Origin of the sequence: Rhizobium sp. HT1-10 (genome assembly GCF_049472505.1) — a bacterium.
In the GTDB taxonomy this organism is placed as follows: domain Bacteria; phylum Pseudomonadota; class Alphaproteobacteria; order Rhizobiales; family Rhizobiaceae; genus Rhizobium.
Map to the genome: position 1 here is coordinate 621,251 of NZ_JBCEBQ010000001.1, position 55,311 is coordinate 676,561.

A 55,311-nucleotide genomic window follows, 5' to 3' on the forward strand; every position below is an offset into this window, starting at 1 on the left:
AACAGGAGCAGCGTCCGCCGCGCGAGCTTGGCCGACAACACCGCGATGACAGGCGCGCCGATAACGACGCCCAGCGCATAGGCGCTGATGACATATCCAGCTTCGGGCGTGGTGACGCGAAAGGTGTCGGCAACGTTCGGCAAAAGCCCCATGATGACGAATTCACCGGTGCCGATGCCGAAGCCGCCCATTGCGAGCGCCAGCATCACCAGGCCAACTGCGGTGCTCGAGGGCGTATCTGCTACGGACTGCGGCTCATGGGAATCGATGACGAGGTCGGTCAAGGCAGCTCCGGACGTTGAGACTGGTGGAAGGGAGCCCGGGGCACATGCCTGGCTTCCTCTGGCTGAGGCCGAATCGGGGAGATAATTGAGGGGCGCGGCAAGCGCACTTTCGACTATGTAAGATAGCTCAGATGCCGTCTCGTGCATTTTCCGCACTGCAGCAAGGCACGTCGCGCATACGTTGACGCGCCGGCAATGCGCGTCGGTTAAGACTATCTCGCGTATCGCTTGATTTTGTTCGCATACGGTCCATCTAAAGAGCACATTTGCTAGGGTTGCCGCTGTTAGCCGGCAGTAGCAATGGGGAAACCGGGGTCCTCCATGAAGCTTATCGGCCTTTTCAACCAAGACGGCGGCACGTTCCGGACGACAGACATGGATGCTTACAAAGCCCATGCCGAGCAGGTTTTTCGCGATGCGGGCCATGACATAGAGTGTAGGGTGGTGTCAGGCAGCGAAATCGTGCCATCGATGGAACAGGCGGCGCAGCGCAGTGACATCGAAGGCATCATCGCCGGTGGTGGTGACGGTACGATTTCAGCGGCGGCTGCGGTCGCCTGGAAGAACAAGATCGCACTCGGTGTCGTTCCCGCCGGCACGATGAACCTGTTTGCCCGCTCCTTGCGCCTCCCGCTCGACATCTGGCAGGTGCTCGATGTCCTTGCCGTCGGCGAGGTAGACGCGGTGGATATCGGAAGCGCCAACGGCCGGCCTTTCATCCATCAGTATTCAGCGGGCATGCATGCGCGGATGGTGCGCTATCGCAACTCCTTCACCTTTCGCTCGCGGATAGGCAAGATGTCCGCAAGCACCCGCGCCGCCCTCGGCGTTGTCTTCAATCCGCCCGAGTTCGACCTCGAGTTCGAGCTCGATGGCAAGAAGGAGCGCCGGCGCATTTCGGCTGTCTCTGTCTCCAACAATCCGTTCGGTGAAAACGCTCTCCTCTATGCCGACGACCTGACCACCGGCAACCTCGGCTTCTACCTGGCAAAGCCTATGAAGCCGCTGGGGGTTGCCCGCTTGGCCTTCGACATGTTGCGGGGCAAGTTCCGCGACAATGTGGATGTCATGGTGATGAATGCCGAGTTACTACATCTGCATTATCCAAGGATGCACCCCAAGGCGAATTGCGTCATCGACGGCGAGCTGTTGCCGCTTGAGCGCGATGTCGTGCTGAGGCTGCATCCCAAGGAGTTGAAGGTGATGGTCGAAAAGGGCACGGCAAAACGTGTCGCGGTCGAGCAGAGCCCGGAACCCTCCCTGGCCTAGCGCCGTCGATCAGATGCGCGGCAGATAGGTTTTGTAGTCGAAATCCGACACCGTACGCAGGAAGTGGATGGCTTCCTTTTCCTTGGTGTCGGCAAACAGAGCCTGATAATCTTCGCCGAAGATGTCCTTGATGAAGGGCGAGACGCGGAAGCGCTCGACGGCCGTCAGGAAATCATGGGTCAGACGCGGGGCCTGCGTTGTGGTATCGCCGGGCGTGACTGCGCGTCCCGGATCCAGCTGTTCTCCAAGCCCCGAAAGCATGCCCCCGAGAATAGCGGCTATCGCCAGATAGGGATTGGCATCGGCGCCGGGGACGCGGTGTTCGATACGGGCGCCGGGCCCACGCGTCTCGGGAATGCGCAGCGCCGTGCCGCGGTGGTCGAAACCCCAATTTATCTCAACGGGTGCGAATGAGTCGGGCTGGAAGCGGCGATAGGAGTTGGCGAAGGGCGCGAATACCAGCTGCGCTTCCTGCATCGTCCGCAGCAATCCAGCGCAGACCGATTTCAGCTTGAGCGGCTCGCCACTCTCGGCATCGAAAATATTGTGACCTTGGCTGTCGAGGACGCTGACATGGACATGCAGCCCGGAACCGGCATGCTCTGTGTAGGGCTTGGCCATACAGGTCGACTTCAAGCCATGCTGGCGGGCCGCTTGGGCCGCTATCCGCTTCAGTCCGATGCAGTCGTCGGCGGCGGCCAGTGCATCCGCGCGGTGCAAAAGGTTAACTTCGAACTGCCCTGGCCCGAACTCTGCAGTCGTCGCATCGGCCGGCAGCCCCTGCGCCCGCGCATAGGCGCGCAAGGTCTCGAGATAATCTCCAAGAAGATCGACGGCATCCATGTCGTAGAGTTGAAAGCCGTTCGGCTCGCCGTGATAGGTGAGCGCTGGCGGTGGCGATGGCACCCGTGCCGCCTGCCAGTCGGCGGCCATCAGGTAGAATTCCAGCTCTGTCGCGACCACGGGGGTCAGCCCTAGTCTCCGATAGCGCTCGACGACGGCGGCAAGGATCGCGCGCGGATCCATGAAGCTCGGGCGACCGTCGAGCCGGTGCATTGTGGCCAGCACCTGGCGCGATCCTTGGGGCGCCCATGGCATCGGCGCTAAGGTACGCGGATCGGCGACGCACTTGCCGTCGGGATCGCCTATCGTCATCGACAGGCCGTTCAGTTCGTCATTGTCGTAACCCCAGATGTCGAGCGTCTGTGTCGACTGCGGCAAGCGCACGTCGCCGGCCCAGACCTTCTTTTCAGCCGAAAGCGGAATTTGCTTGCCGCGCAGCCGACCGTTCATGTCGACGATCAGCACCTCGATGCGAGCGGCTGGGTCCGGCGTGTCGTCTTTTGCTGTCTCGGCGGTCATGCTCTTGAAAATCCTCGAATGCCCGGCCATGGTCGTAGCTGATCAAGCCCGGCCTTTCAATTCCGAAGGATTTGCAGACGATGTCCGAGACGAAACCGCTCTCCAATCTCGCCGCCATCGATGCCGCCCATCACCTGCATCCCTTCGCCGACACCGCCAAGCTGAACGCCGAAGGCGTTCGCATCATCCAGCGCGGCGAGGGTGTCCACATCTTCGACAGCCAGGGTCGGAAATATCTCGACGGCTTTGCCGGGCTATGGTGCGTCAACATCGGTTACGGCCGTCCGGAGATTGCCGAGGCGGTGTCACGGCAGATGAACGAGCTGCCCTTTTATAACACCTTCTTCGGCACGACGACGACGCCAGCGACGCTGCTCGCCGAAAAGGTCTGTGCCCATGCCGGGCCGAGCTTCAACCATATCTTCTTCACCAACTCCGGCTCCGAGGCGAACGACACCTGGTTCCGCATGGCCAGGGTCTACTGGAGCGCCGTCGGCAAGCCCTCGAAGAAGATCGTCATCGCCCGGCTGAACGGCTACCACGGCTCGACGGTGGCGGGCGCCAGCCTCGGCGGTATGAAGTACATGCACGAGCAGGGCGATCTGCCGATTCCAGGAATCGTCCATATCGGCCAGCCCTATTGGTATGCGGACGGTGGCGACCTCTCGCCCGAGGACTTCGGCCTGAAGTTGGCGCGCGAACTCGAGGCAAAGATCGACGAACTCGGCGAGGACAATGTCGCGGCCTTCGTGGCGGAGCCGATCCAGGGTGCGGGCGGCGTCATCATTCCACCGTCGACCTACTGGCCGGAGATTGATCGGATCTGCAAAGCCCGCAACATCCTTTTGGTATCCGACGAGGTCATCTGCGGCTTCGGACGTCTGGGCTCCTGGTTCGGGTTCCAGCACTACGGTTTCCAGCCCGACCTGGCGCCGATCGCCAAGGGCCTGTCGTCGGGCTATCTGCCGATCGGCGGCGTGCTGGTCGGCGACCGCGTTGCCGAGATCCTGATAAACAACGTCGGCGAATTCAACCACGGCTTCACCTATTCCGGCCACCCCGTCTGCGCCGCCGCGGCACTTGAAAACCTGAGAATCATCGAGGACGAACATCTGGTCGAGCGGGTGCGCGAAGACATCGGCCCCTATTTCGCTGAGGCCTGGGGCAGCCTTGCCGACCACCCGATGGTGGGCGAGGCAGTCAGTGTCGGGCTGATGGGCGCCCTGCAGCTTGCCGCCGACAAGACGACGCGCCGCCGCTTCGAAAAGCTGGATGCCGTGGGAGCGGCCGTCCGAAACCACGCCCTGGCCAACGGCCTGGTCCTGCGCGCCACCGCCGACAGGATGCTGGCGTCGCCGGCCCTGATCATCAGACGCGAAGAGGTCGACGCAATGGTGCGGATCGCGCGTCTGGCGCTGGATGCTGTTTGGAAAGCCTGACTCTCAGCCAGCGATCTAACGTGGATAGATCCAGGCATAGGCGAAGCGGGCCGTGTCACCGCTTTTGCCGTGGATGTAGCCGACATCGGCCTGGCGCGCGACGGCATTGGCATAGTCGGGCCCGAGCGACGTGGTGACCCAGTTGACCAGGGTCAGGGGCATGGCGTCGCGACCCTTCTTCGGCAGCCAAACCAGCAGCACCGGCCGATCGGCTGTCCACTGGTAGGGCAGGGTAAGGTTTGCGAAGAACATCGACATGACAGGGACGTCGGGCAGTTGCAGGCGCAGGTTGCCCGCCGGCAGCCAATCGTCGGTCATCACGAGGCCCGGCTGCTTGCCTTCGCTGCTGACGACCTGGCTGACGAACGCGGCGTAGGGCATGTTGTAGGCTTCATAGGAGCCGAACAGGCTGGGGAAGGTGACGCGGGTCAGGAGCGCCGTCGGGATCAGCAGCATCATGGCGAGCGGAATATAGATGAAGCGCTTGGCGAAATCCTCTGACCGCAGGCCGGCGATTTCCATCTTCAAGCAAAGATAGATCGGCAGCAGGAACAGGAACGGCAAAAGCCACCGGTCACGCATCGCCGTCATGCCGATGCCGAGAACCAGCACCAGCACGAGCACTGCCACGGCAAGGAAGATGGCAGCAAAGAACCGCGTCCATTCGTTGGAGCGTCGAAGGTTGCCGAACAGGCTTTTGCCGAACACCAGCCCATAGACGACCAGGGTCGGCAGGCAGATGACAACCGTGAGCTTGATGAACTCCAGCGGCCCTCGGATCCGCTTGGCCCATTCGCTTTGTGGCGCATCCTGCTCCATGATGCCGAGGGTGCGGCCGGAGGCGAGATCGAAGTTGTGCAGCAGCCAGAGGCCATGCGGCAGGAAGATGATCAGTGCGATGAGCACGGTGACCAGAAAACGCTTGTCGAAAAGCCGGGCGCGACCCTGCGGGTGCAGCAAGACCGCGACGATAGTGGCGGCAGCCAGCAAAGCGAAATTGTATTTCGACAGCATGCCGAGCCCGAGCGCCAGGCCAGTGATCAAGTAGCCTGACCATGAAGGCGTCTTGATCGTCCTGATGACACCGTAGAGGAACAGGTTGATCGTCACCATCTGGGCAACGGTATGGGTGAGGTCGCGCTGCGCCTCCCAGAAAAGCTGCGGTATCGTCAGCAGAGACAGCGTCGCGATGACCGCAAACAGCTTGTCGGCCAGCACCAGGCGCGCGAGCCTGTAGTAGCTGACATAGAGCACGAACAGCACGAGGTTCTTGACGATCGAGATGATCGCCAAGGAAAGTCCGAAGACCGAGACGAACGCGGTCTGAAGCCAGTTGTACAGCGGCGGCTGCGAATCGTAGCCAGATGTCAGCCATTGCGAAAAGAACGCCTGCTGCGACTCGTCGTAGCGCATGGCGTGCGGCATCAGCATGCGGACGATGAACTCAAGGCAAAAATATCCGGCAAGCAGCAGGATGACCGCATCGGGCTTGCGGATCAGCAGCCTATGCATCCGGCAAATCCCGATCGAAGATCTTGCGAACGATGTAGTTCGGCGAATCGTCGTCGCGATAGTAATTACGAGCGATCATTTCGGCGAGGATGCCCGTGGTTACCATCTGCACGGAGGCAAGCAGCAGCACCACGCCGACCATCAGCATCGGTCGCGTGCCGATATCGTTGCCCATGATGAATTTGTCGACGAAGAGGTAGGCCATGATGAGCATTGCCAGGGCGCCGAAGCCGAGGCCGAGCGATCCGAAGAAGTGTCCCGGCCGCGCCTTGTAGCGCATGAAGAACATCACCGACAGCAGGTCGAGAATCACTCGGAAGGTGCGGGAGATGCCGTATTTCGATTTGCCATGGGCGCGGGCGTGGTGGGTGACGGCCATCTCGCCGATCCGCGAGCTCGGTACGACGCTTGCAACCCAGGCAGGGATGAAGCGATGCATCTCGCCCATCAGCTTGACCTGTTTGATGATCGCGGTGCGGTAGATCTTCAGGCTGCAGCCGTAATCATGCAATTTGACGCCAGTCGTCCGGCCGATCAGGTAATTGGCACACCAGGATGGGATCTTGCGCAGGAGCAGTCCGTCCTGTCGGTCTTTGCGCCAGCCGACGAGAAGGTCGAGGTCACGGCGTTCCAGTTCGGCGACCATCGCCGGGATATCCTTGGGATCGTTCTGCAGGTCGCCGTCCATGGTGGCGATCAGCCGGCCGGTGGCGGCGTCAATGCCGGCCTGCATGGCGGCGGTCTGGCCGAAATTTCGCTGAAGTTCGACGATCCGCAAGATCAGTCCGTCCTGCTGCAGATAGGTTCGGGCATTGACCAGCGTCGCGTCCGTACTGCCGTCGTCAATCAGGATCAATTCCCACGATCCAGCGAATTCCGCCATGGACTGGGTGATGCGCTCGATCAGAGGGCCGACACTGTCTTCCTCGTTGAAGACCGGCACGACCAGCGAGAGTTCGACTGGATGAGCTGCATTCGCGTGAAGCCGATTTGACTCTGCCGTTGTCTGCAACGCTTCTTTCTCCTAAAAGCCGTCATGGTCGCTGGCCGCGCGAGCCATGCTCGTACCGCCAGCAACATCCCAAGTCGGTGCCTAACTACATGAAGTGTCCAATGGTTGTCACCCGACTATCCTGGTTTATTCGCAATCGCATGACACTGCTGACCTTGGCGGTTGTCTTGGCCTATGCCGCCTTCATTGAGTGGTTCTGGGGCTGGAGCGTCATCCTCGGGCAATGGGGCAAGGTCGGTCCGCTGCCGATTCTCATTGCGTTGGCCTTGCTGACCAGCACCTACTTCCTGCGCACATGGCGCATCCATGACTACTTCCCGGGTGAGACAAAGGGCAGGTACGCCCCCTTATTTCGCGTAACGCAGGTCCACAATCTGCTGAACGTCATGATGCCCTTCCGCACCGGCGAGACCAGCTTTCCGCTGCTGATGCGCGCGGAATTCGGCATTCCCCTGGCTCGCAGCACAGCGGCACTGCTCGTCATGCGCCTGCTTGATCTGCATGCCCTGCTCGCCGCAGCCGGTGTCGGACTGGCAATGGGCTCGCGCCACGGGCTATTCGCCTGGCTGCTATGGCTCTGCTTCCTGCTGCTGCCGGTTGCCGCCTTCGCTGTCCGCGTGCCTCTCGTTAGGCTCACGGGGAAGGCATTGCCGGCAAGGGCGCAATCGATCGTGCGGGAGCTCGAGCGCGGTTTGCCAGAGGATGCATCAGCCTTTGCCCGCGCCTGGCTGATGACCGTCGTCAACTGGCTTGTGAAGGTGGCGGTTCTCGCCTGGGCGCTTGGCCTGATGCAGGTCGCGCCGCTTTCGGCGAGCTTCGGGGGAGCGTTGGGCGGTGAACTGTCCTCGGTATTGCCGGTGCATGCGCCGGGCGGGATCGGGACCTATCCGGCTGGTATCACTGCCGGAGCGCTCGCCTTCGGCGCTCCGACCGACAAGGCCGCCTTGACGATCCTCGCACAGGCAAGCATCAACGGTCACCTGCTCGTCATCGTCTCCGCCTTGATCGGCACGGCAATTGGGCTTCTGGTGCCCAAGGGGCGGGCCCGAAAGGCCGCTTAGTAGTCCAAACGGCTCAAACGCATTCGCAAGCCTCTCAGCCCCTCACTGGAAAGCGGTCTCGAAGAAGCTGCGTAGCTTGCGCGAATGCAGCGCTTCCGGCGGCATCGCCGCCAACTTCTGGATGGCGCGGATGCCGATCTGCAGATGCTGGTTGACCTGCGTCCGATAGAAGGCGGTCGCCATGCCGGGCAGCTTCAACTCGCCGTGCAGCGGCTTGTCCGAAACGCAGAGCAGGGTGCCGTAGGGAACGCGGAAGCGAAAGCCATTGGCGGCGATGGTTGCCGATTCCATGTCGAGCGCGATCGCCCGGGCTTGCGAGAGCCGCTTGACCGGCCCCGCCTGGTCGCGCAGTTCCCAGTTGCGGTTGTCGATGGTACCGACGGTACCGGTGCGCATAATGCGCTTAAGCTCGAAGCCCTCGTAGCCGGTGATTTCAGCCACCGCCGCCTCGAGCGCCACCTGCACTTCCGCCAGCGCCGGGATCGGCACCCAGACAGGCAGGTCATCGTCAAGCACGTGGTCCTCACGCATGTAGGCATGGGCCAGCACATAGTCGCCGAGCTGCTGGCTGTTGCGCAGGCCGGCGCAATGTCCAAGCATCAGCCAGGCATGCGGCCTGAGGACGGCGACATGGTCGGTGATCGTCTTGGCGTTGGAGGGCCCGACGCCGATGTTGATCATGGTGATCCCGGCATGGCCCTTTTTCTTCAGATGATAGGCTGGCATCTGCGGCAGCCGCGGCGATGCGATATCGGTGTCCGGCGAACTCGATCCGGCATGGGTGATGATATTGCCCGGCTCTACAAAGGCCGTGTAGCCTTCGCCGCCCTTGGCCATCAGGTCGCGCGCCCAGGTGCAGAATTCGTCGATGTAGAACTGATAGTTGGTGAACAGAACGAAGTTCTGGAAATGGGCTGCCCCCGTCGCGGTGTAATGCGCGAGGCGGGCCAGCGAATAATCGATGCGCTGCGCCGTGAAGGGCGCCAGCGGCGAGGGCTGCCCGGGCGGCGGGATATACTCGCCATTGGCGATCTCGTCGTCAGTGGTGTTGAGATCCGGCGTGTCGAACAGGTCGCGCATCGGGATGTCGGCAAACCTCGCCGCAGAAGCCTCGACGTGGGCGCCTTCTCCGAAGGCGAAATGCAACGGGATCGGTGTAGTCGATTCCGACACGACGACCGGCACATTGTGGCTGCGCATCAAGAGCGCCAACTGCTGGGTCAGATAGTGGCGGAAAAGGACGGGCCGCGTGATCGTCGTGGTATAGACGCCGGGCGCCGTTACGTGACCGTAGGACAACCGCGAATCGACATGGCCGAAGCTCGTCGTTTCGATGCTGACCTGCGGATAAAAGGCGCGAAAGCGCGCGTTGATTGGCGCGCCTTCGGCGAGCTCCGCGAATTTGTCGATCAGAAACGACGTGTTTCGCTCGTAGAGCGCAGTCAGCGCGTCGACGGCCTTGACCGGATCATCGAAGGTCAGCGGCGCGAAAGGTTCTGGCGAGGAAATATCGAGGGGAGAGAATTTGTTGCTCATGAGCCATTATAGGATGATGTCCTCAACAAGCAAATGACGACATGAAGCTCTGTCTGGATTTCCGCAGGATTTTGTTTGCTGCGGAATGTACCTCGTTCCTATTGGACCGTCGCGCAATAGGGGCTGGTCGACTGCAGGCAGGTAAAGCTGGCGCCGAAATGCGATTGCGCGCCGCTCGAGTTGCTGTGCTGGACGGCGGCCGAGAAGCTGATCGCAAAGACCGCAGAGATCAGCGTGATGATGGTGAAGCGCCGCGCCATGATGAACATGCCAATTTACCCCTTTACCCGATGGATCGCCCTTGATCCTGACGCCTTTCTGCCATGGTTCAGCTGAATGGCTGCTGATGCGTCGGTTCATCGGGCGTTCAGCTTGCCGATACGCGCGCCGGATCGAGGACACCAAACGCTTGGGAAGGGCACAACGGCGCGAAACCGCCCTTTAAGCGACCATTCTAAACAAGGTGAAAGTCGCAGGCACCGTTTTGCAGCTCGATTCAGAGTCAACAAAGGGTTGATTTCGAGATCCTAATTTTTCGTAAAATGCGTGCCAAAGTCCTTAATTTGCAAGGCCCCTGATGTTTAACGAAATCCCAAGTTTACCAAGCATTTGCACTTTGTTTGCATCAAATTAAGCAAGCATTTTAAGCGCTTTTTGAAGCCCGTCTGCGATACTCAAATCATCAAACGAGCGGGGAAAACCCGCCGCCCGGAAGACCACCAAGCCGCACAAGACGGCAAGGTCTGAAGGAAAACAGGGATTGCACTGAACAGGCTGAAACAGGAGTTGAACCGATGGCACGCTTTGAAATGACGACGTCTGAAATGGCCACCATGGGTGGAGACAAGAACGCCGATATCTTCTGCGAAATGGGTCTGATGTACGCGACCGGTCGTGGTTGCGACATCGACCTGATCGCCGCGCACAAGTGGCTAAACATTGCGGCCATCAAGGGCTGCGACCGGGCCGCAGAACTGCGCGCCGATGTCGCCGCCACCCTCACCAAGATGCAGCTGGCGGCAGCCCTTCGCTCCGCCCGCGAATGGATGACTGTTCACTGAGCGGTAGTTTCTCTCAGCGCCTGCAATAAAGACAACCTCGCAAAGAGGGGGAGCGGCGACGCCGGAAGGCCGACGCCGAATGCGAAACCGCGACCGACCGGGACAAGGGCGGCGCGGCTTCTCGCGTGAGTTCAGTCGAGCCTCTTCAGAACCTGCGGCAAGGCTTGCTCGAACAGATCGAGATCGGCATCCGGACCGACGCTGACGCGGATGCAGCGGTTCAGGGGGGCAACGCCCGGCATGCGGATGAAAACGCCATGGTCGAGCAGTCCGTCGACAATCGCACGGGCATAGAGGCCATCTCTGCCGCAGTCGATGGCGACAAAATTTGTCGCTGAAGTCAGCGCGACGAGACCGTTGTCGCGGGCGATCATGCCGATCCGCTCGCGCGCAGCCTCGATCCTTGCAACCACGCGCTGGAGATAATCCTGATCCTTGAGGGCAGCCAGAGCGGCAACGGTCGCCAGCCGGTTCATGCCGAAATGATTGCGCAGCTTGTCGAAGGCCGTGATCGTCTCGGGCGTGCCGATGGCGTAGCCGACGCGGGCGCCGGCAAGCCCGTAGGCCTTTGAGAAGGTTCGCGTTCGCAGCACGTTCGGCATGTCGATCAGGCTTTCGACGGATGGCAAGCAGGAATCGGGGCCGGTTTCGCAATAAGCTTCGTCGAGCACCAGCATGCAGTCTTCAGGCAGGGCTCGGGCGAAGGCAGTGACCTTGTCCCGGTCCCACCAACTTCCCATAGGATTGTCCGGATTGGCAAAATAGACCAGCGGAGCCTTCTCCCGCTGCACGGCCTCGAGGAGACCGTCGAGGTCTTCGCGATCGCCGACATAGGGAACCGTGACGAGTCGTCCGCCAAAACCGGCAACGTGAAAGTTGAAGGTCGGGTAGCCGCCGTGCGAAGTGACGACCGGCGTGCCTGTCGTGACGATCATCCGGACGATCAGCCCGAGCAGCGAATCGACACCCTCGCCAATGGCGATATTGGCGATTCCTATGCCGAGATGCGCTGCGAGCGCCGATTTAAGGTCGAAGTTTTCGGGGTCGTTGTATTTCCAGATGTCGTGCGCCTGGCTTTGCATTGCCTCGATCACCAAGGGAGACGGCCCGAAACCGTTTTCATTCGCACCGATCCGGGCTTTGACAAGGGCGTTCCGTTGCCGTTCCAGGGCTTCCGGTCCGACAAAGGGCACAGTCGAGGGAAGGGCGCTGGTCAGCGGCGTGAAGCGCGAAAAGGCAGGCATGCGTTTGATTTCCCAAGCGATGATTGGATGCGTCAGAACAATAGCCGCTTGGTGCAGGGATTCAAGGGAGGAGAACGGTTGCCTTAGCGACGCATCGAGCGGGCCGCCATTGCTTCCCGGTTGCCGATGAGGAAGTCGGCGCGGACGACCAGGCGTAGGGTTTCCGGCGTCAGGAAGTTTATGAAGCGCACCGCGATACGATCGCCATGGCGGTGCGTCTCGGCGCAACCGATACGATAGGCGAGGCCAAGGATGTTGAGATAATAGTGCTGCGGCAGCCCGGCGGTGCTGCCGACCAGGAAGCTGGCGCCGCCCTGTGAGATATCGATGATCTCGGCGCTGCGCATCGAAACGCCGGTGAGGCAAGGCTTGACGGCGATGAGGCGCGCCGGTCGTTGAACGAAGAAGCGCTCGAACCTGCGCTCATAGACTTCAGATTTTACACCTGCCAGATGCGTCGAACGAAGCATGGCCATCCCTCAGATCATAGAGTCCCGAAATCATCTCGGTTTGAGACACCACCGTGGCAGGCAGAAATTGCACTTCCGTCAAGTTAAAGGTTCGTATTTTAGCGATTTCGGCATCGTCGCGGTTATAGGTGCCGCTCAGGAGAAATATCGGGCAGCAGCGTAACCGCCGCCGGCCGTTGCAGCGGTCACCAGCGTGCCCCACGCCATGTCGACGACACTGACCATGATGGGCCAGTTTTTGAGCGTGGAAAGGTTGGTAATGTCATACGTCCCGTAGGCTGCCAGCCCGAGAACCGCGCCATAGACCAGTGCCCGGCCCAGCGTGCCGCCACCCACGGCCGGCATGACCGCCAGCATGACGACGGCGACGGTGAAAAAAAGATAGAAGATGGCCGCAATACCGAGGTTTGGCTGCGGCAGCATGAGGTCGCCGAGCTGATCGCGGTAAAAGGTCCGGGCAACGAGGCCGAGCCAGATGCCGTCCAGCACCAGCAGGGTTACGAGAGAACCCGCATAGGCGGTGAGGGCGGTCTTGATCATGGCTTGGCTCCTTTTGTTCAATCCTACGCGGAGCAACGTCGTTCGGATTATCTGGTTCGAAGTATATTCGAACTCTTTGTCGGGCCCGGCGTTTCTATGATGTCGATGGCGCCTGGATCTCGCCCATGCGCCGAACCAATGTAAGGATGAGCAATGACCGATATCAAGATTCCCTGGGAATCCTGGGTCGTCGTATGTGACGGGGCCAAGGCGCTGATCATGCAAAATGCTGGCGACAATCAGGACTTGAACCTCAAGGTGCAGGAGACGCTGACACAGCCGAACATTGCCGATCGTGACCTTGGCTCGGATAAGCCGGGGCGCGGGCATCAGGCCAATGGCACAAGTGGATCGGCTGTCGAGGAAACCAGCTGGCATGACCAGGCCGAGGCAGAATTCCTGAAGCGCGTTGCGCTGAAGCTGGATGAGCTGGTCCGCGACAAGGATGCGCGACGCATAGTGCTCGTTGCGCCGCCCAAGGCCTTGGGCCAGATTCGCCCAAATCTCAGTGCGGACACCCAGGCTGCAATAACCGCAGAGGTTACGAAGGACTTGACGAATTTCCCGGTCGATCAAATCGAGCGCCATCTGGCAGCCTGATCGTCTTACGGGAGAGAGGAGGCGCGGGGCGGCGGCCCCGCGCTTCTTTCGTTCTATTGGCGGCAATCTCTGGCTTTAGTGGCTTGCCTCGAAATTCAATCGAAGCACGTGGTGCAGAAATTCGGCATTGATCAGCATATTGAATCCGACCGTCACCTCTGCTCCCTCGCGCTTGATCAGCGTGCAGCCGATTTCGTCATGGATGCCGATGATTTCAAGGAAGAAATGCGTCGGAATATCGTAGCCCGTTCCGACATCCAGCGTCGCGCCCGATTGCGACATTGTGCGGATGATGCAGCGTGTCTGCGCGCTGGTGCTGAGATGATGGCCGACGAAGATGATCTTCCCCGGTCTATCGACGACATATTCCGGAAGTACAGGCTCTTGGTCCGAATTCGTCATGAGGTGCGTCTGAAGGTGCATTTTGACCTCCGCTGGTTGAACAATCTCAGAATAGGACGAACTGCTTGATGAAGCCTGAAGGTAATTCTTAAAAAGCCGGGCATCACCTGCCAAAGCGACATTTCTTCAGTGACATAGCGAAGAAACGGGGCACGTCGTCTCCGTGACGGAGCCATCTGCTAAAGTTTCGTCAGCCACTCGTGTTCCGGAGCGTTGTAAAACTTCCACACCCGCTTCGGCCCAGCCATCACATTGAGGTAATAGAGATCGTAGCCGTGGCAAGCGGCGCAGGGATGGTAGCCCTTCGGCACCAGCGTCACGTCACCGTCCTCGACAGCCATCACTTCGTCCAGTGAACGGTCATCGGTATATACCCGCTGGAAGGCAAAGCCCTGCGGCGGGTTGAGGCGGTGATAATAGGTCTCCTCGAGAAAGCTCTCGTTCGGCAGATCGTCCTGGTCATGCTTGTGCGGCGGATAGGAAGAGGTATGGCCGCCGGGCGTGATCACCTCCACCACCAGCAGCGAATGGGCGGCGCCGTCGTCTTCCGGCATGATGTTGTTGACGTAGCGCACGTTGGTGCCCTTGCCGCGCGTTAGCGCTGGATGGGTCCCGGGCGGAATGGCGCGAGCCTCGTGGCTGCCGCCACCGGGCGCCGAGCAGACGGCGAGTTCCAGATCGGTCTCCGCCGTCACGGACCAGCTTGAGCCGGCCGGAACGTAGAGCGCGTGCGGCGCGCCGTCGAAGGGGCTCATCCGATCGCCAAGCAGGCCGAAGTCTTTGTCGCCGGCCTTGGCCCGGCCTTTGCCGCTGACCCAGACGAGGCAGACCTCGCGGTCTTCTGTTTCGCCCATGGCCGTTTCGCCGGTCTTCAGGCGGTGCATGTCGAAGCCGACATAGGTCCAGCCGGCGCTTTCAGGCGTGACGTGGTGGACCTTGCCTGTGTCGCCGCTCGGGCTGACATGCAGGGGGGACTTGGTCATAGTGCGGTCTCCTTAAAATGGCGAACGGCGGTCGGGCGTTTCAGCCCTTCGGAAAGCCCTGCGTCTCGACCGTATAGCCCGATGCGGTCATCACCCGCATCAGTTCGGCATGGCCGATCTCGGCCATCCGCTGCGGCGGTGCCTTGCGCGGATCCTGTTCCGCCTCGACGACGAACCAGCCTTCATAGCCATGGTCCGCCAGTCGCTGGACGATGGCGCCGAAATCGAGTGAGCCGTCGCCCGGCACGGTGAAGGCCCCGAGCGCCACCGCGTCGAGAAAGGACTGCCGGCTGCGGTCGAGCCCGTCCACGACCGCCTTGCGGATATCCTTGACGTGGACATGGTTGATGCGACCATGGTGATTGTCGATGGCGCGCAGCACGTCGCCGCCGGCAAAGGCAAGATGGCCGGCGTCGAGCAGAAGCGGGATGCCTTCGCCGGAATGGCGCATGAAGGCGTCGAGCTCGGCCTCGGTCTCGACCACGGCCGCCATGTGGTGGTGGTAGGAGAGCGGCATGCCCTGCTCGGCGCACCATTCCCCGAACTCCGTGACGCGGCCGGCATAGGCCTTCATCTCGTCGTCGGACAGGCGTGGCTTGGTAGCCAGCGGCTTCGACCGGTCGCCCTGGATGGAGCGGCCGACTTCGCCGTAGACGATGCAGGGCGCATCGACGGCCTTGAACAGCTCGATCATCGGCGCAATCCGGTCCTTGTTGGCCGAAAGCTCCTCATCGACGAGGGTGCCCGAGAACCAGCCGCCGCACAGGGTCACATCGGCGGCCTTGAGGATGGGCAGCATCACGGCAGGGTCGTCCGGGAAGCGGCGCCCTTTTTCCATGCCGGTAAAGCCAGCGCTGCCCGACTGCCTCAGGCACTCCTCCAGCGAAACGTCGTCGCTGAGGTCAGGGAGGTCGTCGTTCCACCAGGCGATGGGGGACATGCCGAGTTTGGCCTTCATCATACTCTCCTCAATGTTTTTGGCCCGCAGCGCGCCGGCCCTCCTGCAAGGACCGGTGGCACACCGTCAGGCGATGCGCTGATCCGCGCGCTTGGCGATATAGTTGCTGTGTGCCTCGTTGACCTGCCGGCGCGGGCTTACTTCGGGAACAGCCACCTCCCACCAGTGACCGCCTTCCTGCGTGGTGATCAGCGGGTCGGTGTCGATGACGATGACGGAGGTCCTGTCGTTCGTACGAGACGCTTCGATTGCCTGTTCGAGTTCGGCGATGGAGCCGACCTTGACGGCAACGGCGCCCATGCTCTCCGCATGCGCGCGGAAATCGATCTCCGGCATCACCTCGTGATAGGAGTCCTTCAAGAGGTTGTTGAAGTTGGCGCCACCGGTGGCCATCTGCAGGCGGTTGATGCAGCCGTAGCCGCGGTTGTCGAGCAGGATGACGGTCAGCTTCATGCCGAGCATGACTGAGGTCGCGATCTCCGAGTTCAGCATCATGTAGGACCCGTCGCCGACCATGACGACGACGTTCTTGTCCGGGCGCGCAAGCTTGGCGCCGAGGCCGCCGGCAAGCTCGTAGCCCATGCAGGAGAAGCCGTATTCCATATGGTAGCTGCCGGGCACCGTCGCCGGCCAGAGCTTGTGCAACTCGCCGGGCAGACCGCCGGCGGCGCAGACGACGATGCTGTTCTCTCCGCCAAGCGTCCGGCTGACCGCGCCGATGACCTGCGCGTCGGAGGGCAGGACCGCATTGGTGGTCGCCATCGCCCTTTCGGCACCCTCCATCCAGGTCTTCTTTTCGTGCGCGGCTCTCTCGGCAAGTGCAGCCGGCGCCTTCCAGCCCGACAACCCCGACGAAAGTGCCTTCAGCCCTTCGCGTGCGTCGGCGACCAGCGTATGGGCTTCATGCTTGGCAGCGTCGTAGGCGGCGATGTTCAGGCCGACGATGGAAAGCCTGTCGTTCTTAAATAGCGCCCAGGAGCCGGTGGTGAAATCCTGGCAGCGGGTGCCGACGGCAAGGATCAGGTCCGCATCCTCGGCAAGCGCATTAGCGGCGGAGGTGCCGGTCACGCCGACTGAGCCGAGCGAGAGCGGATGGGTCTCGTCGATGGCCGACTTGCCGGCCTGGGTGACAACGACGGGAATCCCGTGCGTTTCGGCGAAAGCCTCCAGCTCCGCCGTTGCCCGGGAATAAAGCACGCCGCCACCGGCGATGATAATGGGTCGTTCCGCCTTGCGGATCAGCGCAATGGCATCGGCCAGTTCATCGGCATCCGGCTGCGGGCGACGCTGCGTCCAGACGTGTTCCTGGAAAAAGCTCTCCGGATAGTCGAAAGCCTCCGCCTGGACATCCTGGCAGAGCGACAGCGTCACCGGTCCGCAATCGAGCGGGTCGGTCAGCACCTGCATGGCGCGCTTCAACGCCGAAATGATCTGCTCCGGCCGGGTGATTCGGTCGAAATAGCGCGATACCGGGCGGAAGGCGTCGTTGGCCGACACCGTGCCGTCGCCGAAATCCTCGATCTGCTGCAGCACCGGGTCCGGGGCGCGGTTGGCGAAGACGTCGCCCGGCAGGAACAGCACCGGGATGCGGTTGACATGCGCGACGCCAGCCGCCGTCACCATGTTGAGCGCGCCGGGGCCGATCGACGTCGTGCAGGCCATGAAGCGCTGGCGGACGCTGGTCTTGGCATAGGCGATGGCGGCATGCGCCATGCCCTGCTCGTTGTGGGCGCGGTAGACGGGTAGTTGTTCGCGGATCTGGTAGAGCGCTTCTCCCATGCCGGCCACGTTGCCATGGCCGAAGATCGCCCAGACACCGCCGAAGATGGGGACCTTCTTGCCGTCGATCACCGTCATTTGCTTGGTGAGAAACTGTGCGACGGCCTGCGCCATCGTCAATCGGATCGTCTTGCCCATCGGGCGCCTCCCAGTTTTCTTTTTTCTTACAGGCCGCGTGTCTTCAGCCAGGCCTCGGTCAGATGCCGGAAACGGCCGGCCATGTCGGCAATCGCCGCCTCGTCGTCGATATCTCCGGCAAGCCAGCTGCGCGCGGCGTCCGCAAAGATCGTCCTTCCCACAGCAAAGCCCTTCACCGATGGCGCTGCCAGCGTCGCCTCGAAGCCTTTCAGCAGCTCCTCGGCCGGCGCCTCCAGTCCCAGAAGCACGATACCACGGCAAAGCGGATCGTTGTCGGTCACCACAGCCTCGATATTGCGCCAGGCGGCGGTCGAAGCCTGCGGCTCCAGCTTCCACCAGTCCGGCTTGATGCCGAGATCGTAGAGTTCCTGCATTGCCGTCGAGATCGTCGTGTCGTCGAGCGGTCCGTTCTTGCCGGCGATGATCTCCACCAGCAATTCGCGGCCGATCTTGCGCGCCGCCTCGAATAGCGTGCGAAGTTTCTCCTGCTGCTCCGTCTTCAGGTCAGCCGGATCGTCCGGATGATAGAAGCAAAGGCATTTGATGCAATGGTCGATCGGCCACTCGACGAGCTGCGAGCCGATATCCTGGCTGAACTCGAAGCGCAGCGGCTTCGAGCCCGGCAATTCCACCGGCCGGCCGATCCACGAAAAATTCTTGGTGGCGGCATCGAAGAAAGCATCGCGGCCGAAGCGCTCGTCGATCAGCATGCCGTAGCCGCGGCGTCCATCGGCCACCCTTGCTGCCGCCGAGACGGCCAGGCGCTTGAAGGCGTTGATCCGCTCATAGGGGACACCGAGTTCATCGGCGACGCTGACCAGCTGCGAACGGTGGTCGATGGCGAGCGCCATCAGCAGCGGGATCTCGCCGCGCCGCGTCGTCGCCCAATGGATATGATTGAGAGCCTCGTCCTTGCGCAGGGCGCGCTGCTCGCTACCCTGGGTCAGGAAGCTATCGAGTTCCGCCCAGGTCGGATATTCCGGCGAGCAGAGCAGACGCGAGACCGCGAAGGCGCCGCAGGCATTGGCCCAGGTGGCGCAGGTCTTCAGGCTCTCGTCCTTCAACCAGCCGCGCAGGAAACCGGACATGAAGGCATCGCCGGCACCGAGAACGTTGAAGACCTCGATCGGAAATCCGTCGCCGACGACACCGGCCTCCAGGTCGTCCCAAATTGCGCCGTCATAGACGATGCACCCCATCGCACCGCGTTTGAGCACGATCGTGGCAGCCGTCAGCTGCCGGATGCTCTTCAACGCGCCGAGCACGTCGTCGGCGCCGGAGGCAATGAGGATCTCTTCCTCGGTGCCAACGATCAGGTCGCAGTCTGGCAGGGTCTGCTGCATCTTGGCAGTCACCCGGTCGGACTTGACATAACGCTCGAAACCCTCGGCGTGACCGGCAAGGCCCCAGAGGTTCGGACGGTAATCGATATCGAAGATGACCTTGCGGCCGTTGGCCTTGGCAATGCGGATCGCCTTGCGCTGGGCGGCTTCGGTGTTCGGCTGTGAAAAATGCGTGCCCGACACCAGCACCGCGCGCGAGGAGAGAATGAAGGACTCATCGACATCCTCCTCCGTCAGCGCCATGTCGGCGCAGTCAGAGCGGTAGAAGATCATCGGCGACACGCCTTCGGCCTCGACTGCCAGCAGCACCAGGGCCGTCAGCCTCTGCTTGTCGGTGACGATACCATCCGTGGCCACGCCTTCGCGCCCCGATTGCTCGCGGATGAAGCGGCCCATCTGCTCGTCGCCGACGCGGGTGATGAGGCCCGATTTCAGCCCGAGCCTGGCCGTGCCGATGGCGATGTTGGCCGGGCAGCCGCCCACCGATTTCGCAAAGGAGGTAATGTCTTCCAGCCGAGAGCCGATCTGCTGGCCATAGAGGTCGACAGAGGAACGGCCGATGGTAATGACGTCAAGCGTCGGCTCCGGCTGGGCGCCGTTGTTCAAGTTGACCATGAAGTCCTCCGTCAAGATTTACGCCGGCATCTCCCGTTGCCGAGGCGTTGCGCCGATAATGAAACATCGGTTCCGCAATTTTGTCAATTCGGAATATTTATTCCATTTTCTGTTTTGCCGACCGAACCATCGCCCATTTCCGGCGCTGCTCGGCGATGGCAACCGGAAAGGCCATGATCAGCGCCATCGAGGCGGATAGAGATCGAAACCCGGCAAAATCCGCTTCCGCCACCTCGAACCAGTGGGTGGCGCCGGCGGCAAGCGGCGAAAAGGCCGAATCGGTGATGGCGATCAGCGGCACGCCCCGATCGACCAGCAACTGGCTCTGCGCCAGGCTCTCGGCAGCATAGGGCGAAAAGCTGGCAGCAATGGCCGCATCGCGCGGCGTGGCGAACTGCACGAGTTCCGAATCGACGCCGTTGGGCGACGCGACGATCTGGTGGCGGATGTTCAGCTTCGAGAACGCATAGGTCATGTGCGCCGTCAACGGATAGGAACGACGCTTGGCGATCAGATAAATGGTCTCGGCTTTCGCCAGGATTTCGACGGATCTGGCGAAGGCATCGGTCTGGATGGTCGCTGCCAGCCGGTTGATCGACTGGTTGGCGGCCGAGATGAAGCCGGAGAGGATCGCGGCATTCTCGTCCTCGACGCGCGTCTCCTCCAGCGAGATCAGCCGTTCTTCGTAGGTCAGCGTGCGGTCGCGCAGCCGTTCCCGGAAAATGCTCTGCAGGTCGGAAAAGCCCTCATAGCCGAGATGGCGCGCGAGGCGGACCAGCGTCGAGGGCTGCACATCCGAGGCCGTGGCGATGCTGGCGGTCGTGCCGAAGGCGATCTCGTCGGGATTGTTGAGGGCAAAGACGGCCACTTGGGCCAGCCGCTTCGGCATGGTTGCCTTGCGCTCGATGATCGTGCTGCGCAGGCTCTCGAAGTCGCGTGGCACGCGGGCGGTTATTGTGGCGTCCTCACTCATGCAGCATGCCCCAGCGTCAGCTCATTTTGAAACAGATATTCCATTTGTCACCATAAACCCGCAGTGCGTCTTTCGCTACCGGCTTTTTAAGCGTCTGAATTCCTTGCCCAATGTCGGGAGGTTTGAATACTTGCCATATAGCCGGCAGTCTGGTGACCTTGAAACGCGGTCCAGATATTCCAAATTTATCCCTGTAGCGAAATGCGCCGCGCGCCGCTGGCTGCCCGTTGCGGCCATTCGGTTTGGTCGAATGGCGGGAGCGGCTATGGCCGGCGGAGGCAAGCGCGGTTGACGCTTTCCGGGCAAGGCGGTACGCCTTCGCCTGAAGATGCGGTGTCGCGGAAGCTGCACGCTTTGAAAAGATCCGGAGAGATTGTGTGACGGGAAGATTGGTGATCGTCGGGGCAGGGCAAGCCGGTTTTGCGGTTGCCGCCAAGCTGAGGGCGCTCAAGGATACGCGGCCGATCACTTTGGTCGGCGCGGAGGAATCGCTGCCTTACCAGCGCCCGCCGCTGACGAAGAAGTACCTGCTGGGCGAGATGAGCTTCGATCGGCTGATGTTCCGCCACGAGGGCTGGTACGCGGAGAACGATATCGACGTCCGCCTCTCGACCTGGGCCGAACAGATCCACCGCGACAAAAAACAAGTCGTCATGCAGGACGGCACGGCGCTGGACTACGAAACGCTGGTGCTGGCCACCGGCGCCATGCCGCGTCGGCTGCCGCCCGCCATCGGTGGTGATCTCGAAGGCGTCTACGTTGCCCGCGACAAGCGTGACGCCGACCTGTTGTCCGCCGAGATGCGGGCCGGCCGCCGTGTCCTTATAATAGGCGGCGGTTACATCGGCCTCGAAGCGGCTGCCGTTGCCCGCCATCGTGGCCTGGAAGTCTCGCTGATCGAGATGGCCGATCGCATTCTCCAGCGGGTCGCCGCCAAGGAAACGGCTGACATCATGCGCGTGATCCATCAGGACCACGACGTGGTGATCCGCGAGAAGACCGGCCTGAAGCGCCTGGTCGGCAAGGATGGCCGCGTGGTCGCAGCCGAGCTTTCGGATGGCTCCACGGTCGAAGTTGATTTTGTCGTGGTCGGGATCGGTGTCGCTCCGGTCGACCGTCTCGCCAAAGAAGCGGGTCTTGCGGTCGCTAACGGCATTGTCGTCGACGATTACGTTCGCACCTCTGATCCGAACATCTATGCTGTCGGCGACTGTGCCGCACTGCCTTTGGAAGGTGAGCTTGTGCGCCTCGAATCGGTACAGAATGCCGTCGACCAGGCGGAGGCTGCCGCAGCCATCATCGCCGGCGGCAGCGAGCCCTACGTGCCGAAGCCCTGGTTCTGGTCCGACCAATACGACGTCAAGCTGCAGATCGCCGGCTTCAACAGAGGCTATGACGAGACGGTGTTGCGCCACGGTACCCGTGAGGGTTCAGCGTCGGTCTGGTATTTCAAGGCTGGCAGGCTGATCGCCGTCGATGCCATCAACGATGCCCGTGCCTATGTCACCGCTAAGAAGCTGATCGACGCCGGCATCACCCCGGACCGCGAACGGCTGGCCGACGCCGGCGCCGATCTCAAGACCTTGCTGGTGTAAATGATGAGCCTGCCGCCGAACGGATTCAAGATTGCGCTCCGCGAAGGTCGCCCGCAGATCGGCCTCTGGCTGGCGATGGCCGATGCCTATGCCGCGGAAGTCGCCGGGCATGCCGGCTTCGACTGGCTGGTAATTGACGGTGAGCATGGACCGAACGACCTGCGCAGTATCCTCGCGCAACTGCAGGCCCTGCAAGGCTCGCTTTCGGAGCCTGTCGTGCGCTTGCCGGTCGGCGAAAGCTGGATGATCAAGCAGTTCCTGGATATCGGCGCCCGCACGCTGCTCGTGCCGATGGTCGACTCGGCCGAACAGGCCGAGGCACTGGTGCGTGCGGTGCGCTATCCGCCAGGAGGTATCCGCGGCATGGGCGCCGGCATTGCCCGCGCGTCTCGCTTCAATACCATTCCCGGCTATGTCGCCGACGCCGGTGAGGATATCTGCCTGCTGGTCCAGGCCGAAACCCGTGCGGCTCTTGCCGATCTCGAGAGAATCGCCTCGGTTGAAGGCGTTGACGGCATTTTCATCGGCCCGGCCGATCTTGCCGCCGACATGGGATTCGCCGGAAACCTCGAGGCGGACGAAGTCCAGGCTGCTATAGAGACGGCAATTGCGACCATCGTAAAGGCGGGAAAACCGGCCGGCATCCTGACGTTCAACGAAATATTGAACCGCCGCTACCTGGACCTCGGTGCCAGCTTCGTGGCGGTCGGCGCCGACGTGACCGAGTTTTCCTCCGCGCTCCAGCGCCTGCGCCGCCGCTATGATTCACAGCCCGACCTGGCGCAGGATTCCCCGAGAGGCTACTGACCTGGCATCCGCACCAGCGAGCGCAAACGACGCGGGGCGAGGACAGGGAGTAGGACAAACCCCGTACTGATCCGCTACGCGACACTTTTCTGACGGCATTGGAAAAAAAACCTTGCCTTTAGGCCCCATGCCAAATAGTCACGGCCTCGGAGAGGTGGCCGAGTGGCCGAAGGCGCTCCCCTGCTAAGGGAGTATACGTCAAAAGCGTATCGAGGGTTCGAATCCCTTCCTCTCCGCCATCAATTTCAAAGTCATCAATCTTCTGACCAACTCACGCACTAGAGTGCGCTTCCTTCGCATAAGGCAGGACGCATCCTTGCCCTATCTTACGATCTCCTGAGTTTCTCCAGTCACCCAACATGCGCTTTGCCTAGAGCGTATGAAACCAGCAGATAGACAAATGGTCCCTCGGGCGCACGCGGCGACAGGCCAGCAGCCATTACTTTCCAAGAGCCCGCCAAAGGCTGGTCTCAAACAGACAACCTCGCTGATCGCGGCGCAGCAAACATTTTGTGAATTGATAATTAATTAGCCTGTGCAACAATAAGCATGCTGGCCTTGGAGTTGTCGTTTCGCTCCAAGCGTGACCCCCCTAACAATCCTTGGCCGGCACCTCCCTTTCTTGAAGGCCGCACGATATCGGCGGCTGCGCATCTTAGCAGCGACCTTCGCGACCATAGGGTTCGTGACTAGCGTCTTGGCGGTTGACCGCAACGGCCGTCCATTGAAGGATTACGGTCAATGAGCGTCTCTTAGAAACATGACGGGCCTCGCGATAGCGCCACATGGGCTCAAGTGGCTGCGCAATTCATACGTGCTTACCCGGCATGTCTCTCCGACCTGTCCCGAAATGCCACAGGTGGCCGGCCTGCACTCGTGAGCATTCGGTCCACCCCACCATATTGCAACAGCAACACCTGCTCGCTGTGCAGCCGCCGGCGATTCCTTGTCATCGATTTCGCTCCGGTGACGACTCAACATCCGATGGCGAACGCAGAATCAGCCACAAGAAAGCGTCGTCATGCCGATTCGACGGCCGGATAAGCGAAAGCAAGCCTCCCGAATCCTTTGAAGCCACATCTGCGAATGGTGCAGTCAGCCCCGTTTTTGCCGCACATGCGGCGAAGTTTTCCCTGTATTCGGGGCTAAACGCGGCACTTGCATGGGTGGGTGAGGGCATGCTGCACCACCTAAGTCCCGGCAAGATATGGCTTTTTCTTAATAAACCCTAAAGAAAGTGCCGGTCGGGTGGCGGGTTTGTGTCCTTTCGGCAACATGAATTGGGGAAGGGTCGCCCCAATACCCCCTTCCGGCAAGATGTCGATTGCGTGACGGCGCCCGTCGAGTATTTTCAACAACGGAAGCGAGGGCGTGATCGTCCACTTCTCGAAACATGGGGATGGGGCAGGGAATGCCTACGGGTTAAAAATCCCAGACCCAATTGAAACTTTGAACTGGAGGTCAACTATGAACATCAAGAGCCTACTTCTCGGCTCCGCTGCTGCCCTCGCAGCAGTATCCGGTGCTCACGCTGCAGACGCTATCGTAGCTGCTGAGCCTGAGCCGCTTGAATACGTCCGCATCTGCGATGCATACGGCGCTGGCTACTTCTACATCCCAGGCACGGAAACTTGCCTGAAGATCGGCGGCATGGTTCGTACCGAAGCTCAGTGGCACAACCCCTACGCTGTTGCCGACCGCTTCAAGCGCGGCACCGAGTGGCACACCCGTGCAGAACTCAACGTCGACACTGCAACGGACACCGAATACGGTCCGCTGAAGACCAACATGGTTTACCGTTTCGACTCGACTGAAGGTGTCAACGACTCCAAGGTTCTGTTCGCTACGATCAGCCTCGGTGGCTTCATCATCGGTAAGACCGACTCGCAGTACAATCAGTGGATCGGCTACGCTGGTAACGTCATCAACGACGATATCATCGGCGACGGACCTTACGAACTGAACCAGCTGTCCTACGTTTACGACGGCGGCAATGGCTTCACTGGCGTTCTGTCGGTTGAAGACAGCCAGTCTGGCGCAGGCGCAATCGATCCGAACACGGGTCGTGATGAGTCCGACCACTACACGCCTGACTTCGTAGCCGGCCTCGGCTACAAGACCGGCGCATTCGGCCTGAAGGTCGTCGGCGGTTACGACTCGGTTGTCGAAGAAGGTGCTGTCAAGGCTCGCCTCGACATGGACTTCGGCACGTTCTCGGCCTTCTTGCTCGGCCAGTGGAACACCGATGGCGACAAGATCAACCGTTACGCCAACGGCGATGCTAGCGGTCAGTCGACCGGCGACTGGCAGGTCTGGGGTGGCACGACCGTTAAGTTCAACGACAAGCTCGAGTGGAACACTCAGGTTTCGTACGCTGACAGCAAGACGTTCGAAGCTACGACGAACCTCAACGTCTTCGTTGCCAAGGGCTTCAAGATCCAGCCAGAAATCACCTACGTCAAGTACGACAACGCTGCTGTCGACGACGATACCTTCTCTGGTATCCTTCGCTTCCAGCGCACGTTCTAATCCATTCCGACTTCGGTCGGTTGGTAGAAGCCCGGCTTTCGAGCCGGGCTTTTTTTGCATTTGGACGCCATGCGCCGGGCAAGAAGTCGATGGCATGCGGCGCAGCTATGGCGTGTGGGAATATGACAGCGAGATCACGGTTTTGTGACGTGATCTTTGTGCAACGCAATAATCCAATCCGATGTCACAAAGGGCATCCGTTACACATTGATATTTCATTGTTATATTCAATCGGTATGTTCCGCTCAGAGCCGGAGCTGAAGCGCTTCGGTTCTCCCCAAGGGGGGGTCACATTACAGGGGATGGGGTAGGGCCCGCCGTTTCACGGCGCGACGTCTCATGCCCAGTCTTCTTTTGATTGGAGCTATCGAAATGAACATTAAGAGCCTTCTTCTCGGATCGGCTGCTGCCTTCTCGGTGGTATCTGGTGCACAGGCCGCCGACGCTATCGTTGCAGCTGAACCTGAACCGCTGGAATATGTTCGCATCTGCGATGCATACGGCGCTGGCTATTTCTACATCCCGGGCACGGAAACCTGCCTCAAGATCGGTGGCCGCGTTCGTTCTGACGTCAGCTGGTACAATGCCTACAAGGCTGGCCAGGACGCTGCTGCTCGCGGCACTTACTGGAAGACCCGCGCTGAACTGTCCATGGACACGGCAAGCGACACGGAATACGGCGCCCTCAAGACCAACGCAGTTTTCCGCTTCGAATCGGCTGAAGGCACCAACACCAACAAGCTCCTCTGGGCCAACATCAGCCTCGGCGGCTTCCTGATTGGTAAGGCTGACTCGGTTTACTCCGCATGGATGGGCTACGCCGGCGACGTCATCAACGACGACATCATTGAATACGGCATCAACGGCACCGACGAACTGAACCAGCTGACCTACAGCTACGACTCCGGCACCGGCTTCACGGCTGTTGCTTCGCTCGAAGACAGCAACAACGGTGCGGCAGCTGGCGCCAACGGCGAGAACAGCTCGGATCATTACGCTCCGGACGGCGTCCTCGGCCTCGGCTACAAGGCCGGCGCTTTCAACTTCCGCGTTGTTGGCGGTTATGACTCGATCGTCGAAGAAGGCGCTGTCAAGGCTCGTCTCGACGCCAAGTTCGGCGGCTTCACTGCCTTCTTGATGGGCGGCTACAACACAGACGGCAACAAGCTCAACAAGTATGCTGGCGCCGGCGGTGCTGGTATCGGCTGGGGCGACTGGGCTGTCTGGGGTGGCGTTGGCCAGCAGATCAACGACAAGCTGAAGGCCAACCTCCAGCTCGCTTATGACGACAAGAAGACCTTTGCTGCGACCGGTAACCTGAAGTTCAACCCGGTGAAGAACCTGCTCATCGAGCCGGAAGTCACCTACGTGAACTACGACAGCGTCAACAAGGACACCTGGTCCGGTATCATCCGCTTCCAGCGCGTATTCTAAGACGACTTTGATCTGACCTCCGATCAACGAGATGGCCCGGTATCCCAGCCGGGCCATTTTGCGTTCAACATCAATATCTTGAGAAAGCTAACCTCATCCGCATCCAAGGGATGCGAGCCGCGCGTCACGCGGAGCAAGCGATGCCGTTGCTCAGAGTGCTTGCGGCAGTTATTCGGATCGCTGGTGATTCGGTATCCGCAGGTTCAACCGCGGCCGTGAATGAGGTCCTGCTCGATATCGGTCTTCTGTCCGAGACGAGCCTTGTAGACCTGATAATTTTCCATCACCCTCTGCACGTAATTGCGTGTTTCCGGGAAGGGAATGCGTTCAATCCAGTCGACGACCTCATCAATGGATTTGCCGCGTGGATCGCCGTAGCGGCTGATCCATTCGGGCACCTTCTTCGGGCCGGCATTGTAGGCAATGAAAGTCAGGATGTAGGAGCCGCCGAAGGTGTCGATCTGTTCGCCGAGGTAGTGGGCACCGAGCGTGGCGTTGTAACCGGCATCCTGGGTCAGTCGGTCGGCGGAGTAGACGAGGCCATGGCGACCGGCCACTGCCTTGGCCGTCTTCGGTAGCAATTGCAGCAGCCCTCGCGCATTGGCGGACGATACGGCGCTGGGATTGAACGCGCTCTCCTGGCGGGCGATGGCATAGGCGAGTGCCTTGCCCGAACCGGCGATATTGGCGTTGTCGGGAATGACACCAATCGGGAAGGCGAGGGCGGCCACGTCGATACCGCGCCCATAGGCGATCTTGCCGACCTGCAGCGAGAGCTGGTGATTGCCGGTTCTCTCTGCCCGCGCCGCGAGGATGGCGATCTCGCCGGGGCTCTGCAGTTGCAAAGCCAGGGCACGGTAGAGGCTTTCCGCCCGCCAGCCATTGCCGGCCGCCTCCAGTCTGGCGATGGCAAGCACGGCTTCGCGCGACTGGAAGCGCTGCTTGTCCTCGGCCGTCGGGTTTGGATAGGTCACGTCGAGCGTGCGTCGTCCAAGCTTTTCGGCGGCAATTTGCCCATAGAAGGTGCTCGGCAGAGCGGCCGCTTTTGCATAGAATTCGCTGGCCTTGCCGGGGCCGCCGGCATCCGCCGCACGGCCGAGCCAGTACCAGGCGCGCGACACGGAAATCGGCCCGTTTGAAACCTGCAGGATCTTGCGGAAGTGGACGGCGGCCGTCGCCGGATCCTTGAGCCCGCGAAGAGCGTACCAACCGGCATGAAATTCCGCTTCGCCGACATCCACCGGGCTGACGGCGACATTGGCGGCGGCTATGCGATAGGCGTCCTTATAGTCGCCCTGATCGACCAGGCCGCGGCTGATGATTCGCTGCTCGTCCCACCATTGGCCGGGATCGACAAGCGCGCTTCGGTCGCGCGGCATCAGTGCCAGAAGCCCGGCAGCCTTGTCGTAGTTTTCCTGACGTCTTTCATATTCCACGCGCATGAAAAGATAGGCCGGATCGTTCTTCCACTGCGGCGATAGGGTGGCAAGCAAGGTCGCTGCATTGGCACTGCGGTTGTTAACCGCAGCCCACGCGTTGTAGAGCGACTGTGCCTTGCCGAGTTCGCCAAAGCGCTTGGCGTCCGCCGTCTTGCTTCGGTAGAGCAGGAGATCCATGCGCGCTTTATGATCGCCAGGACTGAGCAGACCGCCGAAAGCGGTGAGAAACTTGTCTTCCAGCGTCTTGTCCAGCATCTGGCTGCGCCAGACCTTGCGGACATACGCTGCAGCCTGCGCCGGCTTGCCGTCGGCGACCAGTGCCTTGGACAGCACGAACGCGCCCTCCGGCGTTTCGGGTGCGGTTTCACCGAAGGCAGCTAGAACCTGGGCCGCCGGCGGATCTTCCCGATAGAGGGCCCGCTCGGAGAAGCCGCGAAGGTTGGCAAGCCCCGGCCAGCCCGCCAGTTCCTGGGAGGCCGCGGCAATTTCGGCAGACGGCACTCCCGTCTGGCCAGATGTTACGATCGCCCAGGTCAGAATGTGACGGTCAAGCGTGCCGCGTGCCATGCCGTTGCGGACCGCCAGAGCTTCCAGAGGTTTTTTGTTCGACAGCGCATCGAGGCCAGCCTTGAGGTCGGCGCTCGCGGGGGCAAGGTTTGAAGTGCGAGGGATCGCGCCCGTTGTCACCGGATCGCTGGGCATCGCCATCGCGAGATCGTCGGCCGGTCGGCCGCTCGGTAGCGGCGCGCCAATCAGCGGCAGTTCAGACGCAAAGCTGCCCCAGGCGGCTATGATGCCGGCAATTGAGAGGACCAGGACAGTTTTCTTCATCCGGTTATCCACGCGAGAATTCATGTCCCCATACACTTGCCGAGACGCTGCTTAACGAAACCTTACTTTAGGCGGCATTTGTCAATCAAATATGATTTTGGAATTTGCAAAGAAGCCATAAACCGCGCTTGTCGCCGTCAAATGCCCGCTTTATGGTGCCAGCACATATAACCATGGAATACGGCCGAAGCGTGAAGTGCAAGGCCTTGAGGAGACTTGCATGTTCAGGGGATCCATTCCCGCTCTCGTTACGCCCTTCACTGATACGGGCGCTGTCGACGAAGCTTCCTTTACATCCCACGTCGAATGGCAGATCATCGAGGGCAGCAGCGGGCTCGTGCCGGTCGGCACAACAGGCGAATCGCCAACCCTCTCGCATGCCGAGCACAAGCGCGTCGTCGAACTCTGTATCGAAGTCGCCGGCAAGCGGGTCCCGGTCATGGCTGGCGCCGGCTCCAACAACACGCGTGAAGCGATCGAGCTTGCCCAGCACGCCGAAAAGGTTGGCGCCGCCGCGGTGCTGGTCGTCACGCCCTACTACAACAAGCCGACCCAGAAGGGCCTTTACGCGCATTTTTCGGCGATTGCCGAAGCCATCAAGCTGCCGATATACATCTACAACATTCCTGGCCGCTCGGTTGTCGACATGAGCCCTGAGACTATGGGCGCGCTGGCCAAGGCCTATGGAAATATCGTCGGCGTCAAGGATGCGACGGGCAAGATCGAGCGGGTTTCCGAGCAGCGCATCACCTGCGGGCCGGAATTCCAGCAGCTCTCTGGCGAAGACGCGACGGCGCTTGGCTTCAATGCCCATGGCGGCATCGGCTGCATCTCGGTGACCGCGAATGTTGCGCCGCGTCTTTGCGCCGCCCTGCAAAAGGCGACCCTTGCTGGCGATTACACCTCTGCCCTGGCAATACAGGATCGGCTGATGCCGTTGCACAAGGCCATCTTCATGGAGCCGGGTCTCTGCGGCGCCAAGTACGGCCTGTCGCGGCTCGAGCGGATGAGCCGCAACGTCCGCTCGCCGCTTCTGCCGACGCTTGAGCCGGCGACGGAAGCAGCGATCGACGCCGCGATGCGCCACGCCGGACTGCTGAACTGACCCATCGAGGACGCGAAGGCCTGTCTGTGTGCAGTCGCGTCTTCACATTCCGGTCATACTCCCCTATCTAGGGCCCTTAACAATGCAGCGGCGCGTGCTTTCTACGTGCCATAAATGATGCCGCTGTCACGAGGGACGGAATAACAGATCATGGCACCCAAAGGCAGCCAACGCGTCGTCAAGAAGGTGGTCGCGGACAACCGCAAGGCCCGCTACAACTACGAGATCCTCGATACCTATGAGGCAGGCATCATGCTGATGGGGACCGAGGTCAAGGCGTTGCGCGATGGCAAGGCCAACATTGCCGATTCCTACGCCTCGGACGAAGGCGGCGAGATCTGGCTGATCAATTCCTATCTGCCGGAATATCTACAGGCCAATCGCTTCAATCACGAACCGCGTCGCCGCCGCAAGCTGCTGCTGACCGCGCGCGAGATCAACAGGCTCCGGGTCGGGATCAATCGCGAAGGCATGACCCTCATTCCGTTGAAGATCTATTTCAACGATCAGGGCAGAGCCAAGCTCGAGCTGGCACTGGCAAAGGGCAAGAAGTTGCACGACAAGCGCCAGACGGAGAAGGAGCGCGACTGGAATCGTCAGAAGACCCGTATCCTGAAGGACAACGGCTGATGCGAAAGCTCAGGATTACGGTCGGGGACCTCGTCTTCGTCGCCCGTCTGGAGTTTGAGAAGGCGCCGGAGACCTGCCGCGCGTTCGAGGCGCTGTTGCCGTTCGAGAACCAGACGATCCATTCGCGCTGGAGCGGCGAGGCGGTCTGGGTGCCGCTTGGCGATTTCCAGTTCGGCGTTGGCTTCGAGAACCACACATGTCATCCCTCGCGCGGGGATATTCTGCTCTACCCGGGCGGCCATAGCGAGACCGAGCTGCTGTTTGCCTATGGCAGTTCGTCATTCGCGAGCAAGATGGGCAGCCTTGCCGGCAATCACTTCCTGACCGTGGTCGAAGGTGCCGAGCAACTGGCGGAAATGGGACGCCGCGTTCTATGGAACGGCGCACAGCCGATCCGGTTCGAGGCCATCGGCGAATAGCTACGGCAGCGTCCGCCCAAGCGGCTCCTGCTATTCTTCGGTTTCGCCCGCAGTTGCCGTCTCGGTCGGCCGCACCATGCGTTCGGACGGGTCCCTGCCGATCTCTGCTTTCAGCGACACCAGATCGATGAAGTGGTCCGCCTGCCGGCGCAGGTCGTCGGCGATCATCGGCGGCTGCGTTGCCATCGTCGAAATGACGGACACTTTTCTGCCGCGACGTTGAAGAGCTTCGACCAGTGTTGTGAAGTCGCCGTCGCCGGAGAAGATAACCATGTGATCCACGGTCTCCGACTGTTCCATCGCGTCGATGGCCAGCTCGATATCCATGTTCCCCTTGATCTTTCGGCGGCCCATGGAATCGGTAAATTCCTTGGCAGGCTTGGTCACGACCTTGTAGCCGTTGTAATCGAGCCAATCGATCAGCGGACGGATCGATGAATACTCCTGATCCTCGATCAGCGCGGTGTAGTAATAGGCGCGCAGCAGATAGCCGCGTTTCTGAAATGCTTTCAGTAGCTTGCGGTAGTCGATATCGAATCCGAGGCTCTTGGAAGCGGCGTAAAGATTCGCGCCGTCAATGAAGAGTGCAATTTTCTCGCGTGGGTCAAACATGGCTCGCTAATCCATTGCTGCAAAACGAAAAACGCTAAAAGGCAATCACTACAGTGCCTTAGGTTGAAATCAATGGCACAAACAGCTTACTTGAAGAATTGTTCATATAAGCGAGATGTAGGGCACGATTTTCTTTATTCCAAGCAACCTGCGGTGGAACTGAAAAATTCTTAGGGCGTTGGAGGGCGTCTTAACGGTGTTCTGAGGCGTAGGATGAGGAAAAACTTGAATTTGCCAGCGTTTGATTGTATCGGGCATCTTAATTCCATACATGTCGACGACATCACGACCGTAAAGGACAGGCAATGGCCCGTGTCACCGTAGAAGATTGCATTGATAAGGTAGAGAACCGGTTCGAGCTCGTTTTGCTCGCCAGCCATCGCGCCCGGCTCGTCTCGCAAGGGGCTGCAATCACCATCGACCGCGACAATGACAAGAACCCCGTCGTTGCGCTGCGCGAAATCGCCGACGAGACGCTGTCTCCCGACGACCTCAAGGAAGACCTCATCCACTCGCTGCAGAAGCATGTTGAAGTCGATGAGCCCGAACCCGATCCTGCAACCCTGGTTGCTGCCAATGCGGCGTCGGGTGACGAGGACGACGATAAGCCGGAAGCCGTGACATTCGACCAGATGTCGGAAGAAGAGTTGCTGGCCGGTATCGAAGGCCTTGTGCCGCCGGAAAAGAGCGACGATTACTGATCGTCAATCTTGATGCTCCGCGTTGGAGCTATATGATGGTGAAATGCCCGTGCGCCAGTCATCCGATTGGCGCGCTTTTCTTTTTACCGGAGTAGCGTTGGATGATGCGGCAATACGAGCTTGTTGAGCGCGTTCAGAAATACAAGCCCGATGCCAACGAAGCTTTGCTGAATAAAGCCTATGTCTATGCGATGCAAAAGCATGGGCAGCAGAAGCGTGCCAGCGGCGACCCCTATATTTCGCATCCGCTCGAAGTGGCCGCCATCCTGACGGACATGCATCTCGACGAATCCACGATTGCCGTCGCGCTGTTGCATGACACGATCGAGGACACGACGGCGACGCGTGCCGAAATCGACGAATTGTTCGGCGAAGACATCGGCCGGCTGGTCGAAGGCCTGACGAAGATCAAGAAACTCGATCTCGTCACCAAAAAGGCCAAGCAGGCCGAAAACCTCCGCAAACTGCTGCTCGCCATCTCCGACGATGTGCGCGTCCTTCTGGTCAAGCTCGCCGATCGCCTGCACAATATGCGCACGCTCGAGCATATGCCGGCCGAAAAGCGGGCCCGCATCTCCGAAGAGACGATGGATATCTATGCGCCGCTGGCCGGCCGCATGGGTATGCAGGACATGCGCGAAGAGCTGGAAGAGCTTTCGTTCCGGCATATCAACCCCGAGGCACACGACACTGTCACAAAACGCCTCGAGGAGCTGTCGCAGCGCAACGAAGGGCTGGTCAAAAAGATCGAGACCGAACTGCGCGACCTCTTGGTCGCCAACGGTCTCGCCAACGCCTATGCCAAGGGCCGGCAGAAGAAGCCTTACTCGGTGTTTCGCAAGATGCAGTCGAAGTCGCTGTCTTTCGAGCAGCTGTCGGATGTCTACGGCTTTCGCATCATCGTCGATGACATCCAGGCTTGCTACCGCGCGCTCGGCATCGTCCATACCCGCTGGCGCGTCGTGCCGGGGCGCTTCAAGGATTACATCTCGACCCCGAAGCAGAACGACTACCGCTCACTGCACACAACCATCGTCGGTCCGTCCAGCCAGCGCATCGAATTGCAGATCCGCACGCGCCGTATGAATGAGATTGCCGAATACGGTATTGCCGCCCATTCGCTCTACAAGGACCAGAACACCGCCGAAGGCGAGCTTCTGTCGCGGGAAAGCAATGCCTATTCCTGGCTCCGCCGCACCATCGAGGCGCTGGCCGAAGGGGACAGCCCCGAGGAGTTCCTCGAGCACACCAAGCTCGAATTGTTCCAGGACCAGGTGTTCTGCTTCACCCCGAAGGGAAAGCTCATCGCCCTGCCGCGCGGCGCCACGCCCATCGATTTCGCCTACGCCGTGCACACCAACATCGGCGACACCACGGTCGGCGCCAAGATCAACGGCCGGATCATGCCGCTGGTCACCCGCCTTGCCAATGGCGACGAAGTCGAGATCATTCGCTCCGGCGTCCAGGTGCCGCCGGCCGCCTGGGAAGAGATCGTCGTTACCGGCAAGGCACGGGCTGCCATCCGCCGGGCGACCCGCATGGCGATCCGCAAGCAATATGCCGGGCTCGGCCACCGCATTCTCGAGCGTACCTTCGAGCGCGCCGGCAAGATCTTCACCCGCGATGCGCTGAAGCCTGCGCTGCACCGGCTGGGCCAGAAGGACGTCGAGGACGCGATTGCCGCCGTCGGGCGTGGTGAAATGTCATCGCTGGATGTGCTGCGTGCCGTCTATCCGGATCACCAGGACGAGCGCGTGACGGTCAAGCCGGCAGGGGACGAGGGCTGGTTCAATGTCCGCAGCGGCGCCGGCATGATCTTCAAGATCCCGGGCCTCAGCAAGCCGGACCTTGCCAATGCTGCTGTCGACGATCTGGAGACCCTTCCGATTCGGGGTCTTGCTGCCGATGTCGCGGTTCATTTCGCCCCGACCGGCGCTGTTCCCGGCGACCGCATTGTCGGTATTCTCGAGCAGGGCCGGGGGATCACGATCTATCCGATCCAGTCGCCGGTGCTGCAGCGCTTCGACGACCAGCCCGAGCGCTGGATCGATGTGCGCTGGGACCTCGACGAGGCCAACAAGTCGCGCTTCACAGCCCGTATCCTGATCAATGCGCTCAACGAGCCGGGTAGTCTGGCCAAGATCTCGCAGACCGTCGCCGATATCGATGTGAATATCCGCGTGCTCAACACCGTCCGCGTTGCGGCCGATTTCACGGAGATGGCGCTGGATGTCGAGGTCTGGGACCTGCGTCAGCTCAACCAGATGCTGGTACAGGTCAAGGAACTCGATTGCATCGCCACGGTGAAGCGGCTTTACGAATAATTAACCCGACAAAAGATGCCGATTGCATTGTCTGCATCTTTTTTGATCGTTTATTGGTCATTTTGTCGCAGGTAAATGCCTATGTATGCATTCACTGCATGGCTGCACTCGTAATCGGGCGTTGGTCATTAACGGCCGAAGAGCCTATATTCACCTCATCGAAAGAAACAAACCAGATGAGGAAATGACAATGTTTGGTCCTTTTAAGAAGTTCGCTCGTGCCCTCCGCGTTCCTAGCGTTGAAGAACGCGAAATGGCATACCTGAACGGCTCTAACGACCGTTTTGATCTTGAGTATCGCCAGCGTCAGGTCGATCGCGGTGCATTTCGCAACCGTTAATCGCGTCTAGACTATCGAATTGGGGAAGGCGGCGTGCAATTGCAACGCCGCTTGCGAGTAGAGAATGCAATCGGTCTATTCGGCATGAGAAGCGTAGCGTCGCTCTTGTCATCAAGGCTATCACTGCACTAGATATGCCGAATGTTATTTCGCCGAAGAAAACCGCAAAAATTTGCCGACAAACTGCGTGACATGGTCTGGCCCCGCAAGGGCTTCACAAGACCGATCCGCTATTTTCAGCGGCGTATCGTTCGCCTGACAGCGTCGCCGCATGCAATCGCCGCAGGCTTTACGGCCGGCATTATCGTGTCATGGACACCTGTGATCGGCGTGCATATCGTCATCGCCTTTGTGCTTGCCTACCTCGTGGGCGGCAATCTCCTGGCTGCGACCCTCGGCTGTCTGGCGGCCGGCAATCCCTTCACATACCCATTTATCTGGGCGATCACCTGGGAGATCGGGCATCTGATCCTCGGGCGCGAGAGCGGTGACCAGAGCGGCTCCATCGACCTGCCGGCACTCTTCCACAATCTGGACATCTGGCAACTCTGGGGCGGCGTGCTCGAGCCGATGCTTCTGGGCGCCATTCCTCCCGCAATCCTGTCCGGGCTGATCGTCTACAGCATCACCTTCTATGGCGTGCGCGGCTTTCAGCGTCGTCGCAAGGCAAGGCTGATGGAACGGGCGCGTGAACGCATGGCATTCGCGGCGCAGAACGCACCGACCGTCTGACGACCGGTCTGTTGGGAGATCATCCATGATCATCGGTATTGGCAGTGACCTGATCGACATCCGCCGCGTCGAAAAATCCATCGAACGATTTGGCACCCGCTTCACCGAGCGGTGCTTCACGCCGATCGAACGTCGGAAGTCGGATGCTCGCAAGAACAGAGCTGCCTCCTATGCCAAGCGTTTTGCCGCCAAGGAGGCCTGCTCCAAGGCGTTGGGGACCGGGCTCGCCCAAGGCGTGTTCTGGCGCGACATGGGCGTCGTCAATCTGCCGAGCGGCAAACCCACCATGCAGTTGACCGGCGGCGCTGCCGCGCGCCTGGCAACGATGGTGCCGGATGGTCATCAGGCGGTCATCCACCTGACCATCACAGACGATTTCCCCCTTGCTCAAGCCTTTGTGATCCTGGAAGCGGTGCCGCTGCCATCGTGAAGCCTTGCCGCCGTTGCTTTTCATGCAGGTGGCATTGCCGCCGTGATGGGAAGCGGCTAGAGAGTGCCTGACAGTCAATTGCGCCGGTGGGGTGCAAAAAAGGAATAAGACTTCGTGTCCGAGAAAGCCGTAAAGCAGCCGAATGCCCTTTGGGAAAACGTCAAGGTCATCGTTCAGGCATTGGTCCTGGCCATGGTCATCCGGACCGTTCTTTTCCAGCCTTTCACCATCCCGTCGGGTTCGATGATGCCCACGTTGCTGGTTGGCGACTACATCTTCGTCAATAAGTTCGCCTACGGCTATTCGAAGTATTCGCTGCCGTTCTCGCCGAACCTCTTCAGCGGCCGTATTTTTGCGAGCGAGCCGAAGCGTGGCGACGTGGTCGTCTTCCGCTTCCCGCCCAATCCCGATGTCGACTACATCAAGCGCTTGGTCGGCTTGCCGGGCGATCATATCCAGGTCAAGGACGATCTCCTCTATATCAATGGACAGGCCGTGCCGCGCGCGCCCGACGGCAGCTTCACCTCGGACTACAAGCTCGATCCGGGCGAAGACGTCCCGGTCTACCGCGAGACCTTCGACAACGGCAAGACTTTCGACACCCTCGACCAGTCGCCGAACTCCCGTGGCGACAACACGCAGGAATTCGTCGTTCCGCCAGGCCATTATTTCATGATGGGCGACAACCGCGACAACTCGCTGGATAGCCGCTTCGACGTCGGCTACGTGCCGGCCGAGAATCTCGTCGGCCGCGCCAGCGTCATCTTCTTCTCGCTCGGCAACGACACGTCGTTCCGCGAGATCTGGAAGTGGCCGAGCAACATGCGCTGGAACCGCATCTTCAAGGTCGTTCAATGAGCAAAGTCCAGGCGCTTTCGTCGGCCGAGCGTGCCAGACTTGAGGCTGCGATCGGCCACGAATTCGCCGAGAAGGAACGGCTGGATCGCGCGCTCACCCATGCTAGCGCGCGGTCTGAAAAGGGCGGCAACTACGAGCGGCTTGAGTTCCTCGGTGATCGGGTCCTGGGGCTGTGCATAGCGGAACTATTGTTCAGCACATTCGGCAAGGCGGACGAGGGCGAGCTCTCCGTCCGCCTCAACCAGCTGGTCAGCGCCGAGACCTGTGCCGAGGTCGCCGACGAGCTCGAACTCCATCTCTTCATTCGCACCGGTGCCGACGTCAAGAAGCTGACCGGCAAGCGGATGCTCAACGTCCGCGCCGACGTCGTCGAGAGCCTGATCGCCGCCCTCTATCTGGAAGGTGGCCTGGAGGTGGCGCGCAAGTTCATTTTGCGCTATTGGCAAGGACGTGCCGTTCGCGCCGATGGCTCCAGACGGGACGCCAAGACGGAATTGCAGGAATGGGCCCACGCCAAGTTTGCCGTGACACCGGTTTACCGGGTTGAAGACCGCAGCGGACCGGATCATGATCCCCGCTTCACGGTGACGGTGGAAGTGGCAGGGACGAAGCCTGAGACTGGAACTGATCGCTCCAAGCGGTCCGCCGAGCAGGTGGCCGCGACCAAGATGCTGGAGCGCGAAGGCGTATGGCAGAGTTCGTCTGCCGGAAAATGACGGAAAACATGACCGATAGTGAAGACACAGGCGCCGTTGACGGCGCACCCGTAGCCGATGAACGCCCGACCCGCTCGGGCTTTGTCGCCCTGATCGGTCCGACCAACGCCGGCAAGTCGACCCTCGTCAACCGCTTCGTCGGGGCGAAGGTATCGATCGTCAGCCACAAGGTTCAGACGACGCGCGCCATCGTGCGCGGCATCGCCATCCACGACCGCACGCAGATCGTCTTCATGGACACGCCCGGCATCTTCAAGCCGCGCCGCCGGCTGGATCGCGCCATGGTGACATCAGCCTGGGGCGGTGCCAAGGATGCCGATTTGATCATGCTGCTGATCGACAGCGAACGCGGCCTGCGCGGCGATGGCGAAGCCATCCTCGAGGGTCTGAAGGACGTCTACCAGCCGAAGATTCTCGTGCTGAACAAGATCGACCAGGTCCGCCACGAAGACCTGCTGGCCCTGGCCAAGACCGCCAACGAAAAGATTGCCTTCACCGAGACCTTCATGATCTCGGCCGAAAAGGGCCATGGCTGTGACCACGTGATGGACTATCTGGCGAAAACCTTGCCGGAAGGTCCCTGGTACTATCCCGAAGACCAGATCTCCGATCTGCCAATCCGCCAGCTGGCCGCCGAAATCACCCGCGAAAAGCTGTTCCTCCGCCTGCACCAGGAGCTTCCCTATTCCTCGCATGTGGAGACGGAGAAATGGGAAGAGCGCAAGGACGGATCGGTTCGCATCGAGCAGGTCATCTACGTCGAGCGAGACAGCCAGAAGAAGATCGCGCTCGGCAAGGGCGGCGAGACGATCAAGGCAATCTCCAGCGCTTCCCGCAAGGAACTGGGCGAGATCCTCGAGCAGACCGTCCATCTCTTCCTGTTCGTCAAGGTGCGGGAAAACTGGGGCGACGATCCTGCGCGCTTCCGCGAAATGGGACTGGATTTTCCGAAGTGACTTTTCCAGCCGGGATGAAAGTCTAGGCGTCCTGACATCGGCGCCTGACGACCTGGCTGCAAGCTGCAGGGTAACGATGAGCAAGACTGCCAATACTCACGAAACGAGAACGCCTTGCGAGCTGTGTCCGCTCCGCGATAAACCGCATTTTCGCGAGTTCGATAGCGAAGAGCTGAATTTCGTCTCGCAGTTCAAGCGGGGAGAGTTGGCAGTCGACGCAGGGGCGACGATCCTCGTCGAGGGCTCCCACAGTGCCCACCTGTTCACCGTCCTGTCCGGCTGGGCCTTCCGCTACAAGGTCCTCGAGGATGGCCGGCGGCAAATCCTGAACTATGTGATGCCCGGCGATCTCCTTGGTCTGCAGGGGACCATCATGGGCGAGATGCAGCATTCGGTCGAGGCGCTGTCGCCGGTGACGCTCTGCGTGTTTGAGCGCGACAAGCTGATGACGCTCTATAACCGGCACGCCTCGCTCGCTTTCGATCTGACCTGGATCGCGGCGCAGGAGGAGCGGATACTCGACGAGCATCTGCTGAGCATCGGCAGGCGTTCGGCGCTGGAGCGCGCGGCCTATCTCCTCGCCTATCTTCACCAGCGGGCACGATCGATCGAGCTGTTCGACGCGCGGACGGTTATTCCCGTGACGCAGCAGCATATCGCCGACACGCTTGGCCTTTCGATCGTCCATACCAACAAGACCCTAAAGAAGCTTTCGGAGCGGAAACTGATTCGCTGGCAGGAGCGCGGCTGCGATGTGCTGGATGGTCAGGGATTGGCCAATCTTGCTGAATGGAATGGAATAAGCGAGGGCAAGCGCCCATTCATTTGACATCCAGATGAAATCGCATGTCTTTTTTAAATGCCCACCTTTTGAAAAAAGCCTAGTGATTGCATGTCGTTAAATTACGGGAAGTTGCGAAGCTATGGTAATGTATCCCGAAGCGACTACAGTAAGGGGCATATCCATGCCCTCAAACGACATTGCGGCGCGGGACGCCGGAGAGAAAAATGATAAACTTACTGGCAGACTGCGGTTGCCGCCGGTCCTTCTGGCAAGCAAGATGCCCATGATTCCACAGCGCGTCCTTATTCTGGAAGACAATCTCATCATTGCGATGGAAGCGGAGGAAATTCTTCGCGAGATCGGTTCCGAGAAGATCGAGCTTGCTGCCAACCTCAACGAGGCACTGGCTGCGATCGACAGGGGTCAATATGATCTGGCGCTTCTCGACGTCAATCTAGGCGAGGCGATGAGCTTCAATTTCGCGCGTCTGCTGGTCGAGCGTAACATCCCCTTCGGTTTCGTCAGCGGCTATTCCGATACGCAGGAATTCCCGGACGATCTGCAGGATGCGCCGCTGCTGGTGAAGCCCTTCGACGAACGTGCCATGCTGCAGTTTCTGGCGAAGATGTTTCCCGAGAAGGTCTAGGCGATCTGCCGTGACAGCCAGGCTACCATCCTTTAATATCATGTTCTCATAGGGACGAACGTGCCGGATGCAGTGGCAGGACCAAGCCATTATTTTGGGAGTGAAGCGGCTTGGCGAGACGAGTGTCATTGCCGAGGTGATGACGCATGATCGCGGGCGCTGTCTCGGCCTGGTGAGGGCAGGGCGGTCGCGCACGATGCAGCCGGTATTGCAGCCCGGAAACCATGTCGAAGTCACCTGGCGCGCGCGTCTTGATGAACATCTCGGCGAGTTCCGCGTCGAGCCCGTGCGGTTGAGGGCGGCGCGATTGATGGAAACGGCAACCGCCGTCTATGGCGTGCAGGCCATGGCGTCCTTGCTGCGCCTGCTGCCGGAACGCGATCCCCATCCGCATCTCTACAATGCGCTCGACGTCATCCTCGACAACCTGCATGAGCCGATTGATGCCGGCGAGTTGTTCGTCCGATTCGAACTGGCCGTGCTGAACGATCTCGGCTTCGGTCTCGATCTCGCCGAATGCGCGGCGACTGGTGTGCGCGAGGACTTGGTCTATGTATCGCCGAAGTCGGGCAGGGCGGTATCGCGCGCAGCGGGCGCGCCCTGGGCCGACAAGATGCTGACGTTGCCGGCTTTTCTGGCCGTCGGCAATGGTCGGGCCGCCGATGCGGAAGGGCTTGCCGCTGCCTTTCGTTTGAGCGGCTTCTTTCTGCACCGGCACGTCTATGAGCCGCGCGGCATCGATATCGGCGCCACGCGCCATGGCTTTGTTCAGGCCGCTCTGAAAGCGCTCGAGGGCGTGGCGCTCCCTGCAGAGGCCCACCAGCCACAGATCCTATCGACCTGAGCCGTCAACCTCTCAACGCTGTTTGAACGCCCAGCCCTCTCGCCGCTCTTCCATGCATTCGACGGCATCCCCGATGGCAATGCTGCCACTTCCGCGCGGCACGGCGTTCCAGCCGAACAGCGGCCCCGGCACCCGCCTGTCTGCAGACATCCGCAGGCGACCCATCGCCGGCATCGGGTTGGCACCGTCGCGTGACCCGGTCTTTTGATCCTGCGTGGTCATGATGCAGCGGGCGCAAGGTTTGACCAGGTCGAACCGGATGCCGCCGATAGAGATTGCCGCCCATCGATCCTCCTGCCAGGGCTCGTCGCAGTCGATGACGATGTTCGGTCGAAAGCGATCCATGCCGACTTGTGCCTCGCCATGGGCCGCAAGGTCGGCATTGAGTGCCGACAGGGATCCGGTTGTCGTTACCAGGATCTGGAAGCCGTCGCTGAAGCTGACGGGCGTAGCGTCGCCAGCCCAGTCTTCCTCGGCTGTACGCTGCGAATGTTCGTCGAAGATCACGATCTTGATCTCCCGGCCAAGCCACTCCGACAGCGCGTGGTTGCTTTCGTCTTCAGCGACGGCGGCGTTGACGATGGTCTTCCAGATGTCGACGTCGAGGCGCGCGCCGGCAGCGTTCGGCCGGACCGAAATGGCAGGCTTGTCATCCATGCCAAGGTGAAACGTCCCCTGGCTCATCTCGACATCCAGCCGGGCAAGGAGCGGCATCTCGCGCTGGGTGATCGCCTGCCCATTGGGATCGACGATCATCGCGCGCCTGTCTCCGACAAGGCCGAAAGAATCGATTTCGGAGCTTTGCAGGGAAACCCCGCGCGCGCTTTTCAGCGGATAAAGGGTGAGTTCGCGGACGTGCATAGTGCCTCTCAGATTTCGGCGATGAACATGTCGAGGACCGCTTGCAGCCGTTCGTGTCGCGCCTTGGCCATGGCGATGCCGGTCGTCGTTTGGAACCGGTCGGCCAACTTGAATAGCTTTGTCTCGAAGTGGTCAATCGCAAAGCGCTTGTCGTCAAGAGGACGATGGTCGGCCAGGGGATCGAGCGGATCGTAGAGGCCGGAGCCGAGCCGACCGGCGATGTAGAAGCAGCGCGCCGCGCCGACCATGCCGATCGCGTCGAGACGGTCCGCATCCTGCAGGATCTTCGCCTCGAGCGTCTGCGGTGGCTGGTTGGCGGAAAAACTATGCGTGGTGATGGCATGGGCGACGGCGGCAATGTCTGCAGCGCTCCAGCCGAGGCCTTCGAGGACGCCCGAGGCCTTGGTGGCAGCAAGCGCCGAAGCCTGGTGACGGAGCGGTGAATTCTTTTCGACCGCTACGCAATCGTGCAGCAGCACCGCTGCCGTCAGGATGCGCCCATCGCCTCCGTCCTTGGCCTGGATGCGCATTGCATTCCTGAAAACCCGCAGAATATGGGCGATGTCGTGCGAGCCGTCGTCGGTGTCGGTCGCATGGGAGACCAGGGAGGCAGCCAGATCGCTGTAGGGTGCGAAGGCCTCCGCCAGCAGGGATTCACGCATGGGCTCTCCAATCGATCCAAGGAAAAAGGCACCGGAGGTGCCGAATCTCCTTTTAGCAATCAGGCGCGTTTGGGGATAGCCGATTGCGGAACGGGCGATGACAGCAGGCGCGCGACCTCGGTGACCGGCTTCGGCGGGCTGATGAAATAACCCTGGATTTCGTCGCAGCCTTCCTGACGAAGCATCTCGAACTGTTCCTCCGTTTCGACCCCCTCGGCAGTCACACGCATCCCCAGCGTCTTGCCGAGCAGGATCATTGCCCGCAGGATCGCATGCGCCTCACGGCTGTCGATGATGTCGTTGACGAAGGAGCGGTCGATCTTGATTTTCTGGAACGGGAAACTGCGCAGGTAGCTGAGCGAGGAATAGCCGGTGCCGAAGTCATCCATGGCGATGCGGATGCCACGGTTCCTCAGGGCGTGCAACGCCGGCACAGTCTCCTCCAGATGCTGCATCAAAACGCTTTCGGTGATCTCGATCTCCAGCCGCGACGGAGACAGGCCCGCAGCCGCCACCGCAGCCATAACGTCGCTTGGAAAATCACCGGTTCGAAACTGGATGGCGGAAACGTTGACGGCAACCTTGATCGTGCTCGGCCAGGACGCTGCGTCCTTGCAGGCCTGCGCCAGCACCCAGCGGCCGATATCGGTGATCAAGCCGATCTCTTCCGCCAGCGGGATGAACTCAAGCGGCGACATCCTTCCCTTCACGGGATGGTTCCACCGGAGCAGAGCCTCGAAGCCGACGATCCGATCCAGCGCCACATCATAGAGAGGCTGGTAGTGAAGTTCGAATTCCTCGTTCTTGACGGCGTGCCGGAGCGCGTCTTCGAGCGCATGCCGTTGCCGAATGCCTGCCTCCATCTCCGCCGCAAAGAACCTGTGGCGTGGTCTCCCCTCGGCCTTAGCCTGGGACAGCGCAACGCTGGCGTTCTTCAGCAGCACGCCCGCCTCGCTGCCATCCTCGGGGTAGACTGCGATGCCGGCCGAGACGCTCAATTCGACGCCGCATCCACCGAGCAAAAATGGGGGCTCCATGTCGCGACTTATCTCGTCGACGAGCATCCTGATGGCGCGTGGCTCTTGCCAACCGCGATGCAGTATGGCGAACTCATCCGATCCCAGCCGCGCCAACATGCCCCTTTGCCCGAGAGTGCCGCGTAACCGCGATGCAACTTGCTGCAAAACCTGATCGCCGGCCTGGAGGCCGAGCGTGTTATTGATGGACTTGAAGTTGTCGAGATCGAGATGTATCAGCGCGAATTGCTTGGTGACGCCGGAACCGTCAAGCGCTCTATCCAATTCCTCCCGGAAACGGACCCGGTTGCTCAATCCCGTCAGAGGATCGTGATGGGCGATGTAGGCGAGATGCCGGGCAGCACGCCGCTCTTCGGTTACGTCTTCATGAATTGAGACGCTGCCACCGTCCGGTAATATCGTCACCGTGCTCTCGATATGGCGTCCGTCATCCATCAGCCATTCGCGGCGGCGGATCTTGGTGCGATCCAGGGTGACTGGTAGACGAGCGTCGGACCTTCTCGTTGGTTGAACTATCCGCTCTCGACCGGGGATCATTTCCACAAGTTTGGAAATCGACGTACCCGTCAGGACGTCAGCGGGGTCGAGGTTAAAAAGGTCACGGAAACGATCATTGCAGATCGTCAGCTGCTGATTCTTGTCGAAGATACTGAAGCCAAGCGGAAGGTTGTCCAACACGGCTTCGACGACATGGTTTTTCGAAGTGAGGTCGGCCGAAAGTGCCTCCATCTCTTCCATGAGCGCGACGTAGCGGGTGCGTGCGGCAAGCAGAGCATCATCGGCTCTGTCTATTTCTTCGCTGTGCCGACGATAGACCTTCAGAGCAACTTTGCACAGATTGCGAGGATCGAGGGACCCATCCGCTCCGATTACTTCAGCACAATGATGTATGAAAACCGCTTCCGACTGTGGCATTCGTCACCGTTCCGGCGGGGTGGCGCAGAAAAGGACCGCGGAGATCGTTACCTGCGAATAACGCGAAGACTTTGGATCTGCGGAATTATAGATCATAAGAATCTCTCAATGCGCGTCATGAAATATATTCGAAAAAGCTAAGGCGGTATTATCAAGTAACGAATCCTGAATGCTAGAGTGGCTGTTCCCTGTTAACAATTTCTTGCCTTATCTTTCGCGCGCGCAAATTTCCAATAAATTTAGAATTTTCGTATATATACAGCCTCTATTCTGTGGCATCCGGTGCCTATGTTGGCGATTTTGACTATCGCCAGGCGTGAACGATTGCCCGTGAGCGCGTGATGGAATGGTTAAGCGCCCTTCATTATAGTTAATGACCATTAACTTTTCGCTTTGACGCAAACGGCAAATCGGTTTATCCCTTTCTCATCAAGACAATGTCTAGCGTCTAACCGACGTCGCATGAGGCGGCACCTTCCTTAGGAGGTCCCTATGTCCCATGTCTCCGCTGCCAATAGTTCCTATCCATATCGTGGAACGCTGCTTCGCTTGGATGCGAACGGCGACGGATTGCTCAGCCGTCAGGAATTGGCGGTCGACCAACGTCCAGGCCTCATGGCTCAAAGCGCCGAGAAGCAATCGTCGAACGCCGTTAACAACGGCGCGCTCGTCAGCTTGATGGCGAAGTTGATGCAGCTTCCTGTCGATAGCAGAGCGGACGTCCGGCTTGCGACAAATCAATCCGGCACATCTACCAGCACCGATGCGGATGCCGAAACAAAAGCCTCGATGGATCTCTATCGCGGCACCTACGGCCAATATGCCTTCGATGACATGGCGGCCTAGGAGCCGGTTCTGCGATGAAGGTGTTCATCTAGCGCAGCCCTTCCTGCGCTTGTGTCTGAAGGTCTTCTGAAGTTCCACACCTCAGCCGCGCTGCGCATTTGTGAAAGCGGCCAAGCGTCGAGATGAGCCGTCCCAGGCTCGAATTTTGCCAAGCGATGAGCGCTTGGTCTCCCTCCCCCTGATTTTCCAGATTGCTCGGTCATGCGGTTCGGCATGCCGCCGCCGTTTCCACGCGCGTTGCGGGTGGGCCGGTTTAGACATTTTAACGCGAACTATAAGGAGATGTATTTATGCGGAACGAACGCCGCTTCCCGCGAGGCTTCAGCGTTTTTGACCCAATGGCTACCACGCGATCGCTTCGCGCAACCACTGACACGCCGCATCAAGACCCGCTCGAATCGTTTCTGGCCGAGATGATGGCTTCGATGGTTGAGTATACCGAGGAGGGCGCTGCCCACGACCTGCCTTCGGAGCAGCAGATGAGTGTTGCTGCTTAACGGCATTTTGTGCCGGCGTCTTACTGACGCCGGCGAGAGATTCACGAAATCTCGACACCCTTGGCGTCAAGCGACGCCTTCGTCTTGCGCAGCATCTCCCGTGTTGTGGCACTCCAGCCCTTTGTCCTTGGCCAATATTCGAGCGTCACGCTGATGGTGCCGCCAAGGCTGTTGACATAGGCGATCGGCGCCGGTTGTTTTTCGACGTCGGGGTTGGATTTCGCGATCTCGAGGAGCGTCGACAACACGTCGTCCACCTCGCTTTTAGCACTCACACCCAAGGTTATCTGATGTTTGCGGCTGGGCTCGCGGCTGAAGTTGGTGATCGGCGTGTTCCACAAGGTGGAGTTCGGTGCCAGCCGATAGAGACCGTCCGCCGTCCGCAGTTCCGTCGCGAACAAACCGATCTCCTTGACCGTGCCGGTAACGGCGCCTGTCTCGATGTATTCGCCGACACGGAACGGGCGAAGGATAAGCAGCATGATGCCGGCGGCGATATTCTGCAGCGTGCCCTGCAAGGCCAGCCCTATAGCGAGGCCGGCAGCGCCAAGCGCAGCGATGATCGATGCGGTCTGGACGCCGAACTGGCCTAGAACGGTGATGAAGACCAGAATCAGCAGGCCGTAGTAGAGGACATTGGTGAAAAAGCGCGCCAGCGTCTCATCGATGCCGTGGACCCTTGAAATGCCGGCAAAGGCCCACCTGCTGACGAAGCCCGCCAGCACCCATCCGCAGATCAGCAAGACAAAGGCGCCCAGGATCGAGAACGAGTACTGGACCGCAAGAGCGCTCGCCTGCGTGAGCGCCGTGCGTGTTGCGACAATGAAGCTTGTTGCCTGATTTTCCATGCTGATCGACCCAACCCTTTATGCAAATATCGCTGCGATAGATGGTGCGAAGGTCTGTGCGGTCAACCGGTCGATGCGAGCGGCAGCACGAAAGGCCTGTTGCCATCGCTGTTGGCGCCGCGCCCTGCCACTTTGACCGCCGCGACCAGACGGCCCTTCCGCCCGAGCAAGGAGTCGCCAAAGGCCACAAGCCGCGCATTCGGCGTCGCCTGAGGGGAAGCCAGCCTCAGCCGTGCCACCAGGGAAACGTCATCGACATCGGGATCGACCGCCAGCGCCGCGATCAAGGCTGCGGCCGGCGAACGCGAGACGCCCATCCAGCAATGGATCAATAATGGCGCCTTCCGGTCCCACATGCGGGCAAAGGCGATGATTTGCTCAACATGCATTTCCTGCGGCGCCACCAGCCGGTCGGTACCGGCAAAGGTGATGTCGTTCATGCCGAGCAACAGATGGCGATCGGCGGCAATGACGGCGGGTCGATGAAAATCATGCCCCTCGGCCATCAGACTGATCATTTCGCGAGCACCATGGCGGACCGCCATCTCGGCGATTCGCTCGAGCGGAGAGACGACGATCGCATTCATCGGCTGACGACCGGGGCTTTGCTTCGAAGCTCTTCCAGAGCTTCGAACCGGGCGAGGAAGAGTGTCTGCGCCTCGACGGCGGGCAGGGGGTCAATCGGCAACATTTCCTGGACGATCTCGCGCGGTTGGCCAAAGAACTTCCGGGCCTCCGTCGGCGTGAAACCGGCCAGCAGCGTCGCTTCGAAATAGGCAGCGATCGTATCGGCCTTCTTGATATTGTCCTTGAGGGTCTTGCCGGGATGCGCCGGCAATCCGAATCGCAGATGGATGGCCGCCTCCAGCCGCTTCTCCACCGCCTTGTAGCCGCCGCCAACGACGGACTTGAAAGGTGAGATCATGTCACCGATGACATATTCCGGGGCGTCGTGCAGCAGTGCTGCAAGCAACTCGTCTGCCGTGCTTTCGACCGTTCGCCGTAGGATGTCCTCGACCACGAGGCAGTGTTGGGCCACGGAAAAGGCATGGTTTCCCGACGTCTGGCCGTTCCACCGAGCGACGCGCGCCAAGCCATGGGCGATATCCACGATCTCGACGTCGAGCGGCGAGGGATCGAGAAGGTCGAGCCGTCGCCCCGACAGCATGCGCTGCCACGCGCGGGGTGGCTTGGACGATGTCACGCCGTAGCCTCGTCGGCGGTCGCTGGGAAGGAGAGGCCGGACCAGGCAGGCAGCGCCAGCACCAGGGCCGTCTCATCCGCCAGGATGGGCAAAGCCTCGGCCATCGCTGCGCCAGCCCGGTCGATGCGGACGATGGCGAGGCCATGCTTGCCGGCGACCGAGCCGAGAGCGCCGATTGGCTTGCCGCCGGCAAGGATGGGTGTCCCAGTCGCGGGCAAGTCGATCTCGGCCAATACCAGCACCAGGCGCCTGCGCGCGGTCCCGCGATGCTGCATGCGAGAGACAACTTCCTGGCCGACGTAGCAGCCTTTGCGGAAGGAGAGGCCGCCGTTCTGATCCATCAGCACATCGTGAGGAAAGGCGTCCTGAAGGGCAAAGTCCTTGCCGGAGAGCGGTACGCCCGCCGCGATCCGCGCTTCGTGATAAAGCGCCGCGGGGTCGTTGCCATGCGCTCCCGGGATGCGGCGCAACGGGACCCCCGCCTTGGCGAACCGGCTATCGAGATATCCGTCGCCCGCCCCATCGTTCCAGGAAACAGTCACGCCTTCGACGTCGGTAGGAGCGATCTCGACGGCGGCGCGCAAGCGATACATCGTCAGCCGCTTCACCAGCGCCTCTGTCTGGCTGGCCTCCGTTTCCAGGACGAAGCCGACGCCATCGCGCCAGATCATGAAGTCGAACAGGATCTTGCCCTGTGGTGTCAGCAATGCGCCTGGACGGGCCTCATCGGCGGCAAGTCCGCCGAGATCCGTGGTCACCAGGTTCTGCAGAAAGGGCTCGGCATCCGGCCCGGTGATGCGCAACAGCGAGCGGTCGTGAAGAAAAACGGATGGCATGACTAACCCCGTGGCGTTGGCAACAAGCAGATGGCGGCGTCAAGCACGCCACGATCCGCCAATGTGCTTTGATGGCGAGCATGATGTCCTGCCAAAGGCGTCCAGGCCTTTTCGACACCGTGCCGGAGATGTGAAAATAATCACGATGCGAAGTGATCGCAAGCCATCGGTCCGCTAGCTACTCGCTGGCGGAGAAGAATTTCCATTTGCCATCAGGCGTGATGCCGACGCGATAGAAATTATAGCCGCCGAACTCGAGCATGTCGGCGTAGTCGCCCGCAGTGACGATGCGCATCAGATCCACCTTCTCCGGCGCCGTCAGCGTCTTGATGTCCTTCTCGGCAAAATAAGGCCAGACATACATCTCGTTGGGCGTGCCCTGGCCGACATGGGCAAAGCCGGTCGACAGAAGGTCGAGCAGGATCGACATCACCTCGATACCATCCGGATCGCCGGACAGATCGTGGAGGGACTTGATCGGGTCTTCGCCGGGATCGTCGGCTGTCACCTGGGTCTGGTTCAAGCCGCCACCGACATTCATCAGCGGTCGGAGACGCTCGGGATCGCCTGAGGCCGCGGCCTCGACGATAGCCTCGCGCAGCTTGCGCACGGCATCCGGGGCCTTGTTGATGTCGAACAGGAACTCGACGCCTTTGGAAGCGGCGTTGCCGTTGCCAGAGGTGCTGTCGCCCGTGCTGGGTGCGGACTGGTTCACCAAAGGATCGGGCATCGGAATGGCCTTGCTCGGCGCTTCCAATGCCTGCAGCACGGGCCTGTCCTTCGGCGCGACCGGTGCCGGCTTCTGAACCTCGTTCAGCAACGAAAAGGCAGAGGTCGACGTCGACCAAAGGCAAACCGCTGCCAAGGCCGACGCAGTCGCTATTGAAGCGATCGACCGTCGCAGACCATGGCTCTTGGCACTTGGCATAAAGGATCTCTTGGGGCTATTGCAGGGAGCGAATCGGTGAAAACTCACCCGACAGCATGCGTTCCCGAAGCGATTCGAGCAAGGCTTCTGCGCCCTGTTCTCCCTGAAGTCGAATGGTCTCGCGCAGGGCATGCGCGATGGCGGCGCCGGCGATGATCTCCGGCTCGATGCCGTCGGCAACGCCGTCGGCCCAGGCTTCATTCTGATATTCCAGAGCCGCCTGCATCTTCTCATGGACGATCATGTCGTCGATGTCGTTGAGGCTTGGTTCCATCATTTTCTTTTCCTCGAGACGCCCGGTGTACTTACTGCCCGGTTAACAACTTTAACAGCCTTTTCCTAAAACGACACGGGTCGCTATGGAAAGAGGTTAATAAAGCGTCAATTTCCGAAGCGTGCGGTTATTTCGGAAGCGAGTGTTGCACCTTCGTTACGGTACTGCTGTTCCGCGGTCATAGCTTGTGGCGTGCAGTTCGTATAGACCGCAGCGAAAGATCTGTAGCCGCGGTTGTAAGCGGCGGTCAGACGCTCCTTCCGCTTCGGCTCATCCTTGGTTTCCGTGTCCACCAGTTTTTGCATGGCTTCGCGCCAATCCTGCGGGTCATCGGGCGCGCAAAGATGCCGCAAATAGCTCACCGAGCCGACCACTTCACCGAGACGCAGCAGTTTATCGTCATAAGGCGCGGGTGTGCCAGCATCGACCGGCGGTGCGGGCGGCTCCACATCCGCCTTGGGCGACGCTGCCCAGACAGGCAAGGTCAGCAGCGGCAAAAATAGAAATAGCGTAGAGGCGCGATGGGGAATCATGCCGCCAGTTGACAGCTTGTAGCCGTGCAGCGCAAGGCGGCGCAGTCCTTCTCTAACCTTTATCAGGCGTTGACAGGCGTTCGACGCATTCGAGCACGCTCGGCGGGACAGGAAGCCTGGTGATCTCATCCAGCGTATACCACCCGATCGCCATCGCATCGTCGGCCGCCACGGCCACGGCATCGGGATCGGCATCCACGAGAAACACGGACAGGAAGAAATGGCTGTCGGCACTGCCGTCCTTGCCGGAGTGGCGAAGGTCGTAGGTGGTGAACGGCCGTGGATTGCGGGCGGCAATACCAGTCTCTTCTTCGAACTCGCGCAAGGCGGTCTCGGCAGGCGTCTCACCCGCCTCCGCCCGGCCGCCGGGAAAAGCATACATGTCCTTGGACGGCGGATTGCGCCGTAAAACCAGCAGGAACCTTCCGTCGCGCTGCAGGATGGCGGAGGAGGCGGCGCGCGGCGATAGGGTCATGGGGCAATTCTTTATTTTCAGCGGCCGTCGGCAATCAGCGCCTGGCGATCAGCTTTCTTACAGCTTTGACGATCCCGCTGCAGCCATGCAATATAACGGCCTGTGGAATGACGGCAAGCGGCGGTTGCGGATGATCACCTACGGACTCTACGCGGCTGCGGCACTTGCTGAAATTGCGGGATGCTTTGCTTTCTGGGCATGGATGCGGTTGGGCAAGTCCATCTGGTGGCTGGGCCCCGGCATGCTGTCGCTTGCGCTCTTCGCCTGGCTGCTGGCCCTGGTGCCGAGCGAGGCCGCAGGGCGGACCTATGCCGCCTATGGCGGCATCTACATCCTCGCCTCGCTGTTGTGGCTCTGGCTGATCGAGGCCCGCACGCCCGATCGCTGGGATCTGTCCGGCGGAATTGTCTGCCTTGCCGGCGCCTCGCTCATCCTCTTTGCTCCGCGCGGCTGAAGCATTTCCCAATGCTTTAGATCCCGAGCCAGGCAACATGTTCCAAGGATGCCTTGACGCTCGCCCCCTTGGGTGCAAGACAGATGCCATGTGCGGACGCTATGCATTGACGGCGCCACCCGAGGCGGTGCGGGAATTCCTTGGGCTTGTCGAGCTCGAGAGCTTTCCAGCGCGCTTCAACATCGCCCCGACCCAGCCCATCCTTGTCGTCGTCGCCGGTGAGTGCCAGGAGCTAGGCAGCAATCTGCCCGACCGCCGTGCAACCCTGGTCCGATGGGGGCTGACGCCGGGCTGGGTGAAGGATCCCAAGGATTTTCCTCTTCTCCTCAACGCCCGTGCCGAAACGGCGATCGACAAAGCCTCATTCCGGGCGGCCATGCGGCATCGGCGGGTCCTGGTGCCTGCCTCCGGTTTCTACGAGTGGCACAGACCACCCAAGGAGAGCGGCGAGAAGTCGCAGGCCTACTGGATCAGGCCCCGTAAGGGCGGAATTGTCGCCTTTGCCGGGCTCATGGAGACCTGGTCGTCGGCCGACGGTTCCGAGGTCGACACCGGCGCCATCCTCACCACACGGGCGAATGGAACCATCGGGCCTATTCACGACCGTATGCCCGTCGTCATCAAGCCGGAGGACTTCAGCCGCTGGCTCGACTGCAAGACGCAGGAGCCGCGGGAGATTGCGGATCTGATGGTGCCGGCCGATGACGACATGTTCGAGATCATTGCCGTTTCCGATCTGGTCAACAAGGTCAGCAACATGGGCGCCGATCTGCAGGCGCCGGCAGCCGTCCAGCCGCCGCTGAAGCCCGTGCGGAAGCACGATCCGGGCGAAGATCAGTTCCGCCTGTTCTGATCGCCTTAGTCTCGTCCCCCAGGGAATGACCGATGTCTCTTCTCTCCGCCGCTCTGTCCGGTGCCCTTCTTGGCGCATCACTGATCATCGCCATTGGCGCCCAGAATGCCTTCATCCTGCGACAGGGACTTCTGCGCTCGCATGTTTTCGTGCTGTGCCTGTTCTGCGCCCTGTCGGATGCGCTGCTGATCGCCGCCGGGGTCGCCGGGCTGGGGACGCTGGTGTCGCAGTCGCCGACATTGATCGTCGCCGTTACTCTCGGCGGCGCATTGTTCCTGGCAAGCTACGCTGTGCTGGCCTTTAGAAGGGCGTGGCGGCCGCAGGCAATGCAGGCCGCAGGCGGAAACGGGTTGAGCCTGAAAGCGGCTGTTGCCACCTGCCTTGCCTTCACCTTCCTCAATCCGCATGTCTACCTGGACACGGTGCTGCTGCTGGGCAGCCTGTCGGCGGCTTATCATGGCCCCGCGCGGCTGGCCTATGGGGCAGGCGCTGCGGTGGCCTCTTTCGTCTGGTTCTTCGGACTTGGCTACGGCGCGCGGTTGCTGCAGCCGGTCTTTGCCAAACCCGCCGCCTGGCGGGTCCTGGACGTGATCATCGGTGTGGTCATGAGCCTGCTTGCCCTAAGCCTGCTCTTAAAGCTCCATGCCGGCGTTTAGGCGAGCTTCTTTGACGGTGTCGCCTTGCCCTTCAGCATCAGATGGGCGGCGGTCACAGCCTTCAGGCCGATGGGACGATAGAGGGACGCCAGATCGGTCTTTGCCGCCGTCGTCGTATTCGTATTGCTCGTGCTCATGATATCTCCTTCCCCAGGTGTTTCGATGCTTCTTCTCTCACGGCCAATCGTGACGAATAAGAGGCGGTCCCGATCAGCAATTGTGAACGCACAGCGTAATCCGCGAGGCTGACGCGAGGCCTGATTCGTGGATTTGGAGAAAGGGCGCGAGGGCGCGGTTACTCAGTGCTCAAAGCGGATGGATTTTTGAAGTTGATTGGCTGCGAAACGCCTAGATATGGCGACCGATATCATCGTTGGTGTCGTCGACGCTCGGGTCAGCTGGCCCGTTGATCGTGTAGGTCCCGTATTTGCGCTGCCAGGATCGAGCGCCGAACGGCAAGGAGAGCAGATAGCCCGCAACGGTCACCACCATCACCTGCCAGGTATAGCTCATCAGCAGCGCTACATAGACCACGACGCCGAGCATGATCGGCAGCACGAGGTCGCGGCGGATACCGGCGCCGCTTGCCTTGCCGGACCATACGGGCAGGCGGCTGACCAGGAGGAAGCCGATCACGACCGTATAGGCCGAGGCGGCATAGCCGAATGCCTTGTCGGGCATCAGCCCCAGGAAACCGATATAGACCGGCGCAAGCACCAGCATTGCGCCTGCTGGCGCTGGAACACCGACAAAATATTCGGATTGCCAAGGCGCCTTGTTGTCGCTCTCGGCCATGACGTTGAACCGTGCCAGCCGGAGGCCGGCAGCAATCGCGTAGATCAGCGCGGCGATCCAGCCAAGCGAACGGGCTTCGTTGAGCACGTAGACATAAAGCACAAGCGCCGGAGCCACGCCGAAATTGACGATATCGGCCAGCGAATCCATCTGCGCGCCGAACTTGGATGTCGCCCGCATCATCCGGGCAACGCGCCCGTCGACGCCGTCGAGGAAGGCGGCCACCAGCACCATCGCCACGGCCAGCTCATAGCGCTCCTCGAAGGCAAGTCGCACCCCCGTAAGGCCGGCGCAGATCGCCAGCACGGTGATGAGGTTGGGCACCATCAGCCGCAGAGGGATTTCCCGCAGGCGCGGACCGCGCGCTTCTTCATTCTGATCCTGGGGTTCAGACGGCGGAAATGGCGTCTTCATGTCGCGATCTCCTGGCCGCATTTAGTCGCGCCGGCTGGTAGTCGGGCCTTTCAAGGACCCGAATTCGGCAATGACAGTCTCGCCGGCGATGGCGGTCTGGCCAAGCGTTACGCGCGGCGAAAACCCTGCCGGCAGGAACACGTCGAGACGCGAACCGAAGCGGATGAGGCCAATACGCTCGCCGGCTTCGATCGGTTCGTTCGGCTGCGCGAAGCAGAGGATGCGGCGGGCGACGAAGCCAGCGATCTGCACGACGCCGATCTGGCCGCGCACGGTATCGATGACCATGCCGTTGCGCTCGTTCTCGTCGCTGGCCTTGTCGAGCTCGGCGTTCAGGAAGTTGCCCTTGCGATAGGCGATATTGCTGATACGCCCGCGCATCGGCGCGCGGTTCACGTGGCAGTTGAAGACGTTCATGAAGATCGAGATGCGCAGCATCGGCTCGAAGCCGAGGTTCAGCTCGGCCGGCGGCGTGATCATGACCACGCTCGACACCTTGCCGTCGGCCGGCGAGATCACAAGATCCTCGTCCTGCGGCGTCATGCGCTCCGGATCGCGGAAGAAATAGGCGCACCACAGCGTCAGGATCAGGCCGATCCAGAACAATGGCTTGAAGAACCAGCCGAGGACCAGCGATGCCACGAAGAAAGCGGCAATGAAGACGTAGCCTTCCTTGTGGATAGGAACGATGGTGTTGCGGATGGTGTTGTATAAGCTCATCGATGTCCGGCCTTCCGTTGTTAGCCCAGCACGCTGACTACAGGCAAAAAGGCCGGCAAGCAATGCCGCCGGTCTCGCCGCCTCGACGGGACCGTTGACAGTCCCGTGCTATCAGGTCGCCGGCGACAGGCGGACGACGACACCGAGGTCGTCGCTTTCGCGAACCTGCTTCAGATGTTCTTCGGCCTGC

General features: G+C 60.6%; 61 protein-coding genes and 1 tRNA gene (2 of these 62 only partly in view). 30 read left to right on the forward strand and 32 right to left on the reverse strand.

Going from position 1 to position 55,311, the window contains the following annotated elements; genetic code table 11:
• Positions 1-269 carry the 5' portion of an MFS transporter gene (locus tag VH564_RS03070; RefSeq protein WP_423338728.1) on the reverse strand. The gene continues 946 nt to the left of window position 1, outside the view, so 269 of the gene's 1,215 nt are visible here — the first part of the coding sequence; its start codon is at positions 267-269; its stop codon lies beyond the left edge, outside the window.
• Between the two features lie 336 nt (positions 270-605).
• On the opposite strand from VH564_RS03070, the gene VH564_RS03075 reads away from it, so the two are divergent.
• On the forward strand, positions 606-1,553 hold the full coding sequence (locus VH564_RS03075; protein WP_423338341.1) for a diacylglycerol/lipid kinase family protein: 948 nt from the start codon (positions 606-608) through the stop codon (positions 1,551-1,553).
• Between the two features lie 9 nt (positions 1,554-1,562).
• Here VH564_RS03075 and VH564_RS03080 read toward each other — a convergent pair whose 3' ends face one another.
• A complete protein-coding gene (locus VH564_RS03080) occupies positions 1,563-2,945 on the reverse strand; it encodes a glutamine synthetase family protein (RefSeq protein WP_423338342.1) in 1,383 nt (460 codons plus the stop codon).
• Positions 2,946-2,995: 50 nt separating this feature from the next.
• On the opposite strand from VH564_RS03080, the gene VH564_RS03085 reads away from it, so the two are divergent.
• Positions 2,996-4,354, forward strand: coding sequence for an aspartate aminotransferase family protein (locus VH564_RS03085; protein ID WP_423338343.1), 1,359 nt, complete (start codon positions 2,996-2,998; stop codon positions 4,352-4,354).
• A 15-nt stretch (positions 4,355-4,369) separates the two neighbouring features.
• Here the strand turns inward: VH564_RS03085 and VH564_RS03090 are convergent, their stop codons facing one another.
• Both VH564_RS03090 and VH564_RS03095 read right to left on the reverse strand, forming a co-directional pair.
• Positions 4,370-5,866 (reverse strand): glycosyltransferase family 39 protein, encoded by a 1,497-nt coding sequence (locus VH564_RS03090; protein ID WP_423338344.1) that lies wholly within the window; start codon positions 5,864-5,866, stop codon positions 4,370-4,372.
• On the reverse strand, positions 5,859-6,878 hold the full coding sequence (locus tag VH564_RS03095; RefSeq protein ID WP_423338345.1) for a glycosyltransferase family 2 protein: 1,020 nt from the start codon (positions 6,876-6,878) through the stop codon (positions 5,859-5,861). Before VH564_RS03095 ends, VH564_RS03090 begins: the two co-directional genes overlap by 8 nt.
• A gap of 89 nt (positions 6,879-6,967) precedes the next feature.
• Between VH564_RS03095 and VH564_RS03100 the strand changes: the two genes are divergently transcribed.
• Positions 6,968-7,939, forward strand: coding sequence for a lysylphosphatidylglycerol synthase domain-containing protein (locus VH564_RS03100; RefSeq protein WP_423338346.1), 972 nt, complete (start codon positions 6,968-6,970; stop codon positions 7,937-7,939).
• Positions 7,940-7,981: 42 nt separating this feature from the next.
• Here VH564_RS03100 and VH564_RS03105 read toward each other — a convergent pair whose 3' ends face one another.
• Together VH564_RS03105 and VH564_RS03110 are read right to left on the reverse strand one after the other, a co-directional pair.
• A complete protein-coding gene (locus VH564_RS03105) occupies positions 7,982-9,475 on the reverse strand; it encodes an AMP nucleosidase (RefSeq protein ID WP_423338347.1) in 1,494 nt (497 codons plus the stop codon).
• Between the two features lie 98 nt (positions 9,476-9,573).
• Positions 9,574-9,744, reverse strand: coding sequence for a hypothetical protein (locus VH564_RS03110; protein WP_423338348.1), 171 nt, complete (start codon positions 9,742-9,744; stop codon positions 9,574-9,576).
• A gap of 525 nt (positions 9,745-10,269) precedes the next feature.
• Between VH564_RS03110 and VH564_RS03115 the strand changes: the two genes are divergently transcribed.
• The gene (locus tag VH564_RS03115) at positions 10,270-10,536 is read left to right on the forward strand and encodes a sel1 repeat family protein (RefSeq protein ID WP_423338349.1); all 267 of its coding nucleotides are present in this window, start codon (positions 10,270-10,272) and stop codon (positions 10,534-10,536) included.
• A gap of 131 nt (positions 10,537-10,667) precedes the next feature.
• On the opposite strand, the gene VH564_RS03120 is transcribed toward VH564_RS03115, so the two are convergent.
• The 3 genes from VH564_RS03120 to VH564_RS03130 form a co-directional block, all read right to left on the reverse strand.
• Positions 10,668-11,780: a pyridoxal phosphate-dependent aminotransferase gene (locus VH564_RS03120; protein WP_423338350.1), complete on the reverse strand. Its 1,113-nt coding sequence runs from the start codon at positions 11,778-11,780 to the stop codon at positions 10,668-10,670.
• Between the two features lie 83 nt (positions 11,781-11,863).
• On the reverse strand, positions 11,864-12,256 hold the full coding sequence (locus tag VH564_RS03125; protein ID WP_423338351.1) for a PilZ domain-containing protein: 393 nt from the start codon (positions 12,254-12,256) through the stop codon (positions 11,864-11,866).
• A 129-nt stretch (positions 12,257-12,385) separates the two neighbouring features.
• On the reverse strand, positions 12,386-12,787 hold the full coding sequence (locus tag VH564_RS03130) for a DUF2177 family protein (protein WP_423338729.1): 402 nt from the start codon (positions 12,785-12,787) through the stop codon (positions 12,386-12,388).
• 156 nt (positions 12,788-12,943) lie between these two features.
• On the opposite strand from VH564_RS03130, the gene VH564_RS03135 reads away from it, so the two are divergent.
• Entirely contained in the window at positions 12,944-13,390 is a 447-nt protein-coding gene (locus VH564_RS03135; protein WP_423338352.1) for a host attachment protein, read from the forward strand.
• 75 nt (positions 13,391-13,465) lie between these two features.
• Here the strand turns inward: VH564_RS03135 and VH564_RS03140 are convergent, their stop codons facing one another.
• The 6 genes from VH564_RS03140 to VH564_RS03165 all read right to left on the reverse strand — a co-directional run bounded on the left by VH564_RS03140 (position 13,466) and on the right by VH564_RS03165 (position 20,581).
• Complete coding sequence (locus VH564_RS03140) at positions 13,466-13,813, reverse strand: hypothetical protein (protein WP_423338353.1); 348 nt, start codon at positions 13,811-13,813, stop codon at positions 13,466-13,468.
• Positions 13,814-13,971: 158 nt separating this feature from the next.
• Positions 13,972-14,775 (reverse strand): 5-deoxy-glucuronate isomerase, encoded by an 804-nt coding sequence (gene iolB, locus VH564_RS03145; protein WP_423338354.1) that lies wholly within the window; start codon positions 14,773-14,775, stop codon positions 13,972-13,974.
• A gap of 40 nt (positions 14,776-14,815) precedes the next feature.
• Positions 14,816-15,733, reverse strand: coding sequence for a myo-inosose-2 dehydratase (gene iolE, locus VH564_RS03150; RefSeq protein WP_423338355.1), 918 nt, complete (start codon positions 15,731-15,733; stop codon positions 14,816-14,818).
• A gap of 66 nt (positions 15,734-15,799) precedes the next feature.
• Entirely contained in the window at positions 15,800-17,650 is a 1,851-nt protein-coding gene (iolD, locus tag VH564_RS03155; RefSeq protein ID WP_423338356.1) for a 3D-(3,5/4)-trihydroxycyclohexane-1,2-dione acylhydrolase (decyclizing), read from the reverse strand.
• 26 nt (positions 17,651-17,676) lie between these two features.
• Complete coding sequence (locus VH564_RS03160) at positions 17,677-19,608, reverse strand: bifunctional 5-dehydro-2-deoxygluconokinase/5-dehydro-2-deoxyphosphogluconate aldolase (protein WP_423338357.1); 1,932 nt, start codon at positions 19,606-19,608, stop codon at positions 17,677-17,679.
• Positions 19,609-19,705: 97 nt separating this feature from the next.
• On the reverse strand, positions 19,706-20,581 hold the full coding sequence (locus VH564_RS03165) for a MurR/RpiR family transcriptional regulator (RefSeq protein ID WP_423338358.1): 876 nt from the start codon (positions 20,579-20,581) through the stop codon (positions 19,706-19,708).
• A 377-nt stretch (positions 20,582-20,958) separates the two neighbouring features.
• Here VH564_RS03165 and VH564_RS03170 point away from each other — a divergent pair, with 377 nt between their 5' ends.
• From VH564_RS03170 to VH564_RS03190, 5 genes are all read left to right on the forward strand, one after another.
• A complete protein-coding gene (locus VH564_RS03170) occupies positions 20,959-22,176 on the forward strand; it encodes an NAD(P)/FAD-dependent oxidoreductase (RefSeq protein WP_423338359.1) in 1,218 nt (405 codons plus the stop codon).
• A gap of 3 nt (positions 22,177-22,179) precedes the next feature.
• Positions 22,180-22,983, forward strand: coding sequence for an aldolase/citrate lyase family protein (locus VH564_RS03175; RefSeq protein WP_423338360.1), 804 nt, complete (start codon positions 22,180-22,182; stop codon positions 22,981-22,983).
• Between the two features lie 148 nt (positions 22,984-23,131).
• Positions 23,132-23,222: transfer RNA gene (locus VH564_RS03180), tRNA-Ser, on the forward strand.
• A gap of 1,228 nt (positions 23,223-24,450) precedes the next feature.
• Entirely contained in the window at positions 24,451-25,512 is a 1,062-nt protein-coding gene (locus VH564_RS03185) for a porin (RefSeq protein ID WP_423338361.1), read from the forward strand.
• Between the two features lie 372 nt (positions 25,513-25,884).
• Complete coding sequence (locus tag VH564_RS03190) at positions 25,885-26,946, forward strand: porin (protein WP_423338362.1); 1,062 nt, start codon at positions 25,885-25,887, stop codon at positions 26,944-26,946.
• A gap of 203 nt (positions 26,947-27,149) precedes the next feature.
• On the opposite strand, the gene VH564_RS03195 is transcribed toward VH564_RS03190, so the two are convergent.
• Positions 27,150-29,093, reverse strand: coding sequence for a lytic transglycosylase domain-containing protein (locus VH564_RS03195; protein ID WP_423338730.1), 1,944 nt, complete (start codon positions 29,091-29,093; stop codon positions 27,150-27,152).
• 343 nt (positions 29,094-29,436) lie between these two features.
• On the opposite strand from VH564_RS03195, the gene dapA reads away from it, so the two are divergent.
• The 3 genes from dapA (at position 29,437) to VH564_RS03210 (ending at position 31,370) form a co-directional block, all read left to right on the forward strand.
• On the forward strand, positions 29,437-30,321 hold the full coding sequence (gene dapA / locus VH564_RS03200; protein WP_423338363.1) for a 4-hydroxy-tetrahydrodipicolinate synthase: 885 nt from the start codon (positions 29,437-29,439) through the stop codon (positions 30,319-30,321).
• Between the two features lie 150 nt (positions 30,322-30,471).
• Complete coding sequence (smpB, locus tag VH564_RS03205; RefSeq protein ID WP_111220398.1) at positions 30,472-30,951, forward strand: SsrA-binding protein SmpB; 480 nt, start codon at positions 30,472-30,474, stop codon at positions 30,949-30,951.
• Positions 30,951-31,370, forward strand: a complete 420-nt coding sequence (locus VH564_RS03210) for a DUF3830 family protein (protein WP_423338364.1) — start codon at positions 30,951-30,953, stop codon at positions 31,368-31,370. Before smpB ends, VH564_RS03210 begins: the two co-directional genes overlap by 1 nt.
• Before the next feature lie 30 nt (positions 31,371-31,400).
• Here the strand turns inward: VH564_RS03210 and VH564_RS03215 are convergent, their stop codons facing one another.
• Positions 31,401-31,982, reverse strand: coding sequence for an NYN domain-containing protein (locus VH564_RS03215; RefSeq protein WP_423338365.1), 582 nt, complete (start codon positions 31,980-31,982; stop codon positions 31,401-31,403).
• Positions 31,983-32,287: 305 nt separating this feature from the next.
• On the opposite strand from VH564_RS03215, the gene rpoZ reads away from it, so the two are divergent.
• The 11 genes from rpoZ (at position 32,288) to recO (ending at position 41,313) form a co-directional block, all read left to right on the forward strand.
• Entirely contained in the window at positions 32,288-32,683 is a 396-nt protein-coding gene (gene rpoZ / locus VH564_RS03220) for a DNA-directed RNA polymerase subunit omega (RefSeq protein ID WP_423338366.1), read from the forward strand.
• A gap of 101 nt (positions 32,684-32,784) precedes the next feature.
• Positions 32,785-35,007: a RelA/SpoT family protein gene (locus VH564_RS03225; RefSeq protein WP_423338367.1), complete on the forward strand. Its 2,223-nt coding sequence runs from the start codon at positions 32,785-32,787 to the stop codon at positions 35,005-35,007.
• Positions 35,008-35,197: 190 nt separating this feature from the next.
• A complete protein-coding gene (locus tag VH564_RS03230) occupies positions 35,198-35,347 on the forward strand; it encodes a DUF3563 family protein (RefSeq protein WP_111220403.1) in 150 nt (49 codons plus the stop codon).
• A 141-nt stretch (positions 35,348-35,488) separates the two neighbouring features.
• A complete protein-coding gene (locus tag VH564_RS03235) occupies positions 35,489-36,079 on the forward strand; it encodes a DUF2062 domain-containing protein (protein ID WP_423338368.1) in 591 nt (196 codons plus the stop codon).
• Between the two features lie 25 nt (positions 36,080-36,104).
• The gene (acpS, locus tag VH564_RS03240; RefSeq protein WP_423338369.1) at positions 36,105-36,509 is read left to right on the forward strand and encodes a holo-ACP synthase; all 405 of its coding nucleotides are present in this window, start codon (positions 36,105-36,107) and stop codon (positions 36,507-36,509) included.
• Between the two features lie 114 nt (positions 36,510-36,623).
• Positions 36,624-37,367 (forward strand): signal peptidase I, encoded by a 744-nt coding sequence (lepB, locus tag VH564_RS03245; RefSeq protein ID WP_423338370.1) that lies wholly within the window; start codon positions 36,624-36,626, stop codon positions 37,365-37,367.
• The gene (rnc, locus tag VH564_RS03250) at positions 37,364-38,083 is read left to right on the forward strand and encodes a ribonuclease III (protein WP_423338371.1); all 720 of its coding nucleotides are present in this window, start codon (positions 37,364-37,366) and stop codon (positions 38,081-38,083) included. The genes lepB and rnc overlap by 4 nt, the downstream gene beginning before the upstream one ends.
• An 8-nt stretch (positions 38,084-38,091) precedes the next feature.
• The gene (gene era, locus VH564_RS03255) at positions 38,092-39,039 is read left to right on the forward strand and encodes a GTPase Era (protein ID WP_423338372.1); all 948 of its coding nucleotides are present in this window, start codon (positions 38,092-38,094) and stop codon (positions 39,037-39,039) included.
• Between the two features lie 76 nt (positions 39,040-39,115).
• Positions 39,116-39,868, forward strand: a complete 753-nt coding sequence (locus VH564_RS03260; RefSeq protein WP_423338373.1) for a Crp/Fnr family transcriptional regulator — start codon at positions 39,116-39,118, stop codon at positions 39,866-39,868.
• Positions 39,869-40,106: 238 nt separating this feature from the next.
• Positions 40,107-40,469 (forward strand): response regulator, encoded by a 363-nt coding sequence (locus VH564_RS03265; RefSeq protein WP_423338731.1) that lies wholly within the window; start codon positions 40,107-40,109, stop codon positions 40,467-40,469.
• A gap of 67 nt (positions 40,470-40,536) precedes the next feature.
• On the forward strand, positions 40,537-41,313 hold the full coding sequence (recO, locus tag VH564_RS03270) for a DNA repair protein RecO (RefSeq protein WP_423338374.1): 777 nt from the start codon (positions 40,537-40,539) through the stop codon (positions 41,311-41,313).
• A 12-nt stretch (positions 41,314-41,325) separates the two neighbouring features.
• Here recO and VH564_RS03275 read toward each other — a convergent pair whose 3' ends face one another.
• From VH564_RS03275 to VH564_RS03285, 3 genes are read right to left on the reverse strand one after another with little or no spacing between them, the layout of a single operon-like run.
• On the reverse strand, positions 41,326-42,174 hold the full coding sequence (locus VH564_RS03275) for an MOSC domain-containing protein (protein ID WP_423338375.1): 849 nt from the start codon (positions 42,172-42,174) through the stop codon (positions 41,326-41,328).
• Positions 42,175-42,182: 8 nt separating this feature from the next.
• The gene (locus VH564_RS03280) at positions 42,183-42,836 is read right to left on the reverse strand and encodes an HD domain-containing protein (RefSeq protein ID WP_423338376.1); all 654 of its coding nucleotides are present in this window, start codon (positions 42,834-42,836) and stop codon (positions 42,183-42,185) included.
• Positions 42,837-42,895: 59 nt separating this feature from the next.
• On the reverse strand, positions 42,896-44,500 hold the full coding sequence (locus VH564_RS03285; RefSeq protein ID WP_423338732.1) for a putative bifunctional diguanylate cyclase/phosphodiesterase: 1,605 nt from the start codon (positions 44,498-44,500) through the stop codon (positions 42,896-42,898).
• Here VH564_RS03285 and VH564_RS03290 point away from each other — a divergent pair.
• The 3 genes from VH564_RS03290 to VH564_RS03300 all read left to right on the forward strand — a co-directional run bounded on the left by VH564_RS03290 (position 44,381) and on the right by VH564_RS03300 (position 46,131).
• The gene (locus VH564_RS03290; protein WP_423338751.1) at positions 44,381-44,929 is read left to right on the forward strand and encodes a hypothetical protein; all 549 of its coding nucleotides are present in this window, start codon (positions 44,381-44,383) and stop codon (positions 44,927-44,929) included. The genes VH564_RS03285 and VH564_RS03290 overlap by 120 nt on opposite strands.
• Positions 44,930-45,280: 351 nt before the next feature.
• Positions 45,281-45,634, forward strand: a complete 354-nt coding sequence (locus VH564_RS03295) for a hypothetical protein (RefSeq protein ID WP_423338377.1) — start codon at positions 45,281-45,283, stop codon at positions 45,632-45,634.
• Positions 45,635-45,924: 290 nt separating this feature from the next.
• Positions 45,925-46,131: a hypothetical protein gene (locus tag VH564_RS03300; RefSeq protein WP_423338378.1), complete on the forward strand. Its 207-nt coding sequence runs from the start codon at positions 45,925-45,927 to the stop codon at positions 46,129-46,131.
• A 41-nt stretch (positions 46,132-46,172) separates the two neighbouring features.
• Here VH564_RS03300 and VH564_RS03305 read toward each other — a convergent pair whose 3' ends face one another.
• The 8 genes from VH564_RS03305 to VH564_RS03340 all read right to left on the reverse strand — a co-directional run bounded on the left by VH564_RS03305 (position 46,173) and on the right by VH564_RS03340 (position 51,229).
• A complete protein-coding gene (locus VH564_RS03305) occupies positions 46,173-46,979 on the reverse strand; it encodes a mechanosensitive ion channel family protein (RefSeq protein WP_423338379.1) in 807 nt (268 codons plus the stop codon).
• Positions 46,980-47,041: 62 nt separating this feature from the next.
• Positions 47,042-47,566, reverse strand: a complete 525-nt coding sequence (locus VH564_RS03310) for a tyrosine phosphatase family protein (protein WP_423338380.1) — start codon at positions 47,564-47,566, stop codon at positions 47,042-47,044.
• A complete protein-coding gene (locus VH564_RS03315) occupies positions 47,563-48,183 on the reverse strand; it encodes a hydrolase (RefSeq protein ID WP_423338381.1) in 621 nt (206 codons plus the stop codon). Before VH564_RS03315 ends, VH564_RS03310 begins: the two co-directional genes overlap by 4 nt.
• On the reverse strand, positions 48,180-49,019 hold the full coding sequence (locus VH564_RS03320; protein ID WP_423338382.1) for a YgfZ/GcvT domain-containing protein: 840 nt from the start codon (positions 49,017-49,019) through the stop codon (positions 48,180-48,182). The genes VH564_RS03315 and VH564_RS03320 overlap by 4 nt, the downstream gene beginning before the upstream one ends.
• Positions 49,020-49,197: 178 nt before the next feature.
• Positions 49,198-49,947 (reverse strand): hypothetical protein, encoded by a 750-nt coding sequence (locus VH564_RS03325; RefSeq protein ID WP_423338383.1) that lies wholly within the window; start codon positions 49,945-49,947, stop codon positions 49,198-49,200.
• Between the two features lie 16 nt (positions 49,948-49,963).
• A complete protein-coding gene (locus tag VH564_RS03330; protein WP_142829924.1) occupies positions 49,964-50,221 on the reverse strand; it encodes a hypothetical protein in 258 nt (85 codons plus the stop codon).
• Between the two features lie 107 nt (positions 50,222-50,328).
• Entirely contained in the window at positions 50,329-50,754 is a 426-nt protein-coding gene (locus tag VH564_RS03335) for a TIGR02301 family protein (RefSeq protein WP_423338384.1), read from the reverse strand.
• Between the two features lie 52 nt (positions 50,755-50,806).
• Positions 50,807-51,229, reverse strand: a complete 423-nt coding sequence (locus VH564_RS03340) for an NUDIX hydrolase (RefSeq protein ID WP_423338385.1) — start codon at positions 51,227-51,229, stop codon at positions 50,807-50,809.
• Positions 51,230-51,362: 133 nt separating this feature from the next.
• Between VH564_RS03340 and VH564_RS03345 the strand changes: the two genes are divergently transcribed.
• The 3 genes from VH564_RS03345 to VH564_RS03355 all read left to right on the forward strand — a co-directional run bounded on the left by VH564_RS03345 (position 51,363) and on the right by VH564_RS03355 (position 53,192).
• Complete coding sequence (locus VH564_RS03345) at positions 51,363-51,683, forward strand: YnfA family protein (protein ID WP_423338733.1); 321 nt, start codon at positions 51,363-51,365, stop codon at positions 51,681-51,683.
• 88 nt (positions 51,684-51,771) lie between these two features.
• On the forward strand, positions 51,772-52,536 hold the full coding sequence (locus tag VH564_RS03350; protein ID WP_423338386.1) for an SOS response-associated peptidase: 765 nt from the start codon (positions 51,772-51,774) through the stop codon (positions 52,534-52,536).
• 32 nt (positions 52,537-52,568) lie between these two features.
• Positions 52,569-53,192, forward strand: a complete 624-nt coding sequence (locus tag VH564_RS03355) for a LysE/ArgO family amino acid transporter (protein ID WP_423338387.1) — start codon at positions 52,569-52,571, stop codon at positions 53,190-53,192.
• Here VH564_RS03355 and VH564_RS03360 read toward each other — a convergent pair.
• The 4 genes from VH564_RS03360 to VH564_RS03375 form a co-directional block, all read right to left on the reverse strand.
• Complete coding sequence (locus VH564_RS03360; RefSeq protein WP_423338388.1) at positions 53,189-53,329, reverse strand: hypothetical protein; 141 nt, start codon at positions 53,327-53,329, stop codon at positions 53,189-53,191. The two genes, VH564_RS03355 and VH564_RS03360, sit on opposite strands and share 4 nt — an antisense overlap.
• A 211-nt stretch (positions 53,330-53,540) precedes the next feature.
• Positions 53,541-54,401, reverse strand: coding sequence for a CDP-diacylglycerol--serine O-phosphatidyltransferase (gene pssA, locus VH564_RS03365; protein WP_423338389.1), 861 nt, complete (start codon positions 54,399-54,401; stop codon positions 53,541-53,543).
• 21 nt (positions 54,402-54,422) lie between these two features.
• The gene (locus tag VH564_RS03370) at positions 54,423-55,121 is read right to left on the reverse strand and encodes a phosphatidylserine decarboxylase (protein WP_423338390.1); all 699 of its coding nucleotides are present in this window, start codon (positions 55,119-55,121) and stop codon (positions 54,423-54,425) included.
• A gap of 111 nt (positions 55,122-55,232) precedes the next feature.
• Positions 55,233-55,311, reverse strand: the end of a protein-coding gene (locus VH564_RS03375) for an ABCB family ABC transporter ATP-binding protein/permease (RefSeq protein WP_423338391.1). The gene runs 1,808 nt beyond the window's last position; the window shows 79 of its 1,887 coding nt (coding positions 1,809-1,887); its start codon lies beyond the right edge, outside the window; it ends in the stop codon at positions 55,233-55,235.

Bases quoted from the DNA above. Each gene is read 5' to 3' on its own strand.
- VH564_RS03075 (WP_423338341.1), top strand. From the start codon at position 606: ATGAAGCTTATCGGCCTTTTCAACCAAGACGGCGGCACGTTCCGGACG.
- VH564_RS03080 (WP_423338342.1), bottom strand. From the start codon at position 2,945: ATGGCCGGGCATTCGAGGATTTTCAAGAGCATGACCGCCGAGACAGCA.
- VH564_RS03085 (WP_423338343.1), top strand. From the start codon at position 2,996: ATGTCCGAGACGAAACCGCTCTCCAATCTCGCCGCCATCGATGCCGCC.
- VH564_RS03090 (WP_423338344.1), bottom strand. From the start codon at position 5,866: ATGCATAGGCTGCTGATCCGCAAGCCCGATGCGGTCATCCTGCTGCTT.
- VH564_RS03100 (WP_423338346.1), top strand. From the start codon at position 6,968: ATGAAGTGTCCAATGGTTGTCACCCGACTATCCTGGTTTATTCGCAAT.
- VH564_RS03105 (WP_423338347.1), bottom strand. From the start codon at position 9,475: ATGAGCAACAAATTCTCTCCCCTCGATATTTCCTCGCCAGAACCTTTC.
- VH564_RS03110 (WP_423338348.1), bottom strand. From the start codon at position 9,744: ATGTTCATCATGGCGCGGCGCTTCACCATCATCACGCTGATCTCTGCG.
- VH564_RS03115 (WP_423338349.1), top strand. From the start codon at position 10,270: ATGGCACGCTTTGAAATGACGACGTCTGAAATGGCCACCATGGGTGGA.
- VH564_RS03120 (WP_423338350.1), bottom strand. From the start codon at position 11,780: ATGCCTGCCTTTTCGCGCTTCACGCCGCTGACCAGCGCCCTTCCCTCG.
- VH564_RS03125 (WP_423338351.1), bottom strand. From the start codon at position 12,256: ATGGCCATGCTTCGTTCGACGCATCTGGCAGGTGTAAAATCTGAAGTC.
- VH564_RS03135 (WP_423338352.1), top strand. From the start codon at position 12,944: ATGACCGATATCAAGATTCCCTGGGAATCCTGGGTCGTCGTATGTGAC.
- VH564_RS03140 (WP_423338353.1), bottom strand. From the start codon at position 13,813: ATGCACCTTCAGACGCACCTCATGACGAATTCGGACCAAGAGCCTGTA.
- iolB (WP_423338354.1), bottom strand. From the start codon at position 14,775: ATGACCAAGTCCCCCCTGCATGTCAGCCCGAGCGGCGACACAGGCAAG.
- iolE (WP_423338355.1), bottom strand. From the start codon at position 15,733: ATGAAGGCCAAACTCGGCATGTCCCCCATCGCCTGGTGGAACGACGAC.
- iolD (WP_423338356.1), bottom strand. From the start codon at position 17,650: ATGGGCAAGACGATCCGATTGACGATGGCGCAGGCCGTCGCACAGTTT.
- VH564_RS03160 (WP_423338357.1), bottom strand. From the start codon at position 19,608: ATGGTCAACTTGAACAACGGCGCCCAGCCGGAGCCGACGCTTGACGTC.
- VH564_RS03165 (WP_423338358.1), bottom strand. From the start codon at position 20,581: ATGAGTGAGGACGCCACAATAACCGCCCGCGTGCCACGCGACTTCGAG.
- VH564_RS03175 (WP_423338360.1), top strand. From the start codon at position 22,180: ATGAGCCTGCCGCCGAACGGATTCAAGATTGCGCTCCGCGAAGGTCGC.
- VH564_RS03185 (WP_423338361.1), top strand. From the start codon at position 24,451: ATGAACATCAAGAGCCTACTTCTCGGCTCCGCTGCTGCCCTCGCAGCA.
- VH564_RS03190 (WP_423338362.1), top strand. From the start codon at position 25,885: ATGAACATTAAGAGCCTTCTTCTCGGATCGGCTGCTGCCTTCTCGGTG.
- VH564_RS03195 (WP_423338730.1), bottom strand. From the start codon at position 29,093: ATGGCGATGCCCAGCGATCCGGTGACAACGGGCGCGATCCCTCGCACT.
- dapA (WP_423338363.1), top strand. From the start codon at position 29,437: ATGTTCAGGGGATCCATTCCCGCTCTCGTTACGCCCTTCACTGATACG.
- smpB (WP_111220398.1), top strand. From the start codon at position 30,472: ATGGCACCCAAAGGCAGCCAACGCGTCGTCAAGAAGGTGGTCGCGGAC.
- VH564_RS03210 (WP_423338364.1), top strand. From the start codon at position 30,951: ATGCGAAAGCTCAGGATTACGGTCGGGGACCTCGTCTTCGTCGCCCGT.
- VH564_RS03215 (WP_423338365.1), bottom strand. From the start codon at position 31,982: ATGTTTGACCCACGCGAGAAAATTGCACTCTTCATTGACGGCGCGAAT.
- rpoZ (WP_423338366.1), top strand. From the start codon at position 32,288: ATGGCCCGTGTCACCGTAGAAGATTGCATTGATAAGGTAGAGAACCGG.
- VH564_RS03225 (WP_423338367.1), top strand. From the start codon at position 32,785: ATGATGCGGCAATACGAGCTTGTTGAGCGCGTTCAGAAATACAAGCCC.
- VH564_RS03230 (WP_111220403.1), top strand. From the start codon at position 35,198: ATGTTTGGTCCTTTTAAGAAGTTCGCTCGTGCCCTCCGCGTTCCTAGC.
- VH564_RS03235 (WP_423338368.1), top strand. From the start codon at position 35,489: ATGTTATTTCGCCGAAGAAAACCGCAAAAATTTGCCGACAAACTGCGT.
- acpS (WP_423338369.1), top strand. From the start codon at position 36,105: ATGATCATCGGTATTGGCAGTGACCTGATCGACATCCGCCGCGTCGAA.
- rnc (WP_423338371.1), top strand. From the start codon at position 37,364: ATGAGCAAAGTCCAGGCGCTTTCGTCGGCCGAGCGTGCCAGACTTGAG.
- era (WP_423338372.1), top strand. From the start codon at position 38,092: ATGACCGATAGTGAAGACACAGGCGCCGTTGACGGCGCACCCGTAGCC.
- VH564_RS03260 (WP_423338373.1), top strand. From the start codon at position 39,116: ATGAGCAAGACTGCCAATACTCACGAAACGAGAACGCCTTGCGAGCTG.
- VH564_RS03265 (WP_423338731.1), top strand. From the start codon at position 40,107: ATGATTCCACAGCGCGTCCTTATTCTGGAAGACAATCTCATCATTGCG.
- recO (WP_423338374.1), top strand. From the start codon at position 40,537: ATGCAGTGGCAGGACCAAGCCATTATTTTGGGAGTGAAGCGGCTTGGC.
- VH564_RS03275 (WP_423338375.1), bottom strand. From the start codon at position 42,174: ATGCACGTCCGCGAACTCACCCTTTATCCGCTGAAAAGCGCGCGCGGG.
- VH564_RS03280 (WP_423338376.1), bottom strand. From the start codon at position 42,836: ATGCGTGAATCCCTGCTGGCGGAGGCCTTCGCACCCTACAGCGATCTG.
- VH564_RS03295 (WP_423338377.1), top strand. From the start codon at position 45,281: ATGTCCCATGTCTCCGCTGCCAATAGTTCCTATCCATATCGTGGAACG.
- VH564_RS03300 (WP_423338378.1), top strand. From the start codon at position 45,925: ATGCGGAACGAACGCCGCTTCCCGCGAGGCTTCAGCGTTTTTGACCCA.
- VH564_RS03305 (WP_423338379.1), bottom strand. From the start codon at position 46,979: ATGGAAAATCAGGCAACAAGCTTCATTGTCGCAACACGCACGGCGCTC.
- VH564_RS03310 (WP_423338380.1), bottom strand. From the start codon at position 47,566: ATGAATGCGATCGTCGTCTCTCCGCTCGAGCGAATCGCCGAGATGGCG.
- VH564_RS03320 (WP_423338382.1), bottom strand. From the start codon at position 49,019: ATGCCATCCGTTTTTCTTCACGACCGCTCGCTGTTGCGCATCACCGGG.
- VH564_RS03325 (WP_423338383.1), bottom strand. From the start codon at position 49,947: ATGCCAAGTGCCAAGAGCCATGGTCTGCGACGGTCGATCGCTTCAATA.
- VH564_RS03330 (WP_142829924.1), bottom strand. From the start codon at position 50,221: ATGGAACCAAGCCTCAACGACATCGACGACATGATCGTCCATGAGAAG.
- VH564_RS03335 (WP_423338384.1), bottom strand. From the start codon at position 50,754: ATGATTCCCCATCGCGCCTCTACGCTATTTCTATTTTTGCCGCTGCTG.
- VH564_RS03340 (WP_423338385.1), bottom strand. From the start codon at position 51,229: ATGACCCTATCGCCGCGCGCCGCCTCCTCCGCCATCCTGCAGCGCGAC.
- VH564_RS03350 (WP_423338386.1), top strand. From the start codon at position 51,772: ATGTGCGGACGCTATGCATTGACGGCGCCACCCGAGGCGGTGCGGGAA.
- VH564_RS03355 (WP_423338387.1), top strand. From the start codon at position 52,569: ATGTCTCTTCTCTCCGCCGCTCTGTCCGGTGCCCTTCTTGGCGCATCA.
- VH564_RS03360 (WP_423338388.1), bottom strand. From the start codon at position 53,329: ATGAGCACGAGCAATACGAATACGACGACGGCGGCAAAGACCGATCTG.
- pssA (WP_423338389.1), bottom strand. From the start codon at position 54,401: ATGAAGACGCCATTTCCGCCGTCTGAACCCCAGGATCAGAATGAAGAA.
- VH564_RS03370 (WP_423338390.1), bottom strand. From the start codon at position 55,121: ATGAGCTTATACAACACCATCCGCAACACCATCGTTCCTATCCACAAG.